This is a genomic window from Brucella sp. TWI432 (genome assembly GCF_039674445.1).
Lineage (GTDB): Bacteria > Pseudomonadota > Alphaproteobacteria > Rhizobiales > Rhizobiaceae > Brucella > Brucella chromiisoli.
The window spans coordinates 1-43,606 of record NZ_JBDJNL010000023.1 but is presented as its reverse complement, the minus strand read 5'-3'; the positions used below and the strand labels follow the sequence as shown (position 1 = coordinate 43,606).

The window sequence follows — 43,606 nt, the reverse complement described above, 5'->3', positions numbered from 1 at the left end:
AGCTGATAGTCCTGCAACAAAACAGGGCCGCGCTCACCCGCAGTCAGGGAATTCTGGTTATCCGGGATCGGTGCACCAGCACTTGTCGTCATAATCGGACGGTCTGCCATGTTAATCCTCAATTTCTTAATAACTTATATAAAATTTATAGTATAGTAATAGGGATATCTATTATAATAGACGTGCGTTAATTAAATATCGATTGTGTCAATATCTGGAACTTCATACTTTTATCATTCATTTACTGAATAAAAATACCAAGAGCATGTTGCGATCTGCAAACCGCAACGCGCTTAAAACGGATAGAGCATTACCGCCGATCCCGCATAATCTTGAAGAAATCAGCATTCACTCCATAATGAGTGAAGTGATCTTCGCACTGAATGGATCAATCAGATTGCTTAGATTGAATGAAGATCAATATGGTTTGGTCTGAAATCCCCCGGCAAAGCACGAGAGATTGATAACGTTGCATCATCAGCGCTCATACGCTGATTAATCGGGGTGATGCTCAAATATTACAATAGCCTTGATTGATCGCATAAAATAATGCGTCTTCGCTGGCGTTGATTTTTTGTGAGTCTTGAGTCGATCATGTCGAAGTTTGATACGTCTGCCCTAGAAGCCTTTGTTCGTCACATTCCTCAAAACTACAAAGGTCCGGGCGGCGTTGTCGCCGTTGTGAAGGACGGCGAGGTCGTGTTGCAGCACGCCTGGGGTTTTGCCGATCTTCGCACCCGCAAGCCGATGACGCTCGATACGCGGATGCCGATCTGTTCGGTCAGCAAACAGTTTACCTGTGCTGTGATGCTTGATGCGGTGGGCGAGCCTGAGTTGCTCGATGATGCGCTTGCAGCCTACCTCAACAAGTTCGAAGAGGAGCGCCCCACCGTTCGCGATCTCTGCAACAACCAGTCCGGCCTGCGCGATTATTGGGCACTAACTGTCCTGTGCGGTGCCGATCCGGAAGGTGTGTTTCTGCCAGAGCAGGCGCAAAGCTTACTGCGCCGCCTGAAGACCACACATTTTGAACCGGGTTCGCATTACTCTTATTGCAACGGCAATTTCCGCATTCTGGCGGACCTGATCGAAGCGCATACCGGGCGCACGCTGGTCGATCTTCTGTCTGAGCGGATATTTCAACCTGCAGGAATGAAGCGTGCCGCGCTTATTCCCGACACGGCGCTGTTTGACGAATGTACAGGCTATGAAGGCGATACGGTTCGGGGCTTTCTACCTGCCACCAATCGCATTCACTGGATGGGCGATGCAGGCATTTGCGCATCGCTTAATGATATGATTGCCTGGGAGCAGTTTATCGATGCAACGCGCGATGATGAACAGGGCCTCTATCGGCGGCTGAGTGGTCCGCAAACGTTTAAAGACGGTGCTGCGGCACCTTATGGCTTTGGCCTCAATTTTCACGAAACGGGCGGTAAGCGCCTAACGGGTCATGGTGGTGCATTGCGCGGCTGGCGCTGCCAGCGCTGGCATTGTGCGGAGGAACGCACCTCGACAATCGCCATGTTCAATTTTGAAGGCGGGGCCTCCGAGGTTGCCTTCAAACTGATGAATATTGCTTTGGGCGTATCGTCATCCGATGTGGTGCGCGTCGATGCCGATGCGGCATGGTTTGGTTCGTGGCTCGATGAGAAGACGGGGCTTGTTCTCAGTCTTGAAGATGCTGGTCATGGCCGCATGAAGGCGCGTTTTGGCACCAGCCCGGAAATTATGGATGTGGTGAGCGCAAATGAGGCGCGTTCAGCTATGACCACGATTCGGCGCGAGGGCGATGTGATTGAACTTTCCCGCGCAAATGAAAACCTTTCGCTGATCATGAACCGTGTCAAAGGTGAAGCGAGACAGGATATCATCGGGCACTATCACAGCGATGAGCTTGATGCTGATCTGCTGCTGGTTTCCGAAGGCGGCGCAATCTATGGCGCGTTTGAAGGCTTCCTTGGCAAGAGCGATATGTATCCGCTTTATAGTGTCGGGGCTGATGTCTGGCTGATGCCTGTTCAGCGCTCGATGGATGCACCGTCGCCCGGCGAGTGGAAGCTTGTTTTCCGCCGTGACGACAAGGGTGCGATCACAGATTTGAGTATCGGCTGCTGGCTTGCACGTGACGTTGAATACAGGAGAGTTGAGCCATGAGTGAATTGCAGCGCAGATTGCACGCATGTTCATGGCTCTGCCGTGTAAAACCTGTTCCATAGTGTATCCTTCCATACGCAGGAAAAGATCGCACCATCAAACTCTAGGACCAAATACCTTGCCCGGAGTGAACAATACTCCGGGCTTTTTTACACCCGCTTTGCGGGCAATCGCATACTCGTATAGGTGAAAACCAGCGAGAGGACATAGATACCCGCAAAGACAAAGTTAAGCCCGGCAATCCAGTCATTGTTATCGCCATAATGAAGCAGCAGCAGCCAGACAAACAGCGCTTTGGCCGCCGTCATCAGCACCATGCTCAATGTGCGCAAACCAGTCTGGCCACGTGCATAGAGAATTTCTGTTTGATACTCGATCAAATTGCGGAAGCCCGGCACCAGCAGCACCAGCGGCAAAAGTCCAACAATCGGCGCAACGCTTGCACCAAGCGCTGTCGGAAAAAATTGCAGAAAGATCACCATGGCGCCAAGACCTGCAACCGAAACCACAAAGACCGCAAATTCCAGCCCTATCTTGATACGCAGTGAAGCCAGCATATCCGGGCTCCGCATGAGCTTTTGCACCAGCATCATATTAAATGAGCGGATCGGCAGTGCTGTAAGGTCAACCAGACGCATGATAATCGCATAGACACCGGCCGTCGTTGGACCGCCGATGCTCAGAACCAGCAGCTTATCGAGTTCGCTCTGGATGTAAAACAGCAGTTCCGCCCCCATCACGGCAATTGAATCGGAAACACGCCGTATATATAGCCGTGGCTCGAAACGCAGTTTCACCCTTGGGTAAAAGCGCAATGCAAAGATCAAGCCGACAGCATTTGCCCCTGCATACCACCACGCCCAATGCACAACATCATGCTTGGTGGCGAAGAACATGAACAAAACAGCGGCAATAGCACGCATGGTTGTACCAAAAATCACCAGAAGCGCTGAAATGCCAAAGCGCCGCAAACCGTTATTGACGATGATGATCATTTCAATCGAACGCCACAACAGCGCCTCGGCGACCACCACAACGGCAAAAGGCAGGAATGATATATCCCGGCCAAAGAAGATGAAATAAACGAGCCAGGAACAGAGCGCGAAAAGCGGCAAAGAAAGCACAAGCGCTGCAAGATAACCTGCGGTATAGGTTCCAAGCAGCAGCGGTTTGACCGTCGAGATACGATAAAGCGGAGAGCTAAAACCAAGCGAAACGAGGCGTGAAAGAACCACACCCGTGCCGGATGCCGTAGCAAAAATGCCAAAATCTCCGGTGGGCAGTGTATTTGCCAGCGCTACAAAATAGAGCAGTGAAACGACCAGACGCCCGGCAGAGCCGGAAAAAAGCGAGAAATAATCCCGCACCATTGCACTGCGGCTACCCAATAATTTCTGGAGTGCTTTCGCGATCACTCAAGGCCTCGTGCTTTATCTTGTCTCACGCTTTAAAGCCGTCTCACCGGCTATGAGATCGAGCTTAGCAAAAAAGACTTAATTAAAACCCACTACGCCTTATCATTGATCCGTGCGTTAACCATTTCTTCTCCATAAAAAAACTATAATCAGCAGAAGACTAAGTCATTTCGGGGTACGGACATCTTTGACGATGAGCGGTGAGGACAAACGCAATAAGGGAAGAGAAGAGAAACCTCTTCTTGCATTTTCTGACGCGCCTGAGGCAAGCCGCGAAGAATCCGACACGTCCAAACGTGAAAAGCAAACGATTACCCCGCCTTGGACGCCGCCTGCGACGCCTGAAGAACGCGCTGAACTGTTCCGCAACCAGCAGGAAAAGAAAGCAACGGAAGAACAAGAGGTTTCCGAGCTGCGCGCCCGCATGGCCTCTATCAAAGCCGAGCTTGAACGCAAGATTGCTGAGCGCGAAAATGGCCTGAAAGATCAGGCTGTTGAAAAAGCCAAACCGGAGCCGAATCCTATCGCGACAATCGCAACACAAGCCATCCAACATGAAGTGCGGGATACGGAATGGAAGCCACTGGTTGATCCGCGTGTCGCAATTGAAATCGTCAAAGGGTCTCGTCGATTGCTTCTGGCAACGACCCTGATCGGTGGCCTTGTAGCAACGCTTTATGCACTGACAATTCCGCAGATGTTCGTGGCCACGACCGATCTTCTGGTCGATCCGCGCAATGTGCGCTCCGTCGGCACTGAGTTGACACCCGGCCAGCTGCCAACGGATGCCTCTTTGGCTATTGCAGAAAGCCAAGCACGGCTGCTTGATTCAAGCAGTGTATTGCTCAAAGTCATTGACCAAGCCAATCTGACGAAAGACCCCGAATTTAACGGAACCTTTGTCCCCACCGGCGTTGCAGGCTTTTTTGCGCAGCTTAAAAGTGTGATCAGCCCCCAGACCCAAAGTGACGGTCAGGCTCTTGAAACGCGTGTTCTCTATAACCTTTATGACAGCGTAACCATCGGTCGCGACCCCAAGACCTTTATCTATTCTGTCTCAGTTAAAACCCGCAGTTCGGAAAAGTCGGCTGAAATCGCCAATCTTATCGGATCCGTTTTCCAGAAAGAACTTGATTCACTGCAGTCGGATGTCGCGCGCCGCAATTCGGACGAGCTTTCCAAGCGCCTTGCCGATATGCGCAGCAGCGTCGAAACGGCAGAAAAAGCGGCAGCAGATTTTCGTGCCTCGCGTGATCTTGTTGATGTCGATGGCAAACTGATCAGCGACAACGACCTGACACGTCTTAACGATCAGCTGACAAACCAGCGCGCTGAAAGCATGCGGCTTCAAGCGCGGATTCAAGTGCTCAACGATGCCAATACAGGCAGCGTCATTTCCGGCACCTTGCCGGAAGATTTACGTTCCAACACATTGACGGCACTACGCGCGCAATATGCGCTTGCGAGCCAGAACGCCAATGGTGCGTCCACCCAGCTTGGTCCGCGTCATCCGCAATTCATTCAGCTTCAGTCGCAAAAGCAGACTGTACTCAATGATATTGATGCCGAATTGCGTCGCATTCGTGCTTCATTGCAGGTCGAAGTCGCGCGGTCGCTGCAACAGGAAAAAGACCTGAACGCACGTCTTGCACAGCTCAAGTCTCAACAGGCCAACAGCAACAACGACCGCGTGAAACTGCGCGAGCTGGAGCGTGAAGCAACAACTTTACGTTCGGTCTATGAAGCATTCCTTCTGCGCTCGCGCGAAACAAGCGAACAGGAAGGCATCACGACGACCAATGTTCGCGTGATTTCTGAAGCACGTCCGCCGCTCGACCCGGCAGGATCGTCGCGCAAGCTGATCGTCATTGCCGGACTGATTGCAGGCTTTATGCTCGGTCTGGCGATAACAGCCGTCCGCAATTTCGGACGGCTGGTGCGTCTATCCTAAGAAGTTTCAGGAAATACGCGAAACTTTGCGGCCGCTGGCACGTAAAATTCCCTGCGCACCATCCAGATGACCCGCTTTCAATTCAAGCGCCAGAAACCGACGCTTTTCATAGGGGCCGGGCATCGCAAGATCGCCGGTCTTTTCAGCAGTAAAGCCGAAACGCCCGTAATATTCAGGATCACCAACCAGCAGGATGGCACCATGACCCATGCGCTTTGCCTGAGCAATTGCGTGCTGCATCAGGGCCGAACCGATACCACAACCGGCAGCCAATGGGTCCACCGCAAGCGGACCGAGCAAGAGTGCGGAAACCGGAAAGCCAAATGCGTCGAGACCGGCATGAACGTTCCACAGCCGGACGGTGCCCACAAGCAGACCATCGGCAGCCATTGCCGAAAAAGCCAGACCTTCCGCTGGAAGACGCCCACGACGCAGTTTTTCCGACGACTTTCTGCGGCGGCCCTCACCCATGGCGCGATCAAGCAACGCTTCGCGCGCAATGACATGCGCAATTGCTTCGCCCACAATGGTGAAAGCAGGTGCAAAAACCGGCAACAGGCCGGTTACAACATTTTCCTGAATTTCCAGATTAGCATTCATGACATCTCACCCCAATACGGGCAGCAACACATCCCGCCCAGCGCATTGCAGCGCCGGGCAGATGAAGAGAACCTTTCAGTTGTCTGAAAGATTAGATGACGTAGGATCGGAGCGGTTCGAAGCCGTTGAATGCCACCGACGAATAGGTGGTGGTATAAGCACCTGTGCCTTCGATGAGAATTTCATCACCGATGGTCAGCGACACTGGCAACGGATATGGCGTCTTTTCATACATGACATCCGCGCTGTCGCAGGTTGGGCCAGCCAGTACACAAGGCTCGGTTTCACCGCCATCGCGTGGAGTCACAATCTGATAGCGGATCGCCTCGTCCATGGTTTCGGCCAGACCGCCGAATTTGCCGATGTCGAGATAAACCCAACGCACATTGTCATTGTCCGACTTGCGCGAAACCAGAACCACTTCTGTCTTGATCACGCCTGCATTGCCAACCATGCCGCGGCCCGGTTCAATGATGGTTTCCGGAATGCGGTTGCCGAAATGCTTTGAAAGCGCATCGAAGATCGCCATGCCGTAGGCCTGAGCGGTCGGCACGTCCTTGAGGTAACGGGTTGGGAAACCGCCACCCATATTCACCATGCGCAGCACAATGCCTTCGTCAGCCAGCGTGCGGAACACCGATGCAGCATCGCCAAGCGCGCGATCCCATGCACTCAGATCCGTCTGCTGCGAGCCAACATGGAACGATACACCATAGGAGTCGAGACCGAGCGACTTTGCATGACGTAGCACGTCGATAGCCATGGCAGGCACGCAACCGAACTTGCGTGACAGCGGCCATTCAGCGCCTTCACCATCCGTAAGCACGCGGCAGAACACGCGACTGCCGGGAGCAGCACGTGCAACCTTTTCGACTTCTTCTACGCAATCAACGGCAAAGAGGCGGATGCCCAGTTCGAAAGCGCGCGCAACATCGCGCTCCTTCTTGATGGTGTTGCCATAAGAGATGCGGTTTGGGGTGCTGCCTGCTTCCAGTGCCATTTCGATTTCGGCAATCGATGCCGTATCGAAGCACGAGCCAAGCGATGCAAGAAGACTCAGCACTTCCGGCGCAGGATTTGCCTTCACAGCATAGAAAATGCGCGAGTAAGGCAATGCCTTTTCAAAATTCTGATAGTTTTCGCGCACGACGTCGGTGTCAACGACGAGGCAAGGGCCATCCGGGCGGCGGGTGTTGAGGAAGTCGATAATACGCTGTGTAGCCATGGTCGTTCTCCCGCACGGCTTATTCTGATGCCGCATTCTAAGGGACAAAGTATGCATAAGCGCATTCGCGGTGAGGCCAGCCTTTGGAGATGCTGAGGTCACGCGAAAACTCATGCGGCGGTGGAACAACGCTAAACCCGCGTTACTCCGCTTTGTCTGCCTTGGATTGGAATTGGAGAACCGCATCCGCACTTCTGGCAATGAAGGTGTGCCTCTTCAGTAATTCCGGCTTTTGGACAGCCGAAAGACACTAGAAAGGCCCGCACCGTCGTTGCTTCAAGATGTCCTCGATCTGGCGGTTGGCCTACAGATCGACTGGAGCGGTTAGGTCCAGGTACCGTACCGAATTCCTCACCATTCGAGGATCGGCGGACACCCACAGGCACGTGCGACTTTGGGCAAGGGCGATATAATCGCAATGATGTGTCCATTCAATGACAAATCTTTGTCGCGGCAAAATTATTTTTGCGGCGGGTAATCCACCCGCTGCGCTTGCCATTGTTCAATAATAGTGAAACATTCTACCGCAAAGCTTAAGCTTTAATTGACTATATCCCCGGAATCTCGTCGCTGGTTGTGAACAATGACGCCTTTCGATCCGCTTAACGCGATCATCGCAAAGCCCGAAAAACCCCTGCCCTCAGCGGAAGGCGGACGGCCTAAAGGTGAGCGTGTGGCTGTAAAAAGCATTTCTGACGTGGCCGGAATGCCAAATGGGCGCAGAAATCGGCAAATTTTGACCGAATCAGTTGCCCGCCAAAGCAGCGACAGCACGCGTTTCACACAACAATTGGAAACAATCATTGGCGACAATGCGGCGCGCACCTTGCCAACCGTACCGGATGCTGATTGCACTCTATCGACACATTCTTGAAAAGCAGGACCAGGCCATGGATACCCTTACACGTATGCGCGCATTCATCGACGTGGTCGAAGCGGAAGGTTTTTCGGCTGCTGCGCGAAAGATCGGACGATCCAAGGCGCTGCTTTCCAAATATGTGCGTGAGCTGGAAGACGAGCTCGGCGCACGACTTTTAAACCGCACAACACGCCAGTTCTCGCTGACAGAGGCAGGCCATACCTATTACCATCGTGCGGTTGAGATCATTCGCGAGATTGATGCGTTGCAGGATGCCGTCAGCGAAACAAGCTCGGATGCGCGCGGTCGCATCAAGCTTTCAGCGCCGCGCACCTTTGCCGATGCGGTGATCGGGCAATCGCTGATCGATTTCTGTCTGGCCCATCCGGAAATCGTGCTCGACGTGCGGCTGGATGATCGTTTCGTTGATATGGTGGAAGAAGGTTTTGACCTCGCAATCCGCATTACGCGCCTGCAAGACTCTTCTCTCATCGCCAAAAGGCTTTCGCCTTTCCATTCCGTGCTTTGTGGTGCACCGTCCCTGATCGAACGCGTTGGTAAGCCTGAACGCCCGGAAGATCTGGCTGACAAGCCTTGTATCATTGATACCAATGCGCGCTCACGCAACAACTGGCATTTCCGCAATACTGACGGCTCAATGATGACGGTAACGGTCAATGGCCCGATTGAAATCAACAGCCCGGTTGCAACCAAAACTGCCGCACTTGCAGGACTTGGTTTTTGCTCGCTTCCGGCCTTTATTGCGGAAGAAGAAATCGAGCGGGGGCGCCTCATTCCTTGTCTTGAGGAGTTTATCGTCAAGGACGGCGGTATTTATGCCGTCTATCCGCATCGCCGCTACCTCCCGGCCAAAATCCGCGCGCTTGTGGACTTCCTGACCCAATGGTTCAAGGATCGTGAAGCACGTGCATAGAAAAGGCCGCCCTCGTCCCACTTTTGCCGCCTTCACGACTATGCGTTAGAGACGAATTCACGGAACCCCTATATGCACGATTTGCGCTCATGGCTGAAACGCCCGATTGTCCTTGCCGTAACACTGACCACAGTGTTGACGCCCATGGCTGCGAAAGCGCATCCGCATGTTTTTGCCGATGCAAGGCTGGAGCTGACGATTGCGCCGGACGGCACGGTGGACAAGCTCGCGCATATCTGGCGTTTCGATGATGTGTTTTCATCAACTGTTTTGATGGAGTTTGACAAGAACGGTGATTTGCAGCTCGACAGAAATGAGCTGATTGACCTTGGTCATGTGATCAACGGCTCTATCGCCGAATACAAATATTTTCAGACTGTGCTTGCGGACGGAAAAGATGTCAAAATGGCGCGCCCCACCGACTTGGCCGCAGACTTCTCCGACAATCACCTGCTGATCGTTTTTACCAGCAAACCAGAAAAGCCACTGAAGCTTGAACCCGGACACACGGTCAGCTTCGGTGTGTATGATCCGACCTTTTATACGGCCATCGACTATGTGAGTGACAAGGAACTTGTCGTCAAAGGTCTGCCTGCGGGCTGCAAATCCAAGGTGGTGCGCCCTGACCCCGATGAAGCCCTTGCGCAAAATCAGGGCACACTGACAGACGCCTTTTTCAATGATCCGGCTGGCACAGATATGTCAAAGATTTTCGCCACCCGCCTTGAGATACACTGCGAGAAAAAGGGATAAACAGCCTTATGAAGAATTCGGTCCGTTTCATTCTCACAGCATGCCTTATGATGATCGCCGCCAACGCTCTGGCACAATCATCATTGGGCATTGGTGCCAATGAAGTCGCCATGAAACCGACCGGACCTTTTGCGCATATCATTTTATGGATGAATGAACAGCAGCGCAGCTTCTATCTCGCCATGACCACCGCGCTCAAAGCCATGCGTGAAGACCCATGGCAGGCATCGGTGCTGATCGGCCTTTCCTTCATTTATGGTATTTTCCATGCCGCCGGCCCCGGCCACGGCAAGGCGGTGATTTCATCTTACATGATCGCCAATGAAACGGCGCTGCGCCGCGGTATCATGCTGTCTTTCGTCTCGTCGATGTTACAGGCCATCATTGCGATTATCGTGGTGGGACTTGCATGGCTTTTGCTGCGCGGCACCGGAATTTCGATGAACCAGACGGCGCGCTATATGGAAATAGCGAGCTTTGCACTGGTGCTGTTCTTTGGCCTCTGGCTTCTGATCCGCAAGCTGCCGCTTCTGTTTCGGAAACGCGACAGCGCCGAACCATCTCCGACAAGCACTCTTTTTGCGGCATCGCCTCAGACAGCAATGGCCAGTGGTCCTGCATGGCAGGGCAGCGTTTCGCAAAGCACACGCGCGGCAGCCACAAGCAGCACCGTCAAGCTGAACTACAAACCCGCCAATGCCGCGGCGGATCACGTCTTTATCGGCGAAGGCGATATCTGCGCAGACTGCGGCAGTGCCCATATTGCCGATCCATCAGCCCTAGAAGGCGAATTTAACTGGAAAACGGCATGGTCCGCCATTCTGTCCGTCGGTCTGCGCCCCTGCTCGGGTGCACTGATCGTGCTCACATTCTCGCTTTTGAATGGCATTTTGCTTGGTGGCTTGCTCTCAACCTTCGCAATGGCCTTTGGCACATTTATAACGGTTGCAGCACTCGCAACCCTTGCCGTCACCGCCAAAAATACAGCCCTGCGCATTGCGGGACACAATGCGGCTTCCGGCAGGCTGAAAGCTGGAATTGAAGTTGCGGCAGCACTGTTTATCGCCTTGACCGGCGCATTGCTGCTTAGTGCTGCTTTGAGCTATTAATTTTCTTCTGATAGCGCGCGCGCAACCAGAATATCGCGAAAAAGCTCAACACGAAGACGATCGGAAAGATGACGGCGGCAATCTGCGAACGCTCGCCAAGCATCAACATGATAGTCGGCACAAAATAAGCGATAACGCCGAAGCCGACCAGAATGACGGCTGCGGCGATTGCCGGATTGCTCTTCTTCGGTTCAGCCACCAATGCGAAAATCCTCTAACTTTCTGATCTGCTGACCGTCACTATCAAAATTTTCGGGCGCAAGCCATGCCTGAAAGGCATTCTTTAATGCAGGCCATTCATTATCGATGATGGAAAACCAGGATGTATCGCGGTTTTTGCCCTTCACGACCATATGCTGGCGAAACGTGCCTTCAAACGTAAAACCAAAACGCATCGCTGCACGCTTGGAAGGCGCATTTTCATCGTTGCATTTCCACTCATAGCGGCGATAGCCAAGCTCATCGAAAACATACTGCATAAACAGAAACTGTGCTTCCGTTGCAGCCGGCTTGCGTGAAATCAGCGGCCCCCAATAGACACTTCCAATCTCAATTACACCATGAAGCGGATCAATACGCATCAGCGCCTGACGACCAGCGACCTTGCCGGTTGCTTTATCGACAACCGCGAAGAACAAGGAATCTTCATTGCTCGACGCCTTTTCAAGCCAGGGCTGAAAAGCCTCACGCGTTGCCGGTGGAACCTCGAACAACCAGGTAAAGCGCTGATCCGCATCCTCAACCGACGAGGCCGCAAAAAGCTCGTCACCATGCTTTTGTGCATCAAGTGGCTCAAGCCTGACATAGCGGCCCTCCAGCGCCTTGCGCTCCGGCTTCGCTCGGGTGGTCCAGTTCTGCAAATCAGTCATGTCATGCTCCCGTTTAGAGCGTGTTTCGATCTGAATTCATCAGATCGGCGCTTTCACTTATTATTCTCACGCACATCTTATCCGAAAGCCGCTTCACGCTTTTCGGGATGCGCTGTTTTCAGACAGGAGCATAAAAGACGGATCACGCAAACAGGAAAATTGTCACCCTTATTTTTCTCTTATTGCGGCACGATCCACGGAGACGGCTTTGACCAGCGCGATGACATGCTCCCCTTCCCGAAGCGCAAGCTCATCAACCGAACGTCGCGTCAGCCGTGCCCCCAGACGTCGCCCTTGAAAATCCAGTTCCAACAGCGCATTCGGCCCGTCAGCGCCAATAATTTTTCGGATGGTAACAGGCAGGATATTACGAATACTGATGGAATCTGGAACAATACGGGCGATGGAAACATCCCGCGCACGAACCCGCAGTCGCACATGCATATTTTCGCGCAAGCCAGCATCACCGAGTTGAAATGTTGCACCATCTAGGTTGATTTCGGCCAGCTCATATCCGGCATCGTACTTTGCAACAGTGCCCTCGAGAAGCACACCACCGTTGTCGCCTTCCGGGTCGATCAGCGGGAAAATCTCGGCAGCCGGGCCGCTGGCCTTCACTTTGCCAGCCGACAACAGCACGATCTCATCGGCAAGCCGGGCGACCTCATCGATTTCATGACTCACATAGACAATCGGCACATGGCTTTCATCCCGAAGCCGTTCGATAAAGGGTAATATTTCCTGCCTGCGGGCATGGTCAAGCGACGACAGAGGTTCGTCGAGCAGCAAAAGTGCAGGATCGGACAAAAGCGCACGGCCAATGGCCACGCGCTGGCGTTCACCGCCTGAAAGGGTTGCCGGACGACGATTGAGCAAGTGATCAATGCCCAAAAGCGCGACGACCTCATCAAGGCTGCGGGTGGTTTCACGGCGGCCAGCCCAGCGCGCATAAGTGAGATTGCCCTTCACACTCATATGCGGAAACAGCCGTGCCTCCTGAAAAACATAACCGATACGGCGCTTTTCGGGCGGCAGGTTGATAGCCTTTTGGGCATCGAAAAGCACGAAATCGCCAATCGCTATCCGCCCGGTTTCCGGGCGTAATGTACCAGCAATCATCTTGAGCAGCGAGGTCTTGCCAGCACCCGAATGACCAAAAAGTGCTGTCACGCCCCAACCGGCTGAAAAATTGGCCTCAACTGCAAACTTACCATTGCGGCCAGTGACAAAAACGCTAAGCCCGCTCATTTTGCGTCTCCTGCGAGCTTGCGCTGCAACCATTCAGAAAGCACCACCGCGCCAATCGAAATGGCTGCGGAAACCGCAATCAGGCGCAGCGCTTCTGCATCACCCGTTGGCGTCTGCAACAAGGAATAAATAGCCAGCGAAAGCGTTTGTGTCTCGCCGGGAATGTTGGAAACAAAGGTGATCGTCGCGCCAAACTCGCCCAATGCCTTGGCAAATCCCAACACACCACCGGCCAGAATACCCGGCAGCAAGGGCGGCAATATCACCGTGCAAAAAGCCGTCAGCCTGTTGGCTCCGAGCGTGCGCGCTGCTTCTTCCAGCCCACGGTCCAGCCCTTCGATAGAAAGGCGTATCGGGCGAACAAGCAATGGAAATGCCATGACGCCAGCAGCAAGGGCGGCCCCCGTCCACCGGAAAGAAAAGGAAAGGCCAAGCCATTCCTGCAAGGGTGCGCCAAGCGCACCCCGCGATCCAAACAGGATCAAAAGCAGATAACCCGTCACCACCGGCGGCAACACCAGCGGCATGGTAACGATGGCCTGCGCAAGCGACTTGCCCGGAAAATTAAACCGGGCAAGAATCCATGCAACAAGAAAGGCGACTGGCAGCGCCACAACAATTGCTATCCCGGCAACCCGGAGCGACAGAGCAACAATCTGCCAAACATTCCCTTCCATCATTACTGTGCCGCCTCTTTAGCGCCTACAAAGCCCTTGTCCCTGATGATCGCCTGACCGGCATCGCTTTCAAGGAACGCAAGGAATGCCTTGGCGGCATCATTTTCGTTCTTTGCAATCAATGCGGCCGGATAAAGGATCGGCGCATGGCTTGAGGCCGGAAAGCGATAGGCTTCAACCAGATCAGGCACCACAGCACGATCCGATGCATAGACAATGGCCGCTTTCACTTCGGCGCGGCTCACATATTGCAGCGCAACACGCACATTTTCCGTGAACACGGCGTTTTTTTCAACGTCATTCCAAATGCCGAGCTTTTCAAGGGCTGCCTTGCCATATTTGCCTGCCGGAACATTGGACGGATCGCCCATGGCAAAACGACCAGCGCCCAAAAGGTCCTTCGCATCGCCCTTTGCATCGTCCTTCTGCGTTGCAATCACCAGCGCATTGCCAGCAATCACCTTGCGCGATGCTTTGTCGATCAGGTCAGCTTTTTCGACATAATCCATCCAGTCAAGATCGGCGGAAATGAAAATCTGTGCCGGAGCGCCCTGCTCGATCTGCTTTGCCAGAACCGAAGATGAAGCAAAGGAAGCAACAACCTCTGTGCCATCCTTGGCCTTGAACTGCTTGGCGGCTTCCTCAATCACGTCTTTCATGCTGGCGGCGGCAAAAACGGTAACCTTCTCGGCTGCCTGCGCGACCGATGCGATACTTCCAGCGAATACAACGAGGAATGCAGCGAGTATTTTTTTCATGTGCGTTCTCCACTTTGTCCCCGATTGCGGACAAACACCATCATACGCCGGAGCATCCAGCGCTGTTCCTGTTCAGGCACCAAGTGTCAAACTCAATGCTCTGACTTGCGATGATGGGTATGATGGAAGCAAACGCGACCCGGATGCCGTCAGACCCTTTTCACACGGGCGCCCATGCAAAAGCCGCCCGAATTTCCGCAACGAATCCAAATCGTTCCGAAAACACGGTCACATTAATGCGCGTTATTGAGTTTTGCCAGCCCCTCAGCCGTGATGCGGCATCAGAACCCACGGGCGCTGATCAGCGCCCGATATGCTTGTGGCTTGAACCGCGAAGCTTGGCGAGCTGGACCTGCTTTTCACGTTCCGCAAAACGTGCACGATCTTCCGGCGTGCGCTCGTCATAGCAACCAGCGCAGGAAATGCCTTCCTCAAAAAACTGCGAAAGCTTGTCTTCTGCGGTGATTGGGCGGCGGCAGGCACGGCAAAGCTCGATATCGCTTTCCGTCAAACCATGGCCAATTGCCACGCGTTCATCAAACACGAAACAATCACCATTCCACATGCTTTCTTCGCGCGGCACTTCTTCAAGATATTTCAGAATGCCGCCCTTGAGGTGGAACACATCATCAAAGCCAAGCCCCTTGACGAAAGCTGTCGCCTTCTCACAGCGAATGCCGCCGGTGCAGAACATGGCAATCTTCTTGCCTTCAAGCTTGTCGCGGTTCTGCTCCACCCATTGCGGGAATTCGCGGAATGTCTTGGTGTTTGGATCAAGCGCGCCTTCGAATGTGCCAATGGCATATTCATAATCATTGCGTGTATCGACAACCACAGTGTTGTCATCGGCAATCAGCGCATTCCAGTCCTTGGGCGCAACATAAGTGCCAACGCTTTTTAGCGGATCAATGCCGTCCACACCCATGGTGACAATCTCGCGCTTTAACCGCACCTTCATGCGGTAAAACGGCATTTCGCTGGCATGGGAATACTTGAGTTCAGGATTGGCAAGCGCAGGAATTGCGGTGATAAAGGCAATCAGCTTCTCAATGGCAGGCTTACTTCCAGCAACCGTGCCATTGATCCCTTCAGCAGCAAGCAGCAGCGTCCCCTTGATCCCGTTCGCGCAGCAAAGCTCAGCCAGCGGCTCGCGCAGGCTTTCATATTGCGGCAGCGGTGCAAAGCAATAAAGGGCGGCAACGGTGAAGGGCAAATTGCTCATGGTTTCTATCTCTTTTGAATTTAACCCGGACTAGTCCCCGAACGCGGCAAATTCAAGTTATTTATCCCCCGACCCTCCTGGGCAGCGACAATCTGGCATCGATCACTGTAATTTTCACAGGAGAAACCAGATGTTTGACACAAATACTTTCGCAGAAATCATTGCGCTGGCACAAGAAGCAGGGATTGAGCCTGCAACCCTTCTCGCAGTGGCAGAAGTAGAAAGTGGCGGCCGTGCACTTTATCACATCAAGGGTGTACAAGAACCGGCCATCCGCTTTGAAGGTCACTATTTTGATCGCAGACTTTCGGGGCGCGTGCGTGATCAGGCACGCAAGGCTGGATTGTCATCGCCAGAAGCAGGGCGCGTACGCAATCCCAAAACGCAAAGCGAGCGCTGGCTTCTGCTCGAGCGGGCCATGTTTATCCATAAAAAAGCGGCGCTTGAATCCACCTCATGGGGATTAGGCCAGGTTATGGGTGCGCATTGGGAATGGCTGGGTTATGGCAGCGTTGATGAACTGGTGGCCGAGGCACGCAATTCAGTTGGCGGACAGATCGGACTGATGCTGAACTTCATCGACAAAGCAGGATTGAAAACAGCCTTGCAGGCGAAAGATTGGCGCAGTTTTGCACGGCGCTATAATGGGCCAGCCTTTGCGCGCAATCAGTACGACACGCGCATGGCGACAGCCTATGAACGTTGGAACAAAAGCCTGCATCACCTGGCCAAGACGGCTTAAACGCCAAAAGTCCTGACAAAGCGGCGCTAGTTATTCTCGTTGTCATCATCGCCGTCGTCGGTTTCCGAAATCCACGCGGTCGGCTCAATCTTTTGCTGGGTTTTGCTGTTTGTGAAGATCCACCATCCGGTGTCGGTCTCGTCCCAGTCGCCGCCGCTCGCTTTCAGCCTATCGAGCGAACGGTATTGGCCTACGGATTCATTGCGTTGATCGTCATCATCAATCCAGACCACAGTGACTTTGCGGCCATCTTTTGGCGCGGTGTCTATCGGCAGTTCCTTGCGCATGCACATCTCCTTTTTATGCATAAGGATAGCGCGCTAGGCCGTGCACTTATAAATAGTCTAGCTATTTGAATGGATTAGTGATTCAAAGGTCTCGGATTTGGAGGTCTTTGATGTCACGTCGCCGCTATGAATTTACAGAACGCGAATGGTCGATTATTGCGCCGCTGTTCCCATGCAAACCTCGTGGTGTACCCCGCGTCGATGATCGCATGGTACTCAATGGCATTCTATGGCGCTTCCGCACAGGATCGTCATGGTCTGAAATCCCTGAGCGCTATGGTGTTGCAACGACTTGCTACAACCGGTTCGTTCGTTGGCGACGTGCTGGTGTCTGGGATCGACTGCTGGAGGCCGTCTCTCAAGCCTATGACGGTGATATCGTGATGATCGACAGTACCTGTGTCCGCGTTCACCAGCACGGAGCCACAGGAAAAAAGGGGATGCCGACGGGTACTCCGGTTTTCATCAACACGGAAAACATTGCTGCCATCGATACCTTTGGAGCTATTACCAGAGTACTCATTAATACAGCTGGAGCTGACGGCCAATTGGTCGCGATTGGCGTAACTGAGGGCATCCATACTGTTGCTCAAATCGTTAACAACGCCACCTGAGGTGAGTACCCGCCGTGATAGATGAGAAGCGTGCTGACACCCTCGAAAAGGCATCTATTGATGCATCTACGGAAGGTCTTAAGGCTCTTCTTCTCTTGAACGGCGGGGCATGCCTAGCGCTGCTTGCATTCCTGTCTGCGGTTATGGCTTCAAGCGGGATGTCACCTTCTAAGGCAAAGTTCATAAGCGCTGCGACAATTTCGCTTCCTTTTTTTGCTGTCGCGGCGGGCCTGTCAGTTGTCACATGTGTTGTCGCTTATCTGTCTAACCAGGAGTATTCGAGTCATTATCGAGGATCGACAGAGAAAGAGCATGAGCAAATCGCGAAAAAGCTTAACAAAGTGGGCGTTGGGCTTGCCGCTCTGTCGCTCGTGCTTTTCTTTATCGGCATCGGCGCATTTTGGTTGCGCTCAATGTGAACCGGCACGGTAAAACAAGGCTTAAACGAACGCTATCTGCAACAGCTACAAGCGCGAGGACGAGCATTCTCAGAAATATGCGCCTGTGCATGTCTCGCTTATTTTCGTGTTCTTTTATATTATTCGTACACTTTTATTGTTGCAGCCCATCTATTTTTCGTGTACATAAATTCATATGAAGATCGTATGGGACGAACCAAAACGCGAAGCCAATCTTGCCAAGCACGGCATGGATTTTGCATCGCTCACTATTGAGTTCTTTGAGAACTCCAAAGTACTACCAGCCAAGAATAACCGGCTTCAAGCTATTGGCCGTCTTGCAGATGGAACAATCGTTGTGATCTTCATAACCCTCGGCACAGAAGCGCTCTCAGTGATTTCAATGCGCCCTGCCCGTAAGGATGAAAGGAACCTGATCTGATGGCTATCAAATTTAGACCCAAACATGGCGATGAACACGGTTACACCAAGCAGGATTGGGATGATGTATCTGACAATCCGCGCATCACCAAATCCGATATGGCAAAGGCCAAGCCATTCAAAGAAGCACTGCCAGAACTATATGAAAGCATACAGCGCTCAAGAGGAAGGCCGAAGGTCGAAAACCCAAAAGAGGCCGTAACTCTCCGCCTTGATCCTGCTATAGTAGCCAAGTTCAAGGCGAGCGGGAAGAACTGGCGTGCAAACATGCACGAAGCCCTGCGCAAAGCCGTGGGGCTTTAAACGCACGGCCGAACTACGGCTTCTTGGGCTTAAAAATATAAGCCGCTACGTGCTTTTAGCCTAATGCCATCATGAAAGTGTCAGTTGTCTTCCATTAGGGAGACACAGATTTTTCTTAAAATTTGCCCCACAAATTCCTGGGTCTTGTTCGAATCAAAAATAAACTCGGTGATAGCACTTCTAATTTATGAGGGTGCTTTCATGACTGTTAACAAGCGGATAATAAAAATTTCTATTTCATGGGTTATAGGCTCACAGAAGTGCGCCATTAATCTCCACGCAACACTTATAGCGCTCATTGCCATATATTGCTTCGTGCATAAAATTAACCCGCTATCGATGGATTTTAGTAAGATTTACGGCAACACATTTGAAACTGTGAGCTGCTTATTTGCTATGATCATTTTTAACAAAATGCTTATAGAGGCGAAGCGCAGATTTAACGAAATAGAACCCTTAGGAATTCTAATACTCACAATTGGCGGAGCTTTGATAAAAATCGGTGCGCACTTTCCAATAATTATCATTTTGCAAGCACTCGTTACAAAAGTGAAATGAAAAAGCGGCCTCAAAGCCGTTTTCTCTGTGGCGCAAATCATCACCATAACTACTTAATCACTCTTTCGGTTTACCGGGTCAAGCCCTCCAGCTTGTGATTTTTGGTGAAACATATCCCCAATGAACCGCCAGCACATCAAGGCAATCGCGCAGGTGATCAGCGGCATAGTTCTTCCGCCGTTTGTCACTGCAAATATTGTCGAGACTTAAGCCTTGCCCTGCAACTTTGCTGATCAGATCATAGCCTACGATGCCGAGCAAATCCCGGCATTGCTTAAGCTGCTGGCCTGCCTCAATCTGGCTTTCGCTTATGGTTGTGCGCGTGCAGCCGCCGTCTACAGGCTCCCTGCTATAGTCGAATGAACCTGCGCCCGATCCGCCCAAGCGTTCGTAATAATGGCAAAACCGTTTAGCCGCTTGAAGTTGAGAGGTGTTCAAATGACCGCGCGCGGCCATTGTGATAATCGCACTCTCTTTCGCGTTGTGAGGCAGCTTGACTTTACGCCGGTTGAAACTTGTCTGAGGACGCGCCGGATTAAAATCTGGATTTTCAGTGCTCAAAAACACGACTTTTTCTTTTGGTTGCCACTTCTGCGGGGTTGGTCGAGCCTGCATTTAATCCTCCTACTAAGCAGCAAATTTTATGACGTTGAACGGCTCCAGTCCTTCGGCCAGCCGCAACTCATCAACAAACGCAATAAGCTTCACCCATCCCATTCGCCTGCCGAAGCCGGGACGACCGATTTTCTTTAAAGAGTAGATAGTTTGAATGCGCCGCATGTCGTAACCACGCGCATATAGGAAATGCTGCAATGCATCATAGCCGCTTGATGCTCCACGCTCGAACCTACGAACGCCTTTTCTCGCTATATATTCGTTAATCAAAACGGCTTCTGACTTCATGTTAAATCTCTTTTTTCAAAACGTGCTTTTTGCGGGTTTCGTGGCTGCGCTCTATGAAAATCGAACTCAAAACTTCATGCTCTGGAATTGATAGAAGCTCGGAAATATCAAGCGTGTCCAAACCCTGACGAAATAATTTCAGTGGTGAGCTTGTACCGATTTCAGCTTCTCCTTTGCGGCTAGAACAGGAAAAAACTTATCCAGAACGGCAAGCCTGCGTACTTGTTGATCTGGGGTCAGCGTTCGGCACATCGCGCTTCTGGCATTTGCCAAGTCTGAATAAGCTCGACGCATTTTTTTCTCGCGACTTGCAGCCTCGCGGATAGGCCGCATGACCTTCTCACATTGCATTCTGAGAACAGGTGGACCCGCTACCAAGCGCACCCTGAATGATCTGCCGTGTTGCAGTTTCGAGAGCGAAGCGCGAAACGTCATCAAGCGCGATGTAATAGGCCGCAATATTGACTTCATCGCTACCCGAAACTTTTGTGGCTAGGACGGAAAGCAAGGTCAAGCACCTCAACATGTCCGCCTGCGTTGCCTTCGTCGTGGTATCCGGTGCGGTGGTAATCTGGCTCATCTGTCAAAACTCCTAATCGTCTCGCCTCATCACGAATTGCGTCTCCAACATTCCGGCGCTTCGGTGGCGGGTCATTTCTGCGATTGACGAACTTCGGGTCAGCCTCATCCAGCCAGCATTGGCCGGTTCCAAACCCCAAAGGCTTCCAGATCGCAGAAATCGGCAATATCGCCACGTCACTGCTTGCCATAGACGTGCAGATGAAGGCGACGGAAACGGCGCTTTCAAACCACAAGCATTCATTTGCTGAATTGCTTGATAGGCCGACCACGCTTGGCGGATACGGCATCACCGATGGCATGACGGCAACGCAAGTTGCCGCCGCCATTCAGCAAGCCGTCAGCGATTTGGTCAATGGCTCTGGCGCGGCACTCGACACGCTCAAAGAGCTTGCCGATGCTCTCGGCAACGACCCGCAGTTTGCAGCAACGGTGAGCGCCGCCCTTGGATTGAGGCTCAGGGTTGACGCCGCACAGGCATTCACCCTTGCACAAAAGGCGCAGGGACGTTCCAACCTTGATGCTCTTGGCATTGTCGATAAGGGCAAGGCCGATGGCGTTGCCAGTCTCGACAGCACAGGCAAGGTGCCGACCGGGCAGTTGCCAGCGATGAATTATCTGCCTTTGACCGGTGGAAGGCTGACCGGAAGTTTACAGGTCGACAACGAGTTCATCTCTGCCGGAAGCGGTTCAAAGCGCGGCGTGTTTCGCAACACAGGCGCAGGTGACAGTTGGATTAATTTCTTCACGCGGGATCAGACTTGGTATTCCGAATTTGGACAACGGGCAAACGGTGCGGCCTACGTATGGTTGAATGGACAGGAGTTCCGCTTTCAGACCAATGGCACCTTCGTGTCCCCCGTAGATATAGTCGCAAAGGGATGGCTCTATGCCGGTGACGGCTCATCAAGATTGGAGTCCAACGGCAATGTTGTTGGCGCAGTATGGTCGAATTGGGGTTCCAGCGATGCTTATACGGCAATCTTTAACCGCATCGAAAAACGCGCTCAGGAATACGCCGATGATAGAGCCAACACTGTACGCGGTGAAGTGTGGTGGCGCGCACGGGACTGGATTGCGGCCGCTGGCGTTGGTGAAGTCGGCACATATGCGGTTTGTAAATGCATCAATGAAACGCCTGCATCCCCAGGTGACTTAATTGATGGTAGCCGTCTGCAATACTCGTCAACCGACTATGGAGCGATAGCGCAAAGTCCGACGGGCACATGGAGAATGATGCGCTATGCCAAAACATATAATTCCGCGCAACGCGTTAGTCTCTTTAAAAGGGCTTGGTAATGACTGATGAACCATTCATAACGGATAGCAATAACAGCGTCATTAAATCAGTAAAAAATCTACAATGGCGAAATGTTGAGCATACGTTACTCTCCTGTACTGTAGACTTGGAAGGTGCAGGAATAATCCCTTTTGCAACGGCTGCTCATGAGACAACGCCATATGGTCAAGAAATATGGCAGAAAGCGGTTGCCGGCGAATACGGTTCCATCAGTGAATATGTCGCCCCTTCCGCCGAGCAGAAGCGTCTTATCATGCCAGACTTGGAACGCTGGCGCGTTAACACGATCATTGATCTTGAGCCGGGCCTGCGCGAAAAAATCAATGCAGCGATTGAGGGTATGGAAGAACCGAAGCGCACTATCAGCAAGAACAAACTGGCCGATGTACAGATGTTCTCACGCACAGATACACTTTTTGATTTGATCGGTGGCACGCCATCTATTGGCAAGACACCGGAAGATATCGATGCAATGTGGGAAGCAGCAATTAATTTGACTTGATCCCCATCTCTCTCCTGAACCGTCTTGACACATGTTGTCAGAAAAAGGACACGTGTGCCGGGTATTTATTAGGCAGGGGGCGTTAACGTGAATGCTGATCGGGATGTGGCAATCTTCATTAAGTCACTTCAAGGTGGTGGAGCCGAGCGCTCCACTGTTAATCTTGCAAACGCGATTGCTGCCAGCGGCACGCGGGTTGATCTGCTTGTTCTCAACGATAATGGTGTTTTTACGAAACAAGTTTCTCCACGCGTGCGATTAATCAAACTAAAAAAAGAGCCCGTTTGGAGAACTATCTGGCTGTTGCGCAAGCAACCAAAAGAACTTGTTTTTTTGTTGCTTCTATTGCTTATGCCGAGTTCGCCAAAGCCTGCAGCAGTGATCCCGGGCCTTGCGCGGTATCTTTTAAAAAACAAGCCAACGGCTCTGTTAACCGCACTCGATTATGGCAACGTAGCAGCCGTTGTTGCTAGATCAGCCACAGGCGTCAGAACACGAGTGGTGTTAGGTCAACGCAATCAGATGAGCAAAGACCGCCACCGCAGTGCATCATGGCGTCGTCGTTTAACTATACCGACCTTACGACATTTCTTTATGCAGGCAGACGCTATTGTTGGTGTGTCCGAGGGAGTGGCCGAGGATTTAAAGCAGACACTCCGGTTTCCTGCTGAACGTGTCCATGCAATTTACAATGCTGTTTACAATAAAAAGCTGGAAGAACAAACAAAGGAAGATGTTGATCATCTGTGGTTCAAGGATGATGCGATACCTGTGATTGTCGCTGTCGGAAAATTGAAACCACAGAAAGACTATCCAAACCTTCTAAAAGCTTTTGCTAAGGTTCTTGAGAGCCGCACTGCTCGCTTGGTTATCCTCGGACAAGGGCCGCAGCTTGATGAACTGAAAGCACTCGCGCGAGAACTGCACATCGAAGACAATGTTTCGTTTGAAGGATTCGTTGAGAACCCCTTCAAGTATTTATCTCGGGCGTCTCTATTTGTGCTTTCCTCCCGTTATGAAGGTCTACCGGGAGTGCTAATCCAAGCGCTATCATGTGGTTGCCCGGTCGTAAGCACCAATTGCCCGAGCGGTCCATCTGAAATCTTGATGAATGGTGAGATTGGGAAACTTGTTCCAGTAGAAGATAGTGATGCACTGAGTATTGCTATACTAAATCAATTGGATACTCCGCATGATCGCGATGCGCTGATAGCTCGCGGAAAGTTTTTCTCTGAAGAAAATGCCGTAACGGCATACAAGAAAGTCTTGTTTGATCAACATGTTTCATCAACTGACGCCTTCTCACACCTTTTTCAAGCAAATAGGCATGTGGAGAAGACCAAACGCAATACAGTTGAAGCATAGACAAATCGAACCAAGGCTGGCCAATGGCGGCCAATAAATGGATTAATCGAAAGCCCGCGCTCTGCGGGCTTTTTTCATTCAACAAGCCCGGCCATTGTGCCGGGTTTTTTGTTGCCGAAATCAGCCCGTGGCGGGGCATACCCTAAAATTAAAGGAGCGAACCCGATGTCGACACCGACTTTCGGCATGACTTTCACGCGGCCAAATGACGAACCGTTGCCGGTTCTCGGCGCAGACTTTTCTAAAATACTGCTCATTGAAACTTCAAACGATGCATCAGCTTCTGAATATCCAGAGGATACACCTGTTCGCATTTCCACAAGCAATGGCGATGCCGTTGAAGCACTTGGCACCGGCTATCTCGCCGATGCTGTCAAAGGGATAAATGCGCAGCTTACCGGACTGAATGCCGGAGCGGACGTAACCATCTTCCGCGTCAAGGAAGGGGCCCATGTTGCCGTCACATCTGCAGCGATTGCGGAATGTCTCGCTAGAGTGTCCGAGATTCCCTCAGCCGTGAATGCCACACCACGCATTATCTGGGCTGGTCGAACAGCATGGCGTCCCGATGCTGACACCGTGAACCCTGTCGTTGCCGCCCTTCCCGCCGCATGCGAGCGTCTGCTTGCAATTGCGCCCGTCGATGTTGATGACACCTCACCCACCTTTAAGGTCGCCAACCATGAAGTGCGCCGTTACCGCCCTGCGGTTAATGGCCTCGTTGCTGAAATCAACGCGCGGCTTAACGCGACTGCTTAGGATGAGGACTCAATTACACCCATGCGATGATTGTAGAAACAAGAGCAATTGCGGCGAGATAGTTTATTGCGAGGCGATCATATCTCGTTGCAATGCGTCGCCAGTTTTTGAGCCTGCAGAAAAGCCGTTCGATGACATTTCTACGCTTGTATGCGCTATAATCTAAAGGATAGGGTTTCTTTCGTGCTAGCGAAGAGGGAATGACAGCCTTGATGCGGGCATTATTAAGCTAGTCTCGAAGACTATCAGCGTCATATGCCTTGTCGGCTAACAGACGCCCGCTAGGGCGAGCGACCTCTAATAATGGGATTGCCATTTTATGCCGGCAATGTTTCCCGGTGCTAAGCTGAACACGACCGGTCTGCCGCAATCATCGGCCAAGCAATGGATTTTGCTTGTTCTTCCACCGCGCGACGTGCCAATCGCTTGCGTCCACGCCCCCCTTTTGAGCCTTGTGCCGAACGGTGCGCTTTGACGTGTATGCTATCTATGGAAAGCTCCTGTGGAACCGGACCGCTGGCTGCCATCGTCTCAAATATACGATGCCAAATACGCCGTTGTGCCCAGCGGTGATATCGGTTGTAGACGGTTTTTGTAGGACCATATTCGGCCCCCAACATCACGCCAGCGACAACCCACCTTGAGAACATGCAAGATACCAGAAATTACACGCCGATCATCGACACGTCGAGCTCCGGGTCGGTTCTTGGGTAAATGTGGGTTCGATTGCATTCCATGCAGCATCTGAAAGCCAGAAAAGATCGCTCATAATAAGCCTCCCTACTGTCAAAACCTAAAAATCAATAAAAACACTCGATAAAGACAATTGTTTGATCAGGTCCCCATCCTAGATGTCCCCTTTGATTTTAGACAATAGGAGTTTTTCGGCGGAAAGAGATTTTCCATCGTGCTAAGAACAAGCTGCTGGAACTCGCTGAAACCGGCCACCTGTTATGGCTGTGAATGCTGGATTACGTGCCTGATAGGAGCGAAGCGCTCCTCCCCATCATCAACTCAGATCCCCATCTGGATTTCCACTGCATAATTTCCGAAAATTGAAACCGTTTAAGGTAAAATTACGCAGCAAGTATAAAGTGTTAGAGTGACCTTTTTGCACCTGGCAGGCGCATGGCGTTCTAAAGCTTGCAGTGACGTGCCATCATTTCGGCAACGTCTTCCCGCCCCTCTTCGCGCAGTTTTTTGATTGCAGCACTCATATCTGCCGATCGTTCGTCCTGGCCGAGCTTGAACTTGATTTCCATCTTCTCAATCGGCATTTCATAGCCAACGATATTGGGCAGACGCCGTTCCAGACCGCCGGGGCCGAGTTCCTTCATCTGCCAGGGCTTGTCACGACCCTTTTCCATATGCTTGACAAGCTCGTGAAGATGTTTGGCGGTCGCTGCTTCCGACAGGATTTTGGGCGTGCCGTGGATATGAGCAACCATGAAGCTCCAGGTCGGCGCGCTGTCCCTTTCCGGATAACCCGGATACCAGGACGATGACACATAATGACCCGCATCCATCAGGATTGCGATTGATGGCAGGCCACGCTTGAGAAACTCAACATGATCGTTGGATGCTGCAACATGCGAAACCAGCGTACCGTTTTCGCCGCGTGTCCGATCCATCATGAAGACAGGGTGCGATATCGCAACGCCACCCTCATGACTGGTGATCAAAGTGCCAAGCACCGTTCTGTCAACGAGATCGAAAACCTCGGTCGTATCGGACGGTTGGAAATAGGGCTTTGTGTAGAGCATCGCTTGTCTCTTGATTTCAGGCGTGAATGGCGGGCAGACGATCAGACCATGGACACATGGCTTCTAACTGACCTGCCAGTTCGAATAGCAAATTTTCGCCCCCATAAGGGGCAATGAACTGGCTGCCAATCGGGAAACCATCAGATGTTTCATGAAGTGGAGCACTCATTGCAGGCAGGCCGGCGGCATTGACCGGATGGGTAAAGGTCGTCAGGTCCAGAAACTGACGGGCAAAGCCCTTCCAATCGGCTGAGCGCACGTCGAGCATGCCAAGTGGAAATGAGCCAATCGGCATAACCGGGCTTAGCACCACATCGCATTCTTCAAACAGACGACCAAAACTGCGCGCCGTACTGTTCGCCGTCAAACGCGCCTGAATAACCTCTGTGGCGGTCAAACCATCGCCGTAAGCAGCCAATCCCAGATTTGATGGCTCAAAATAAAGATCATTAGCGGGCTTCGCCGTTGTTGCGGCAACATCCGCCACTTCAATTGCCGTGTAAACGGCGATCAGTTTTTGTATGGCGTCTGCAAGCTGAACGCCGTCAAAATCAGGCTTCACCCGAACGACGCTATGACCGAGTTGTTCGCACAGCGCAATCGTTGCCTCCAGTGCTGCAACTGCCTGCTCGTCCAGATCATGACGGAGATCAGACTGTTGCCAGAGGCCGATACGAAGCTTTCGCGGTGCCGTTCTGACACTGTTGACGAACAAGTCTTTTTTGGCCGGGGCCGCATAAAGCGAACCCGGTTCCAGCGCATCTGTGAGATCCAGCATCATCGCGGAATCACGAACCGAACGCGTCAAAACATGATGGCTGACCATACCGCCCCAGTTTTCCGTCGAGACCGGACCGCAGGGGACACGCCCGCGTGACGGGCGCAGCCCGAAAAGTCCGCCACAAGATGCGGGAATGCGGATCGAGCCGGCTCCGTCATTGCCATAGGCCACAGGCACCATACGTGCAGCAACTGCCGCTGCTGCACCGCCAGAAGAACCGCCAATGCTGCGTTTTATATCCCAGGGATTAAGCGCCGGACCATGCAGCGAGGATTCCGTTGCGATGTTACAGGAAAATTCAGGCAGATTGGTTTTACCCACCACCACCAAACCAGCCGACTTATAGCGTTTGACGAGTTCATGATCGCGCTGCGAGGTATTTCCCTCTGCGGCCCGACACCCAAAGGACATCGCTGCACCGGCATAGGAAGGGCAATCATCCTTCAGCAGCACAGGAACACCACTGAGCGGACCCTCCGGCAACACTTTAAGCTGTTCTTCCGCCTGGTCGCGCATCTCATAGATCACCGCATTCAGATCGGGATTGCAACGATCAATTGCTGCAAATGCCTCCTGAACAGCCTCACGCGGCGACAGAATTTTTGCGCGAATGGCCTCTCCCAGACCGACCGCATCGGTCCGGGTGTAGTCAAAGGATGTAGACGTCATGGGTTTATCCCAATGCTAAGCCCGCAAAGCGGAGCGTTTTACTGTTCCTTGCTGATCATCCAGAAGCGATCTGTATCGCCAGCCCAGCCTTTGTAATTATTCACCTTGGGACCAGTCGCCGTGATGGACGGCAAATTGACCAGACCAAGAATTGGAACCTGTTCTGCCATCAGCGTATTGAGCTCGTTGAAGAGCTTCTTGCGTTCTTCGACGTCGCTCTTCGCTGAAACCTGCTTGAGAAGTTCTTCCGCCTTGGCATCATCCCACTGGCGCGCAGCATCAGCCTTCTTGTCACCAATCATCGACTGGAAAGACAACAGCGGATCAAGACGAGCTGAATAAGCAAACACGGCAAGTTCATAGGCGCCACGACGATACTGGTCGAGCTGGGTCGCCCAGTCACGCACTTCGAGCTGCGCATTGATGCCGGAGGCTGCAAGGAATGCCTGAATGATCGTTGCAACCTGCACACGATTCTGGCGGTTGGCAACCAGAAGGCTGATCGGTTCTCCCTTATATCCGGCCTTGGTCAGCAGTTCCTGCGCTTTGGCTGGATCATATGCAGGCCAGGCAGCCGCCTGATTATCCGAATAGATGGTGTTCGGTGCAATCACCGACGGGTTCGGTGTATACATCCCCTCGCCTATGGCGGCGGCAAGCTGATTAAGATCAATTGCATGAGCAATCGCCTGCCGCATCTGTGGATCTTTCAGCTTATCGGAAGCGGACTGAATCTGAAGCACCATCCATGCAGGCGTCTGCTGCACATTAACCTTCATGCCTTTTGCTTCCAGATCCTTGACGCCGGTTGGCTCCACTTCGTCGATGAAGTCGATCTCACCGGAAAGCAAACCATTGGTGCGGGTGCTTGAATCAGGAACAGTCATGAACTGAATGGTCTTTACATGAGCTGTCTTGTTCCCCACCAGACCGTCGACATCGCCGGGCAAAGCAGCATAATCATCAAAACGGGTCAGGTCCAGATAACGACCACGCTCCCATTTGGAAAAAGCATAGGGACCGGTACCAATCGGCTTTACAAACTTGCCATCAGCATCAACGGATTCCGGGCTCAATATCCATGGTGTACACTGGATGGTCGCCATTGTGATAACGAAGTTTGGCGCAGGTGCTGCAAAGTTGAAACGCACCGTGCTGTCATCAACAGCCTCGACCGACTTCAATTCGGAATCGACCTTGCCATTATAGCGATTGACGCATTGAAACGCTGTATCCGGCTTGAGATAGCGCTCGAAATTCCAGACGACATCCTTGGCGGTCAGGTCTTTGCCATTCTGGAACTTGACGCCTTTGCGCAGCTTGAATTCATAGACTGTATGATCGGCATTTGTGGTCCAGCTCTCGGCCAACATCGGCTTGATGGCAAGATCGTCACCATAAGCCACCAGACCTTCGGCGATATGGGCTACAACCATATCGGCATTGGCATCGCGATTGACGCCCGGATTGATGCTTGCCACATCTGAATGAATGGCGACGCGCAAGGTCTCATCGTCCGCAGCATGTGCCTGGAAGGATGTGGCGCTGAGACCAAGAAGCGCAATGCTGAACGCAGAGCGTAGTGAAATTGGATTGAACATTTTGGTTTCCCCTTTTTGTTTTTAATTTTACGGCCTGATCAGCTTTGCGACCTCAGCACATCCGCGAAAAATGCCTCGACCGGCTCCAGCACTTTGAAAGGCTCGTGAGCCACACCCGGAACTCTGTCCTTGCGAACTGCAATACCGTGAGCTTCAAACGACCTGGCCAGTGCTTCAATACGGTCGATCCGGCAATCACCCTGAAGGTCGGCGCCGTCCATCCAGAAGGCGCTGTCACGCGGGATGGCGATTTCCCAGGTCGCGGTATCTTCCTGACCAATCACTGTTTGAACGCTCACGCTTCTCATCACTTCAAGATCGATGCGGCAGCCAAAACGTGCTTCGACATCGCGAACGCCCACCCACCAGTCATAATCAGAATCGAGCAGGGTCACGACGCCCGGCGCTCCGATAGAGACGGCCTTGAGCCTGTGGGGATGCAGCATGAAAAAGCGCTGGCAGAACTGCCCGCCGCCCGAAAAACCGTACATGATGGCGCGATTGCTTTTAAGGCGATATTTGGCTGCCACTTCGTCGATCATCGACAACAGAATATGGTCAAAGCGAATGCCGTGAAACTCGATGCGCTTGTAGTTGGCAAGATCGCCCTGCACGACGATGCCCGCGGGAAACAGCGGTGCCAGTACAATACAGCGGTTCTTTTGCGCAAAACTTGCAAAGTGATCGCGGTATTGCGCCGCTGTCCGCCCTGTTCCGTGAATGATGACAATCAGTTCGTGCGTTTCTGTGCCGTCTTCATCATAGTCTTCGGGGACATAAAGGCAGTAGCTGAAACGCTGGTCGAACTGACTTGCAAAAAACGTGGTCGCCCCAAAATCGTAGAAGCTGAGTTTCTTGCCATGGCCCTGCCGCTTGGTGGCAGGCTTTTCCTCAGTGGTGGACATAACCGCCCTCCTCTCCGGATCTCGTATTTGCATTATCGCCGCGCCATTTGAGTTTGACACCGCCTTCGTCCGTCAGTTCGAGCATCGGAATGGCTGACAAAAGACGGCGGGTATAATCGTTCTGCGGCGCGTCGAAAATCTCGTCGCGCGTTCCCTGCTCGATAATGCGACCGTCATTCATCACGACCACACGATCGGCAATTTGTTCAACCACACCCAGATCATGAGTGATAAACAGGCAACCGAAGCCGTAGCTCTGCTGCAACTTGGCAAAGAGATCGAGAACCTGCGCCCGCACCGTCACGTCAAGTGCCGAGACGGCTTCATCGGCAATGACAAAAGCCGGACGGCGCACGAGCGCGCGCGCAATCGCCACACGCTGACGCTGACCACCCGACATTTCATGCGCATAACGATTGGCATAATCTCCACCGAGGCCAACATCCTCGAGTGTTTCGGTAACACGGTCTGCTTTCTGGCTGGACGAAAGCTCTTTCGAGAAGCGCAGTGCCTCACCGACCAGCGCACCCACTTTCATCCGCGGGTCGAGCGATGAATACGGGTCCTGAAACACCATCTGCGTGTGATAACGATAATCCTGATAATAGGACGAACGTCTCTCAACAGCCTGGCCCTTGAACAACAACTTCCCTTCGCTCGGCTTGATCAGTCCGGCCATCACGCGTGCGGCTGTGGTCTTGCCCGAACCGGAGCCGCCAACCACGGCAACAACCTCGTTTGGCATAACGTCAATCGTAATCCCGTGCAGGGCTCGTTTTCCGCCAGCTTTCTTGAACCAGCCGCCCCGACCTTCAAAATCAACCACAAGATCGCGCACGCTGATCAGCGGTTCAGCTTTTGGAATAGTGCGCGCAGGCCCACGAACCGGCAATGTCGAGAGCAGTTTACGGGTGTAATCATGCTGGGGCCTTGCCAGAACATCAGCGGTATCGCCCGTTTCAACCACTTCGCCATGGCGCATCACAACCACACGGTTGGAATAGCGCGCGATCATTGGAAGATCGTGGCTGATGAGCAAAACGGTGGTGCCACGTTCTCGCGTGAGATCGACCAGCAACTCCATGACCTCGCGCTGGATAACCGCATCGAGCGCAGTGGTCGGCTCATCCGCAATCAGCAGATCGGGCTTCATCAGCATCGCACAGGCGATCATGATGCGCTGGCGCATTCCACCTGAGAACTCATGTGGAAACGCCTCAATCGCCCGATCAGGATCGGCAATACCGACACGCAACAACATGGCTCTGATCCAGTCGGCATGTTGCGCTTTCTCAGCCGGAAAATGCAGTTCAAGCCCTTCTTCAAGCTGCCGCCCGATGGTCAGCGATGGGGTAAGCGAAGTCATTGGCTCCTGAAAGATCATGGCAATGCCATCACCGCGAAGGCCGCGCAAAGCAGCTGGCGACATCGTTGACACGTTCTGCCCCTTGAAGCGGATCGCACCATGACTTGTTTTGATCGACGACGGAACCAGCCCCATGACCGCCCGCGCAAGCATGGTTTTGCCGGAGCCGGATTCACCAACGATACCGAGAATTTCGCCAGCATTTATAGAGAAGGAAGCGCGTTTGACGATCTCCAGCGCACTGTCGCCAACGCGCAGGCTGACATCGTCGATTTGAAGCAGGGGTGCGGAAGTCATGAGCGCTTCCTCATGCGTGGGTCGAGGCGGTCGCGCAACGCGTCACCAAGAAGATTAATACCAAGCAGCGACAGCGAAATTGCAAGGCCGGGGAAGATACCAAGCCAAACGGCCTGCTCAATGAAATTGCGGCTTCCGGCCAGCATATTGCCCCATGTCGGCGCTGGCGGCGGCACGCCCAGCCCCAGAAAGCTGAGCGAGCTTTCTGCGAGAATTGCCCAGCCGCACATCGACGTTGCCATGACCAGAACCGGTGCCAGACAGTTAGGCAGAATATGACGCACCATCGTATAGATTTCCGAGTTGCCCATGACGCGGGAAGCCTCAACGAACTCCCGTTCACGCAGGCTCAAAACCGTGCCACGAACCACGCGAATGACCGAAGACATATAGGCAAGAGCGAGTGCTAAGATGATGCCATTCTTGTTGGCGCCAAAGACGGCCAGCAAACCAAGCGCCATCAATATGCCGGGGAATGCCAGCAGTGCATCATTGACCATCATCAATATCCGGTCGAACCAGCCGCGCAAAAAGCCACTGAGCGCCCCGACAAGCACACCGCCGAGCGTGGCAAGGAAGACTGTAAACACGCTGATCGAAACGCTGGCTGATGCGCCTTTCATAAGACGGCTCAGCTGGTCGCGCCCAAATTCATCTGTGCCCAGCCAATGGGCTGCACTTGGCGGCGCAAGACGCGCGGCAAAGTCCAACGTGAGCGGGTTATAAGGCGTCCAGAAGGAACCCACCACTGCTATTGTGAGAAGCGTTGCGGTCAGAGTTCCGCCGATCAGTGCGTTGAGAGAGATGTTTTTCATTTCGCCGTCACCTTCGGGTCGAAGAACGGATAGAGAAGGTCCACGATCAGATTGACCAGCACATAAACGCAGGCTGTGAACAGCAAGCAGCCCTGAATGACGGGATAATCGCGGGCAAAGATGGCATCAACGAGAAGCCTGCCAAGTCCGGGAATCGTGAAAACCGTTTCCACAACTGCAATTCCGCCAAGCAGATTGCCAAGGATCAGCCCCAACAATGTCCAGGTCGGGCCAAACGCATTACGGAAAGCATGACGCCACATCACGGTTGCTTCCGACAGTCCCTTGGCGCGGGCATGGGTAATGTAATCGAGATTGAGCACTTCAAGCGTCGAGGCGCGCGCCATGCGCAGGATGACGCCGATTTCATGCAGAAACAGTGTGGTAATCGGCAGAACCAGATAGAGAAACGCTTTCCATGGGTTCTCTCCGAAACTGACATAGCCGACAATCGGCAACCAGCCGAGCTTGAGGCCAAAGGCCAGCAACAAGAGCAAGCCCATCCAGAATGCCGGAACCGAAAGCAGCAAAGTGGCACAGGTCACAAGCGTCAGATCGGTCAGGCTGTTCTGCTTCCATGCTGCGATCATTCCGAGCGGAACAGCGACAAGCGTCGAAAGCACCACCGCCGACAAAACAATACGCGCACTCACCGAAAAGCGCTCCAGAACCAACGGAAGCACCGGCTGCTGGTTGGCAATCGAAACGCCAAGATCGCCATGCAAAACGTTACCGCCCCAGATCAGAAACTGGGTGAAGATACTGTGATTGAGGCCCAGTTGCTCGCGCAGCGCAGCCAGCGTCGCAGCATCCGCAGAATCACCCAGCATCAGGGCTGCTGGATCGCCCGGTATCAACCGAACGATCACAAACACAGCCACTGCCACGATCAGCAATGTTGGGATGGCCATGCCTATTCTGGAGAGCGCAAAGCGCAGCATTTCTTTAGCCTTCGATAAAGAGGGATTGCGCGCGCGGCGCGGCATCGGACGGTAACGGCGTATAATCTTGTAGACAGTAGGTCGCAAACTGGCGGTTCAGGGCAGGCAATGGCGCGATTTCCATCATACCAAGCGCTGCTTCCATCACCACCATGGCAACTGTGGCCGTGATATTGTCGTGATTGCCGGGACGCGGCGGGCGGCAGACTGCATAAGGTGTCAGGAAGTCGTCAAACAGCGCTTCCTTCAGCTCTTTGCGGCCAATTTTTCCACCATGTGATTCAAGTGACTGGCGAACGCGCCAATCACGGTAAAAGCTTTCAGGCACAAACGGGATACCGGTGTCGCGCAGCTTCGTCAGCGCAATCGGACTAACCCAATGGTTGGCGTGAACGATGAGATCATTTTCCGGCAGGATCGGGAAGGATTCATCCGGCGCACATTCAAAATCGATACCAAAACCGGCACTCGTCGCAATCATGATGTTGTTCGAGCAGGATTTTGGCGTCGAAGCCACAGCCTTGATTGCTTTTGCAAAATGCTCCTGTTCAAGCACCTTGCGGCGCACGAGACCCAGAGGAACACCCAGCTTCTTATAGTCGCGTTCGCATTCAAGATAATTTGCAGTAATCGAGATACCAGCCTCATTGAAACCGCTGCGCGCCAGACCACCAGCCTCGACAAACGTCACAAAATCGGGACCGTTATTGTTGCGGACACGCAGCACAATACCGGTTTCCACACATTCAGAACGCCAGTCCCAGTTCTGGCCGTGAACCAGATTACCAGAAGCACTTTTTGCAGGCATGATGAGAGCGCCGGTGCAGCCATCATCCTGCTCTTCGGGATCAGGCGAACCCGTTTCCGCACGCGCCATCGCAACAACTTCCGTGCGCGCATTGATCATGACGATCTGCTCAAATGGCACATCCGCACCTTTGGCGATGCCGCGCATTTCCTCGACATAGGACGCGTCGAATTCTTCAATCCGACCTGCGAATTCTTCGATGAGGCTTTGCCTGCGTTCTGGCGAAAGACCAAATGCATCGAGCGTGCCGGAATAAAGACCTGCGCTGCGCCGAATGCGTTCTCCTGCCAGCACCCCATATTGGCGCCCGCGCTCTTCCGGTGCGCCCGAAACGGTAATGAATGGAAATGGGGTAACTGACATACTCAATCCATATTTTGTATTTTGTATCTTCTTAATACAATTCACATTCAATCATTGCGGAGTCAACAGTTTTTTATTAGAATATGAAACAATTTGATTTATACCCTTCCTACAGAGAGTCAGCCTGTCATTCCAATGGGATAGGCTATACGAGAAAGAAATAGCCTATTGCGAAATATCCCGTATTCTTTGAGCATAGGCTCATGGGAGAGCACACATTCAGGGGGCGATGCGCGTGAATATGGACGTTAAGAGATCAACGGAAGGCGAATCTGGCCTGAGCAGTCTTCAGGCGGAGGTTGCGCATAAAATGATCTCTCTCATATCCGCTGATCGCTGGAATATCGGCGATCGGCTGTCGGATGCAGCCATTGCAAAAGAGCTTCGTGTGTCGCGCTCACCCGTGCGTCAGGTGCTCAATCTTCTTGTGCAGCAAGGTATTGTCAGCCAGACACCCAATCGCGGTTATCAGCTGCACCACATTCCTGAGCCAGACGAACTCAACGACAATCTACTGCCGCCATCGGAGTCTGAAGAGCTCTACCGGCGTCTGATGAGCGCGCGCGCCTCTGGCGCAGTTGGCGATGAAGTGTCCGAAGCCGAACTTGCTGATCAACTGGGCGCAACACGAGGCGCAGTGCGCAGGGTTTTAATGCGCTTTGCAACGGAAGGTCTGGCAGAACGCCTGCCCGGTCATGGATGGCGATTTGCCGAGTCGCTCGACAATGAACGCGCCGTCAATGAAAGCTATGCTTTCCGTCTTGTGATCGAATGTGGCGCTCTCGCTCAGGCGGAATATACCCCTGACCAAAGCCAGCTTGCTGCTCTCCAACGTGAGCAAAAAGAGATACTGGCCTTGCCGCTTCAAAGCCTCACAAGAGATATTTGGTTCAACGCCAATGCAAATTTCCATGAAACCATCGTTTCTTGGGCAAATAATCGCTTTTTCACGCAATCAGTTCGCTGGCAAAACCATTTGCGCCGCATGACGGAATACTCTGACTTTGACCTTTTAGGTGAAGAGCGGATCCGAAAGGCTTGTAAGGACCACTTAGGCATTCTGGAAGCAATCGAAAGCAAGGATTTTGAATTCGCCTCTGCATTGCTTAAGCGCCACATTAGTCGGTCTGGTGCTGAAGATATCTACTGAGAATAGTGAACTTTGTCGTAAAGACTTCGGCTATCAATCGGAGGGCGTTTTATTCCGCATCAGCTACTCACGCAGGCATCGAAGTGGCGCTATGATCCGCAAGAAACAATTTGCAAATGACAATCGCTCGCCATTTTAAATCTTTACGGGACTTGCAGCATAAGTGCGTCTAAAAATAAGGCCGCATATCCCCTACCAAAAACTTTGCGTCACAACTCCTGTGGATGGCATTGATGACAATTGTGTTTGCACCATAAACGCCGTCGCCGCCTGCTCCGCCAACACCACCTGAAATTTCAGCGTCCAGCACTTTCTGGAGAGCGGAATTGGATATATTAAGTCCATAGACCCCCGAGCCAATATCTCCCCCCGTTACCAGCATTAACAATAAAAGAATTTTATAGCAAATAATACCAAGCTATATGTTAGGTATTTCTAATTTCTATAAAGGTATTAAATTCCTCATAATGAATAGATTCTTTGGGTGCCAATAATGAATTTTCGATTTCATGTCACGTCTATAAGAATATCGTGACTGTCATGCTCGTCTTTCTGTTGGGTTTATGTGCATTCAAAATGGCACAAGCTGGCTCGTCATGCCTTGCAAATGAACAGCTTGATGGACCAATCAGAGGTCTCCTGTCTTTGCAGGCATCTTTGGGAAATGGACAAAGGGCAACAGTCTATAGCTCGTCGCGTAATTGTTTTAAAAGACTGGGCTCTTTTTACCTGCTGAAAAATTTACGTCAGAGCCGAAATATGAGTCGTTGTGGCAAGACACATCATCAGTTTGCGGGCAATGGCGAGCCATGAGCGCAAACCCAAGCCATATTCACCCGAAGGAAACGTGCAAACCAGCAATCGCACTCAAGGATGTGCAGATTTCGTTCACGTTGGCCGATGGCTGTCGCTTCGATGCTGTTGCCGAAAGCAATCTTGACGTTACTGAAAACGAATTTGTGGCAATTGTCGGTTCAACCGGCTGCGGAAAATCGACATTGCTCAATGTCGTTGCCGGACTTCTCGTGCCTGCCAGCGGTAGCGTCGAAATCAGCGGCCAGCGGCTGCAAGGGCTTAATCGCAAGGCGGGCTATCTCTTCCAGCAGGATGCTCTCATGCCCTGGAAGACCGTGCTGGACAACGTCTCCATCGGGCTGGAAATTGGTGGCACGCCAAAGGCTCATGCGCGCGAGCAGGCGCGTGACTGGCTTGATCGCGTCGGTCTTACAAGTTTCGGTGATCGCTATCCGCATATGCTATCGGGTGGACAGCGCAAGCGCGTCAGCCTTGCGCAGGTGCTGATCCGCAATCCGAAATATCTGCTGATGGATGAACCCTTCGGCCCACTTGATGCGCAGACGCGTATCATCATGGGGGACCTTCTCCTCGACCTTTGGTCACGGGACAAGAAAGCGGTGATATTCGTAACACACGATTTGGAAGAAGCAATCGCGCTGGCTGATCGCGTTGTCATCATGTCTGCCGGGCCGCGTGCCCGCATCATGGCGGAATATAAAATTCCCCTCGCCCGTCCGCGCGCGATTTCCGAAATTCGTCTCGACGACCAGTTTCACAAAATTCATCGCGAAATATGGGGCGTGCTCAAAGAAGAGGTTCTCAAGGGCTATCAGCAGACGGGTAAGCGAAAAAAATGAAAAAGCCTATGCTGTTTCTGGCACAGCTCAGCGTGGCTGTCTTCTTTATTCTGATCTGGCACCTCTTCACCGCGACCCATCTGCTGGGCAACCCGGTCAAGGCAAGGTTCTTCTTTGCAACGCCGGGCGATGTGGCACAGCGTATCTATAAATGGTTTGCCGGCGCAACGATCTGGTATCATCTCGGCATTACCCTGCTTGAAGCCATGCTGGCCTTTGCTATCGGCGCAATCGGTGGTGTTTTGATCGGGTTTTGGTTTGCCCGCAAGCCTTTGCTCGCGGCAATCTTTGATCCCTATGTGAAGGCGGCTAACTCCCTGCCGCGCGTCGTGCTGGCGCCGATTTTTACGCTGTGGCTTGGCCTCGGCATCTGGTCGAAGGTCGCGCTTGGTGTATCGCTGGTCTTTTTCATCGTTTTCTTCAACGTCTATCAGGGCGTGAAGGAAGTGAACCAGACAATACTCGCCAATGCGCGCATGCTGGGCATGAATGAACGTCAACTCCTGCGCAACGTCTATCTGCCGTCCGCGCTGTCGTGGATGTTCTCAAGCCTGCATACGGCTGTCGGCTTTGCGGTCGTCGGCGCAGTCGTCGGGGAATATCTTGGTTCGTCAGCGGGGCTCGGCTACCTGATCCAGCAGGCGGAAGGCGTGTTCGACGTCACCGGCGTCTTTTCCGGCATGTTGGTGCTCATGGCATTCGTGCTTGTCATCGACTGGGGCGTATCCATCGTGGAAGCGCGCCTGCTTGTCTGGCGTCCGAAAACCGCCGGTCATAATGGCGTTTAAAGCGCTTATGCGCTTCAAAGCCGCAAGGAAATTCAAGGAGGATACTATGAGAACAACGCGTAGAGAGATATTGCTGGGCGCCGCCGCCTTTGGGCTTGCGGGTATCGCCTCACGCCTGCCCGCGCATGCGCAGGATGCATCCGCAACACCGGAAAAGTCGGAGCTGATGTTTGGTGTCGGCGGTAAGATGTTCTTCTATTCCCTTCCGCTCACCATTGCCAAGCGAAAAGGCTTTTTCGAAGAAGAAGGCATCAAGGCGACCATCAATGATTTTATTGGTGGCTCAAAGCCTTTGCAGGCGCTGATTGGTGGTTCGGTCGACTTGGTCACTGGCGCATATGAACATACCATTCGTATGCAGAACAAGGGGCTGGACATCAAAGCCATCTGCGAGCTTGGTCGTTTTCCGGGCATCTGCATCGGCGTGCGCAAGGACCTCGCCGACGAGATCAAGACGATTGCCGATCTCAAGGGCCGGAACGTCGGGGTCTCGGCGCCCGGCTCTTCGACCTCGCTGCTGTTGCAATATGCACTCATCAAAAATGGCCTCTCCGCAGACGCCGCTTCGATCATCGGTGTCGGCACTGGTGCAAGTGCCATCGCAGCCATCAAAAATGGCGAAATCGCCGCCCTCGTCCTTGTTGATCCGATCATCATGCAACTGGAAGCGGACGGCGACATCACGCTGCTTCTCGATACGCGTACCGAAGAAGGCACACGCCAGCTTTTCGGTGGCACGAATCCAGGCGCGACCGTTTATGTGCAGCAAAGCTTCATCGATGCAAACCCGGTGACCACACAGCGCGTCGTCAATGCTTTCATTAAGGCGCTGAACTGGATTCACAAGGCTTCCGCCGATGATGTCGCAAATGCTGTGCCGGAAGAATATCTGATGGGTGACCGCGCGCTGTACAAGACAGGCTTCGAGAAGTCCCGTGCCATGTATTCCGAAAACGGCATGATTGCAGAAGACGGCTTCAAGAGCCTGTTCGAAATGCTCAAGCTTCTTGATCCCGAACTGGCAAATGCGGATATTTCATTTGCGCAGACATTCGATCCACGCTTCGTGAAAGCGGCAAAGGTATAAATTTGTTTTGGGCGGGGGCAACCGGGAAATTGGCCTCACAGCTTGCGTTCACTGCAATTATAAAAGATTGAACAACAGAGCCAATTCACTATTAACTTCAAATTATTATTATTATTTTCCACACTTCCTGTAGACTATATCAATATACATATTAGAAATATTTACAATGAATATCCGGATTGCAGTAATCGCAACAGACTTACTAGCGTCCTGTTATGCTCATGCTGATGAGGTTGGCAAAGCCGGCTTCGACGAGATCTTATCCCGTGGCATATTGAAAGTTGGAACCATTGGCGATTACAGTCCTTTCACATTCAAAGACCCCAAAACCGGTGAATATCAAGGTTTCGATATCGACCTTGCAAAAAATCTCGCAAACGCGCTCGGTGTTCGTATTGAATTTGTACCAACCAGTTGGCCGACTTTGACACAGGATTTTAACAGCCATAAATTCGATATCGCCATGGGAGGCATATCAATCACGTTGGAACGTCAGAAAATGGGACTTTTCTCGTTTCCTTATTTGCAAGACGGTAAAGCGCCAATTGCACGCTGTGCGGATCACAATCAATACATTTCGCTTGCAGATATCGACAAGCCGAATGTCAAGGTAATCGTAAACCTAGGGGGGACAAATGAAAAATTTGTACGTACCCACATTAAACATGCTCAAATTGCCCTATGGAATGACAACACCACAATTTTTGACCAGATCGCACAGGGGAAAGCAGACGTTATGATTACTGATGCATCTGAAACACGGCATCAGCAAGGTATCCATTCAGGGGTGCTATGTGGATTCAATCCAGATAAGCCTTTCAACTCATTTGAAAAAGCATACTGGATACAACCAATACCTTTCTTTGCTGCTTTCGTCGATCAGTGGTTACATCAATCAAAACGCGATGGCACTTATAAAGCAATATATCAAAAATAGTTCAAACAATCTGAATAGCCCCATGCCTTGCGACATACAGCCAATCTTTGCGGTAAAGATTTTAATCCCTTGCTGCAACGCGTAGGTAATAGCGAAAGGACGGACGGATTAAGCGAGTTTGACGGCGTGCCTACCGTAGCCCAAAAAAGCAACAAGGAGTTCGGCACATGAGCAATCATCTGTTCGACGCGATCCGCCTGGGTATCCGGCCTGACGCGCCTTTCCTTGAAACGGTGAGCGGCGCGACATGGACCTACGGCGACATGCTGAGGCACCCAGCTTAACTCTGGTCGCAATTATGCTGTAAGTGCTGTGAACTGTTGTTTGATTGAAAGCCTGCCGTTGAGGCGAAGACACCTTGCTGTTTTCGCATCATGTGAATGAGTTCGATGCCAGCAAAGGTGATGCTCGCCGCAGCTTACCGCTTGAAACCGAGCGTAGAGCGTGTGCGTCGTTTGATGCGGCAATGATCCTGCTCAATCGTGTTTTTCATGTATTTGCTGAAGGCCATCGGAAACATACCAACAGCCTAAGCCGAAGAGCGATGCACACCACGTTGGGCACTCCAGTCGTGCCTCGGAACTTAAACCAAACGGTATCCGGAAAATCCGGCGCGGTTCAGTCCTTTGAACCCCTAACCTCATCAAATAGCTAATCTATTTATGAGTACACGGCCTAGGTCGAAAACCGTTAGATTGCTGATAATGTCGTTATCTTAGAAATTTATAGGCACCGCCATGATAAAGCAGTGGCTCTCCTTGGCCTGACACAATTTTAAGTGCACGGCCAATGATGATCGCATGGGTGTGGCGTTCAATGACATCTTCAACGGCGCAGTCAACTGATGCCAATGCTCCGTGAAGCGCCAAGGCGCCGCTTTCAAGCGTATACCATTCGGCATCTTCGTAACGTGCAGCCCCCTTAATGTTACCTTTGCCAGAAAAGCGATCAGCAACGTCCTGCTGATCAGAAGACAGTATATTGACGCAGAAATGGTTATGGCGATTGATCACCGGCCAAACCGACGAACCCAAGTTGATATTCACAATGATCGTTGCTGGCTCAACGGATAAAGCTGTTGCCGATGTGACCGTTGCGCCCGTACGAGCTTCATCAAAACCTGCGGTGACAACGCTTACGCCGCCAGCGAGCTGACGCATAGCTGCTTTCAGCTCAAAGGGAGAGGCCCCTTCGTCTTTAAACTGTGGTAGAGTTTCCCGCAGATAGGTTACTGTCGAGACCATGTCTGTCCCTTACTCCAAATATTCGTTTCATTTCAAAGTAACAGTCCTGCTCGAACACACCCAGATTACGATTTCTATATTCTACAGAATTTGTAGAAAATTAAAATCAATGATATGCGAGACGGCACTGGCACGTTGTTCGACCTGAGCGTTTCGGGTAAACATGTATCGGTCTCTCCTGAGAGGAATGGAATTAATCCTGAAGCCAGATGTCGTATGCGTTTTCAGGAAGCCGCTTAACGGGACGGAAGCCGATGCCCTGAACGCGGGATGACGCGACGATCTGATCAGCTGGCACATAAAGCGGCAGGCCATAAGCCTGATCGAGCAGTGCAAAGCGTTGCAATTCTGCGTAGGTCTCAAAGCGCTTTTTGGGGTCGAGGGTGGAGGCACCCTGATTGAGCCATTCAGAGACCTTCGGGTCTTCAGTTCGGCTGTAATTGATCGAGCCGCCTTTATCGCGCGGCAGATAGTGGAAGTAGATCGTGACGCCGTTTTCCTGCGCCGTGGTCGAGTTTGGAATGATGCCGTATGCGCCGTCTTTCTGGCGGCTGGAATAGGTGCCGGCATCGACATATTGCAGCGCAATATCGATGCCCGCATTCTGTCGGGCCTGCGCCTGCACTGCTTGCAACAGAATGTCCCGCTGGTCGCGCACGGTGGATTGCGCCTGCACAACTTCAATCGTCAGGCGCTTGCCGTCTTTGGTCCGAAACCCGTCCGCATCGCGCTCGGTCCAACCCGCTTCATCAAGAAGCTTGTTAGCCAGCTCCGGGTTGAAACCGTAAGTGCCTTCAATCGACTTGTCGTAAAAGTCGGTATCGGCAGGCGTAAGAATGCCCCAGGCACGCGCACGTTCGCCCCGATAAACCGACTGAATGATGCGCTCAACATCAATTGCAGCCAGAACTGCCTTGCGCACATTGATGTCAAAAGTGGGCGCGCGGGTGATGTTGAGATAAAGCGTGTAAGGTGCTCCGGTGTTGATCGACGTTTGATAGCTAAACTCCGGGTTATCCTTGAAAAGCTGGGCGTCATTGCCCGAAATGCCTTCGGCTGCATCGATCTGCCCGGAAGTGAGTGCGCCAATACGCACTGAGGATTCAGGCAAAAAGCGATAGGTCACATCATCCAGATAAGCCGGCCCCTGATGCGCGGCATTTTCGGGTGCCCAATTATAATCCGGATTTTTCACAAAGCGGATTTCCTGACCCTTTACATAACGGTCGATGATAAAGGGGCCGGTTCCGGCAACTTCTGTACCACCAGCCTTAAGCTGTGCAGACTCAAAGGCTTTGGGTGAGATCAGTTCAATCCCCGCCGCGCCATCCAGAAGAGGCGCGTAAACACGGTCGAGTTTGATCACGACTGTAAGGGGATCAACTGCCTCTACTGAGCTGACGCGCGCAACATGGCCCGCACTGATGCTGCCCGAATAGGTCGGTTCTTTAAGCTTGGCAAAATTAAGCGCGACAGCCGCCGCATCAAACTTCTCCCCATCCGAAAGCTTCACGCCGTCGCGAAGTTTAAACGTGTAGGTTTTGCCGTCCTCAGAAACTTCATAGCTCTTGGCGAGCCACGCTACATACCCCCCTCCGGTGTGCGGGCCAAAAGGGATTCATAGCTGTTGCGCAGAATGAGCTTGGCTTTCGCCTGACCATTCAAATGAGGGTTAAGTGTGCTTGGCTCTGTCTCGCCTCCCCATGTGAGCGAACCGCCGCTGACTGGCTCGGCTTTTGTCTGTGCAGCAGTTGCTGCTAGGTCGTGCACTCATAAATAGTCTAGCTATTTGAATGCATTAGTGATTCAAAGGTCTCGGATTTGGAGGTCTTTGATGTCACGTCGCCGCTATGAACTTACAGAACGCGAATGGTCGATTATTGCGCCGCTGTTGCCATGCAAACCGCG

Annotated in this window: 44 protein-coding genes and 3 pseudogenes; 21 read left to right on the top strand and 26 right to left on the bottom strand. The window is 52.4% G+C overall.

Going from position 1 to position 43,606, the window contains the following annotated elements; translation table 11 throughout:
* The coding region (locus tag ABE527_RS19425) for a catalase (RefSeq protein WP_499694877.1) at positions 1 to 110 on the bottom strand (110 nt) is incomplete at its 3' end.
* Between the two features lie 484 nt (positions 111 to 594).
* On the opposite strand from ABE527_RS19425, the gene ABE527_RS19420 reads away from it, so the two are divergent.
* Complete coding sequence (locus ABE527_RS19420) at positions 595 to 2,157, top strand: D-aminopeptidase (protein ID WP_499698010.1); 1,563 nt, start codon at positions 595 to 597, stop codon at positions 2,155 to 2,157.
* Positions 2,158 to 2,306: 149 nt separating this feature from the next.
* On the opposite strand, the gene ABE527_RS19415 is transcribed toward ABE527_RS19420, so the two are convergent.
* Positions 2,307 to 3,572 (bottom strand): lipopolysaccharide biosynthesis protein, encoded by a 1,266-nt coding sequence (locus tag ABE527_RS19415; protein ID WP_265986419.1) that lies wholly within the window; start codon positions 3,570 to 3,572, stop codon positions 2,307 to 2,309.
* 193 nt (positions 3,573 to 3,765) lie between these two features.
* On the opposite strand from ABE527_RS19415, the gene ABE527_RS19410 reads away from it, so the two are divergent.
* Positions 3,766 to 5,523, top strand: coding sequence for a GumC family protein (locus ABE527_RS19410; RefSeq protein ID WP_499698009.1), 1,758 nt, complete (start codon positions 3,766 to 3,768; stop codon positions 5,521 to 5,523).
* A gap of 6 nt (positions 5,524 to 5,529) precedes the next feature.
* On the opposite strand, the gene ABE527_RS19405 is transcribed toward ABE527_RS19410, so the two are convergent.
* Both ABE527_RS19405 and ABE527_RS19400 read right to left on the bottom strand, forming a co-directional pair.
* On the bottom strand, positions 5,530 to 6,123 hold the full coding sequence (locus ABE527_RS19405) for a GNAT family N-acetyltransferase (protein WP_499698008.1): 594 nt from the start codon (positions 6,121 to 6,123) through the stop codon (positions 5,530 to 5,532).
* 91 nt (positions 6,124 to 6,214) lie between these two features.
* Positions 6,215 to 7,348, bottom strand: a complete 1,134-nt coding sequence (locus ABE527_RS19400; protein WP_265986422.1) for a type III PLP-dependent enzyme — start codon at positions 7,346 to 7,348, stop codon at positions 6,215 to 6,217.
* Positions 7,349 to 7,931: 583 nt separating this feature from the next.
* Here ABE527_RS19400 and ABE527_RS19395 point away from each other — a divergent pair.
* The 4 genes from ABE527_RS19395 to ABE527_RS19380 all read left to right on the top strand — a co-directional run bounded on the left by ABE527_RS19395 (position 7,932) and on the right by ABE527_RS19380 (position 11,003).
* The gene (locus tag ABE527_RS19395) at positions 7,932 to 8,222 is read left to right on the top strand and encodes a hypothetical protein (protein WP_499695167.1); all 291 of its coding nucleotides are present in this window, start codon (positions 7,932 to 7,934) and stop codon (positions 8,220 to 8,222) included.
* A gap of 16 nt (positions 8,223 to 8,238) precedes the next feature.
* A complete protein-coding gene (locus tag ABE527_RS19390) occupies positions 8,239 to 9,141 on the top strand; it encodes a LysR family transcriptional regulator (RefSeq protein WP_265986424.1) in 903 nt (300 codons plus the stop codon).
* A 72-nt stretch (positions 9,142 to 9,213) separates the two neighbouring features.
* Positions 9,214 to 9,894, top strand: a complete 681-nt coding sequence (locus tag ABE527_RS19385; RefSeq protein ID WP_499698007.1) for a DUF1007 family protein — start codon at positions 9,214 to 9,216, stop codon at positions 9,892 to 9,894.
* Between the two features lie 8 nt (positions 9,895 to 9,902).
* Entirely contained in the window at positions 9,903 to 11,003 is a 1,101-nt protein-coding gene (locus ABE527_RS19380) for a nickel/cobalt transporter (RefSeq protein ID WP_499698006.1), read from the top strand.
* Here ABE527_RS19380 and ABE527_RS19375 read toward each other — a convergent pair.
* The 6 genes from ABE527_RS19375 to trhO form a co-directional block, all read right to left on the bottom strand.
* The gene (locus ABE527_RS19375) at positions 10,981 to 11,202 is read right to left on the bottom strand and encodes a hypothetical protein (protein ID WP_499695166.1); all 222 of its coding nucleotides are present in this window, start codon (positions 11,200 to 11,202) and stop codon (positions 10,981 to 10,983) included. The genes ABE527_RS19380 and ABE527_RS19375 overlap by 23 nt on opposite strands.
* Positions 11,195 to 11,872, bottom strand: coding sequence for a GNAT family N-acetyltransferase (locus ABE527_RS19370; RefSeq protein WP_499698005.1), 678 nt, complete (start codon positions 11,870 to 11,872; stop codon positions 11,195 to 11,197). The genes ABE527_RS19375 and ABE527_RS19370 overlap by 8 nt, the downstream gene beginning before the upstream one ends.
* Positions 11,873 to 12,040: 168 nt before the next feature.
* Positions 12,041 to 13,120: a molybdenum ABC transporter ATP-binding protein gene (gene modC / locus ABE527_RS19365; RefSeq protein WP_499698004.1), complete on the bottom strand. Its 1,080-nt coding sequence runs from the start codon at positions 13,118 to 13,120 to the stop codon at positions 12,041 to 12,043.
* Positions 13,117 to 13,800, bottom strand: coding sequence for a molybdate ABC transporter permease subunit (modB, locus tag ABE527_RS19360; RefSeq protein WP_499698003.1), 684 nt, complete (start codon positions 13,798 to 13,800; stop codon positions 13,117 to 13,119). The genes modC and modB overlap by 4 nt, the downstream gene beginning before the upstream one ends.
* Positions 13,800 to 14,555 carry a molybdate ABC transporter substrate-binding protein gene (gene modA / locus ABE527_RS19355; RefSeq protein WP_499698002.1) on the bottom strand — a complete coding sequence of 252 codons (756 nt, stop codon included), beginning with the start codon at positions 14,553 to 14,555 and terminating at the stop codon, positions 13,800 to 13,802. The genes modB and modA overlap by 1 nt, the downstream gene beginning before the upstream one ends.
* 301 nt (positions 14,556 to 14,856) lie before the next feature.
* A complete protein-coding gene (gene trhO, locus ABE527_RS19350; RefSeq protein ID WP_499698001.1) occupies positions 14,857 to 15,777 on the bottom strand; it encodes an oxygen-dependent tRNA uridine(34) hydroxylase TrhO in 921 nt (306 codons plus the stop codon).
* 130 nt (positions 15,778 to 15,907) lie between these two features.
* On the opposite strand from trhO, the gene ABE527_RS19345 reads away from it, so the two are divergent.
* On the top strand, positions 15,908 to 16,519 hold the full coding sequence (locus ABE527_RS19345) for an N-acetylmuramidase family protein (RefSeq protein WP_499698000.1): 612 nt from the start codon (positions 15,908 to 15,910) through the stop codon (positions 16,517 to 16,519).
* A 26-nt stretch (positions 16,520 to 16,545) separates the two neighbouring features.
* Here the strand turns inward: ABE527_RS19345 and ABE527_RS19340 are convergent, their stop codons facing one another.
* Positions 16,546 to 16,806 (bottom strand): hypothetical protein, encoded by a 261-nt coding sequence (locus tag ABE527_RS19340; RefSeq protein WP_499695162.1) that lies wholly within the window; start codon positions 16,804 to 16,806, stop codon positions 16,546 to 16,548.
* 110 nt (positions 16,807 to 16,916) lie between these two features.
* Between ABE527_RS19340 and ABE527_RS19335 the strand changes: the two genes are divergently transcribed.
* The 5 genes from ABE527_RS19335 (at position 16,917) to ABE527_RS19315 (ending at position 19,120) form a co-directional block, all read left to right on the top strand.
* Complete coding sequence (locus ABE527_RS19335; RefSeq protein WP_499697999.1) at positions 16,917 to 17,420, top strand: IS5 family transposase; 504 nt, start codon at positions 16,917 to 16,919, stop codon at positions 17,418 to 17,420.
* A 14-nt stretch (positions 17,421 to 17,434) separates the two neighbouring features.
* Complete coding sequence (locus ABE527_RS19330) at positions 17,435 to 17,839, top strand: hypothetical protein (protein ID WP_499697998.1); 405 nt, start codon at positions 17,435 to 17,437, stop codon at positions 17,837 to 17,839.
* A 175-nt stretch (positions 17,840 to 18,014) separates the two neighbouring features.
* On the top strand, positions 18,015 to 18,260 hold the full coding sequence (locus tag ABE527_RS19325) for a BrnT family toxin (RefSeq protein WP_499695656.1): 246 nt from the start codon (positions 18,015 to 18,017) through the stop codon (positions 18,258 to 18,260).
* Positions 18,260 to 18,562 carry a BrnA antitoxin family protein gene (locus ABE527_RS19320; RefSeq protein ID WP_499697997.1) on the top strand — a complete coding sequence of 101 codons (303 nt, stop codon included), beginning with the start codon at positions 18,260 to 18,262 and terminating at the stop codon, positions 18,560 to 18,562. Before ABE527_RS19325 ends, ABE527_RS19320 begins: the two co-directional genes overlap by 1 nt.
* 201 nt (positions 18,563 to 18,763) lie before the next feature.
* Entirely contained in the window at positions 18,764 to 19,120 is a 357-nt protein-coding gene (locus tag ABE527_RS19315) for a hypothetical protein (RefSeq protein ID WP_499697996.1), read from the top strand.
* Between the two features lie 78 nt (positions 19,121 to 19,198).
* Here the strand turns inward: ABE527_RS19315 and ABE527_RS19310 are convergent, their stop codons facing one another.
* The 3 genes from ABE527_RS19310 to ABE527_RS19300 all read right to left on the bottom strand — a co-directional run bounded on the left by ABE527_RS19310 (position 19,199) and on the right by ABE527_RS19300 (position 20,603).
* Complete coding sequence (locus ABE527_RS19310; protein WP_499695658.1) at positions 19,199 to 19,735, bottom strand: hypothetical protein; 537 nt, start codon at positions 19,733 to 19,735, stop codon at positions 19,199 to 19,201.
* A 12-nt stretch (positions 19,736 to 19,747) separates the two neighbouring features.
* Complete coding sequence (locus ABE527_RS19305) at positions 19,748 to 20,023, bottom strand: hypothetical protein (RefSeq protein ID WP_499695659.1); 276 nt, start codon at positions 20,021 to 20,023, stop codon at positions 19,748 to 19,750.
* A gap of 340 nt (positions 20,024 to 20,363) precedes the next feature.
* Positions 20,364 to 20,603: a hypothetical protein gene (locus tag ABE527_RS19300; RefSeq protein WP_499695660.1), complete on the bottom strand. Its 240-nt coding sequence runs from the start codon at positions 20,601 to 20,603 to the stop codon at positions 20,364 to 20,366.
* Between the two features lie 83 nt (positions 20,604 to 20,686).
* Between ABE527_RS19300 and ABE527_RS19295 the strand changes: the two genes are divergently transcribed.
* From ABE527_RS19295 to ABE527_RS19280, 4 genes are all read left to right on the top strand, one after another.
* Positions 20,687 to 21,901, top strand: a complete 1,215-nt coding sequence (locus ABE527_RS19295) for a hypothetical protein (protein WP_499697995.1) — start codon at positions 20,687 to 20,689, stop codon at positions 21,899 to 21,901.
* Positions 21,901 to 22,404, top strand: coding sequence for a hypothetical protein (locus ABE527_RS19290; RefSeq protein ID WP_499697994.1), 504 nt, complete (start codon positions 21,901 to 21,903; stop codon positions 22,402 to 22,404). The genes ABE527_RS19295 and ABE527_RS19290 overlap by 1 nt, the downstream gene beginning before the upstream one ends.
* Positions 22,405 to 22,491: 87 nt before the next feature.
* Positions 22,492 to 23,769, top strand: coding sequence for a glycosyltransferase (locus ABE527_RS19285; protein ID WP_499697993.1), 1,278 nt, complete (start codon positions 22,492 to 22,494; stop codon positions 23,767 to 23,769).
* 165 nt (positions 23,770 to 23,934) lie between these two features.
* On the top strand, positions 23,935 to 24,528 hold the full coding sequence (locus ABE527_RS19280; protein ID WP_499697992.1) for a hypothetical protein: 594 nt from the start codon (positions 23,935 to 23,937) through the stop codon (positions 24,526 to 24,528).
* Positions 24,529 to 24,541: 13 nt separating this feature from the next.
* Here the strand turns inward: ABE527_RS19280 and ABE527_RS19275 are convergent.
* From ABE527_RS19275 to ABE527_RS19235, 9 genes and pseudogenes are all read right to left on the bottom strand, one after another.
* Positions 24,542 to 25,297, bottom strand: a pseudogene (locus tag ABE527_RS19275) (IS5 family transposase).
* A gap of 367 nt (positions 25,298 to 25,664) precedes the next feature.
* The gene (locus ABE527_RS19270; RefSeq protein ID WP_113484963.1) at positions 25,665 to 26,291 is read right to left on the bottom strand and encodes an FMN-binding negative transcriptional regulator; all 627 of its coding nucleotides are present in this window, start codon (positions 26,289 to 26,291) and stop codon (positions 25,665 to 25,667) included.
* A gap of 16 nt (positions 26,292 to 26,307) precedes the next feature.
* Positions 26,308 to 27,741, bottom strand: coding sequence for an amidase (locus tag ABE527_RS19265; RefSeq protein ID WP_499697991.1), 1,434 nt, complete (start codon positions 27,739 to 27,741; stop codon positions 26,308 to 26,310).
* Positions 27,742 to 27,779: 38 nt separating this feature from the next.
* Entirely contained in the window at positions 27,780 to 29,342 is a 1,563-nt protein-coding gene (locus ABE527_RS19260) for an ABC transporter substrate-binding protein (protein ID WP_499697990.1), read from the bottom strand.
* 38 nt (positions 29,343 to 29,380) lie between these two features.
* On the bottom strand, positions 29,381 to 30,247 hold the full coding sequence (locus tag ABE527_RS19255) for an alpha/beta hydrolase family protein (protein ID WP_499697989.1): 867 nt from the start codon (positions 30,245 to 30,247) through the stop codon (positions 29,381 to 29,383).
* On the bottom strand, positions 30,234 to 31,910 hold the full coding sequence (locus ABE527_RS19250) for a dipeptide ABC transporter ATP-binding protein (RefSeq protein WP_499697988.1): 1,677 nt from the start codon (positions 31,908 to 31,910) through the stop codon (positions 30,234 to 30,236). The genes ABE527_RS19255 and ABE527_RS19250 overlap by 14 nt, the downstream gene beginning before the upstream one ends.
* The gene (locus ABE527_RS19245; protein ID WP_499697987.1) at positions 31,907 to 32,725 is read right to left on the bottom strand and encodes an ABC transporter permease; all 819 of its coding nucleotides are present in this window, start codon (positions 32,723 to 32,725) and stop codon (positions 31,907 to 31,909) included. The genes ABE527_RS19250 and ABE527_RS19245 overlap by 4 nt, the downstream gene beginning before the upstream one ends.
* Positions 32,722 to 33,666 carry an ABC transporter permease gene (locus tag ABE527_RS19240; RefSeq protein ID WP_187548922.1) on the bottom strand — a complete coding sequence of 315 codons (945 nt, stop codon included), beginning with the start codon at positions 33,664 to 33,666 and terminating at the stop codon, positions 32,722 to 32,724. Before ABE527_RS19240 ends, ABE527_RS19245 begins: the two co-directional genes overlap by 4 nt.
* Before the next feature lie 4 nt (positions 33,667 to 33,670).
* Positions 33,671 to 34,837, bottom strand: coding sequence for a C45 family autoproteolytic acyltransferase/hydrolase (locus ABE527_RS19235; RefSeq protein WP_499697986.1), 1,167 nt, complete (start codon positions 34,835 to 34,837; stop codon positions 33,671 to 33,673).
* Positions 34,838 to 35,078: 241 nt separating this feature from the next.
* On the opposite strand from ABE527_RS19235, the gene ABE527_RS19230 reads away from it, so the two are divergent.
* The 5 genes from ABE527_RS19230 (at position 35,079) to ABE527_RS19210 (ending at position 40,454) form a co-directional block, all read left to right on the top strand.
* Positions 35,079 to 35,987, top strand: a complete 909-nt coding sequence (locus tag ABE527_RS19230) for a GntR family transcriptional regulator (RefSeq protein ID WP_499695561.1) — start codon at positions 35,079 to 35,081, stop codon at positions 35,985 to 35,987.
* Between the two features lie 809 nt (positions 35,988 to 36,796).
* On the top strand, positions 36,797 to 37,642 hold the full coding sequence (locus tag ABE527_RS19225) for an ABC transporter ATP-binding protein (protein ID WP_499697985.1): 846 nt from the start codon (positions 36,797 to 36,799) through the stop codon (positions 37,640 to 37,642).
* On the top strand, positions 37,639 to 38,430 hold the full coding sequence (locus tag ABE527_RS19220; RefSeq protein ID WP_499697984.1) for an ABC transporter permease: 792 nt from the start codon (positions 37,639 to 37,641) through the stop codon (positions 38,428 to 38,430). The genes ABE527_RS19225 and ABE527_RS19220 overlap by 4 nt, the downstream gene beginning before the upstream one ends.
* 46 nt (positions 38,431 to 38,476) lie before the next feature.
* Positions 38,477 to 39,517 (top strand): ABC transporter substrate-binding protein, encoded by a 1,041-nt coding sequence (locus tag ABE527_RS19215; RefSeq protein WP_499697983.1) that lies wholly within the window; start codon positions 38,477 to 38,479, stop codon positions 39,515 to 39,517.
* A gap of 166 nt (positions 39,518 to 39,683) precedes the next feature.
* Positions 39,684 to 40,454: a transporter substrate-binding domain-containing protein gene (locus ABE527_RS19210; protein ID WP_499697982.1), complete on the top strand. Its 771-nt coding sequence runs from the start codon at positions 39,684 to 39,686 to the stop codon at positions 40,452 to 40,454.
* Between the two features lie 296 nt (positions 40,455 to 40,750).
* Here ABE527_RS19210 and ABE527_RS19205 read toward each other — a convergent pair.
* From ABE527_RS19205 to ABE527_RS19195, 3 genes and pseudogenes are all read right to left on the bottom strand, one after another.
* Positions 40,751 to 40,959, bottom strand: a pseudogene (locus tag ABE527_RS19205) (DDE-type integrase/transposase/recombinase); the annotation flags it as partial.
* Positions 40,960 to 41,164: 205 nt separating this feature from the next.
* Positions 41,165 to 41,698 (bottom strand): flavin reductase family protein, encoded by a 534-nt coding sequence (locus ABE527_RS19200; protein WP_499697981.1) that lies wholly within the window; start codon positions 41,696 to 41,698, stop codon positions 41,165 to 41,167.
* 193 nt (positions 41,699 to 41,891) lie between these two features.
* Positions 41,892 to 43,468 (bottom strand): annotated as a pseudogene (locus ABE527_RS19195) (ABC transporter substrate-binding protein).
* Positions 43,469 to 43,606 lie beyond the last annotated feature (138 nt).

Excerpts from the sequence above, each read along its gene's own strand:
- ABE527_RS19310 (WP_499695658.1), bottom strand. The coding sequence starts at position 19,735 with ATGCAGGCTCGACCAACCCCGCAGAAGTGGCAACCAAAAGAAAAAGTC.
- ABE527_RS19395 (WP_499695167.1), top strand. The coding sequence starts at position 7,932 with ATGACGCCTTTCGATCCGCTTAACGCGATCATCGCAAAGCCCGAAAAA.
- ABE527_RS19225 (WP_499697985.1), top strand. The coding sequence starts at position 36,797 with ATGAGCGCAAACCCAAGCCATATTCACCCGAAGGAAACGTGCAAACCA.
- ABE527_RS19215 (WP_499697983.1), top strand. The coding sequence starts at position 38,477 with ATGAGAACAACGCGTAGAGAGATATTGCTGGGCGCCGCCGCCTTTGGG.
- ABE527_RS19235 (WP_499697986.1), bottom strand. The coding sequence starts at position 34,837 with ATGTCAGTTACCCCATTTCCATTCATTACCGTTTCGGGCGCACCGGAA.
- ABE527_RS19245 (WP_499697987.1), bottom strand. The coding sequence starts at position 32,725 with ATGAAAAACATCTCTCTCAACGCACTGATCGGCGGAACTCTGACCGCA.
- ABE527_RS19380 (WP_499698006.1), top strand. The coding sequence starts at position 9,903 with ATGAAGAATTCGGTCCGTTTCATTCTCACAGCATGCCTTATGATGATC.
- ABE527_RS19300 (WP_499695660.1), bottom strand. The coding sequence starts at position 20,603 with ATGAGCCAGATTACCACCGCACCGGATACCACGACGAAGGCAACGCAG.
- ABE527_RS19290 (WP_499697994.1), top strand. The coding sequence starts at position 21,901 with ATGACTGATGAACCATTCATAACGGATAGCAATAACAGCGTCATTAAA.
- trhO (WP_499698001.1), bottom strand. The coding sequence starts at position 15,777 with ATGAGCAATTTGCCCTTCACCGTTGCCGCCCTTTATTGCTTTGCACCG.
- ABE527_RS19260 (WP_499697990.1), bottom strand. The coding sequence starts at position 29,342 with ATGTTCAATCCAATTTCACTACGCTCTGCGTTCAGCATTGCGCTTCTT.
- ABE527_RS19255 (WP_499697989.1), bottom strand. The coding sequence starts at position 30,247 with ATGTCCACCACTGAGGAAAAGCCTGCCACCAAGCGGCAGGGCCATGGC.
- ABE527_RS19250 (WP_499697988.1), bottom strand. The coding sequence starts at position 31,910 with ATGACTTCCGCACCCCTGCTTCAAATCGACGATGTCAGCCTGCGCGTT.
- ABE527_RS19240 (WP_187548922.1), bottom strand. The coding sequence starts at position 33,666 with ATGCTGCGCTTTGCGCTCTCCAGAATAGGCATGGCCATCCCAACATTG.
- modA (WP_499698002.1), bottom strand. The coding sequence starts at position 14,555 with ATGAAAAAAATACTCGCTGCATTCCTCGTTGTATTCGCTGGAAGTATC.
- modC (WP_499698004.1), bottom strand. The coding sequence starts at position 13,120 with ATGAGCGGGCTTAGCGTTTTTGTCACTGGCCGCAATGGTAAGTTTGCA.
- ABE527_RS19410 (WP_499698009.1), top strand. The coding sequence starts at position 3,766 with ATGAGCGGTGAGGACAAACGCAATAAGGGAAGAGAAGAGAAACCTCTT.
- ABE527_RS19370 (WP_499698005.1), bottom strand. The coding sequence starts at position 11,872 with ATGACTGATTTGCAGAACTGGACCACCCGAGCGAAGCCGGAGCGCAAG.
- ABE527_RS19265 (WP_499697991.1), bottom strand. The coding sequence starts at position 27,741 with ATGACGTCTACATCCTTTGACTACACCCGGACCGATGCGGTCGGTCTG.
- ABE527_RS19200 (WP_499697981.1), bottom strand. The coding sequence starts at position 41,698 with ATGGTCTCGACAGTAACCTATCTGCGGGAAACTCTACCACAGTTTAAA.
- ABE527_RS19420 (WP_499698010.1), top strand. The coding sequence starts at position 595 with ATGTCGAAGTTTGATACGTCTGCCCTAGAAGCCTTTGTTCGTCACATT.
- ABE527_RS19325 (WP_499695656.1), top strand. The coding sequence starts at position 18,015 with ATGAAGATCGTATGGGACGAACCAAAACGCGAAGCCAATCTTGCCAAG.
- ABE527_RS19315 (WP_499697996.1), top strand. The coding sequence starts at position 18,764 with ATGACTGTTAACAAGCGGATAATAAAAATTTCTATTTCATGGGTTATA.
- ABE527_RS19345 (WP_499698000.1), top strand. The coding sequence starts at position 15,908 with ATGTTTGACACAAATACTTTCGCAGAAATCATTGCGCTGGCACAAGAA.
- ABE527_RS19335 (WP_499697999.1), top strand. The coding sequence starts at position 16,917 with ATGTCACGTCGCCGCTATGAATTTACAGAACGCGAATGGTCGATTATT.
- ABE527_RS19230 (WP_499695561.1), top strand. The coding sequence starts at position 35,079 with ATGGACGTTAAGAGATCAACGGAAGGCGAATCTGGCCTGAGCAGTCTT.
- ABE527_RS19405 (WP_499698008.1), bottom strand. The coding sequence starts at position 6,123 with ATGAATGCTAATCTGGAAATTCAGGAAAATGTTGTAACCGGCCTGTTG.
- ABE527_RS19210 (WP_499697982.1), top strand. The coding sequence starts at position 39,684 with ATGAATATCCGGATTGCAGTAATCGCAACAGACTTACTAGCGTCCTGT.
- ABE527_RS19305 (WP_499695659.1), bottom strand. The coding sequence starts at position 20,023 with ATGAAGTCAGAAGCCGTTTTGATTAACGAATATATAGCGAGAAAAGGC.
- ABE527_RS19270 (WP_113484963.1), bottom strand. The coding sequence starts at position 26,291 with ATGCTCTACACAAAGCCCTATTTCCAACCGTCCGATACGACCGAGGTT.
- ABE527_RS19340 (WP_499695162.1), bottom strand. The coding sequence starts at position 16,806 with ATGCGCAAGGAACTGCCGATAGACACCGCGCCAAAAGATGGCCGCAAA.
- ABE527_RS19390 (WP_265986424.1), top strand. The coding sequence starts at position 8,239 with ATGGATACCCTTACACGTATGCGCGCATTCATCGACGTGGTCGAAGCG.
- modB (WP_499698003.1), bottom strand. The coding sequence starts at position 13,800 with ATGATGGAAGGGAATGTTTGGCAGATTGTTGCTCTGTCGCTCCGGGTT.
- ABE527_RS19280 (WP_499697992.1), top strand. The coding sequence starts at position 23,935 with ATGTCGACACCGACTTTCGGCATGACTTTCACGCGGCCAAATGACGAA.
- ABE527_RS19400 (WP_265986422.1), bottom strand. The coding sequence starts at position 7,348 with ATGGCTACACAGCGTATTATCGACTTCCTCAACACCCGCCGCCCGGAT.
- ABE527_RS19320 (WP_499697997.1), top strand. The coding sequence starts at position 18,260 with ATGGCTATCAAATTTAGACCCAAACATGGCGATGAACACGGTTACACC.
- ABE527_RS19220 (WP_499697984.1), top strand. The coding sequence starts at position 37,639 with ATGAAAAAGCCTATGCTGTTTCTGGCACAGCTCAGCGTGGCTGTCTTC.
- ABE527_RS19385 (WP_499698007.1), top strand. The coding sequence starts at position 9,214 with ATGCACGATTTGCGCTCATGGCTGAAACGCCCGATTGTCCTTGCCGTA.